General features: G+C 66.6%; 39 protein-coding genes, 1 tRNA gene and 2 pseudogenes (1 of these 42 cut by a window edge). 31 read left to right on the plus strand and 11 right to left on the minus strand.

Features of this window, described 5'->3' with window-relative positions; translation table 11 throughout:
- Together CDN38_RS24950 and CDN38_RS24955 are read left to right on the plus strand one after the other, a co-directional pair.
- A pseudogene (locus CDN38_RS24950) lies at positions 1–291 on the plus strand (polyadenylate-specific 3'-exoribonuclease AS) (its annotated part extends 213 nt beyond the left edge of the window); the annotation flags it as partial.
- A 136-nt stretch (positions 292–427) separates the two neighbouring features.
- Positions 428–1,816, plus strand: a complete 1,389-nt coding sequence (locus tag CDN38_RS24955; RefSeq protein WP_075511951.1) for a class II 3-deoxy-7-phosphoheptulonate synthase — start codon at positions 428–430, stop codon at positions 1,814–1,816.
- Between the two features lie 94 nt (positions 1,817–1,910).
- Here CDN38_RS24955 and CDN38_RS24960 read toward each other — a convergent pair whose 3' ends face one another.
- Entirely contained in the window at positions 1,911–3,152 is a 1,242-nt protein-coding gene (locus CDN38_RS24960; RefSeq protein WP_075511968.1) for a protein kinase domain-containing protein, read from the minus strand.
- A 116-nt stretch (positions 3,153–3,268) separates the two neighbouring features.
- Between CDN38_RS24960 and CDN38_RS24965 the strand changes: the two genes are divergently transcribed.
- Positions 3,269–3,673: an Rv2175c family DNA-binding protein gene (locus CDN38_RS24965; RefSeq protein WP_075511950.1), complete on the plus strand. Its 405-nt coding sequence runs from the start codon at positions 3,269–3,271 to the stop codon at positions 3,671–3,673.
- Between the two features lie 5 nt (positions 3,674–3,678).
- On the opposite strand, the gene CDN38_RS24970 is transcribed toward CDN38_RS24965, so the two are convergent.
- Both CDN38_RS24970 and idsA2 read right to left on the minus strand, forming a co-directional pair.
- The gene (locus CDN38_RS24970; protein WP_099319247.1) at positions 3,679–5,220 is read right to left on the minus strand and encodes an alpha-(1->6)-mannopyranosyltransferase A; all 1,542 of its coding nucleotides are present in this window, start codon (positions 5,218–5,220) and stop codon (positions 3,679–3,681) included.
- A gap of 4 nt (positions 5,221–5,224) precedes the next feature.
- Positions 5,225–6,283 carry a bifunctional (2E,6E)-farnesyl/geranyl diphosphate synthase gene (idsA2, locus tag CDN38_RS24975; protein WP_075511948.1) on the minus strand — a complete coding sequence of 353 codons (1,059 nt, stop codon included), beginning with the start codon at positions 6,281–6,283 and terminating at the stop codon, positions 5,225–5,227.
- Positions 6,284–6,554: 271 nt separating this feature from the next.
- Between idsA2 and CDN38_RS24980 the strand changes: the two genes are divergently transcribed.
- Positions 6,555–7,451: a mycobacterial-type methylenetetrahydrofolate reductase gene (locus CDN38_RS24980; protein WP_075511947.1), complete on the plus strand. Its 897-nt coding sequence runs from the start codon at positions 6,555–6,557 to the stop codon at positions 7,449–7,451.
- Positions 7,452–7,488: 37 nt separating this feature from the next.
- Here the strand turns inward: CDN38_RS24980 and lppM are convergent, their stop codons facing one another.
- Entirely contained in the window at positions 7,489–8,175 is a 687-nt protein-coding gene (gene lppM / locus CDN38_RS24985) for a lipoprotein LppM (RefSeq protein WP_099319248.1), read from the minus strand.
- A 98-nt stretch (positions 8,176–8,273) separates the two neighbouring features.
- On the minus strand, positions 8,274–8,915 hold the full coding sequence (locus tag CDN38_RS24990) for a GNAT family N-acetyltransferase (protein ID WP_075511966.1): 642 nt from the start codon (positions 8,913–8,915) through the stop codon (positions 8,274–8,276).
- Positions 8,916–9,200: 285 nt separating this feature from the next.
- Between CDN38_RS24990 and CDN38_RS24995 the strand changes: the two genes are divergently transcribed.
- The 5 genes from CDN38_RS24995 (at position 9,201) to CDN38_RS25015 (ending at position 14,905) form a co-directional block, all read left to right on the plus strand.
- Positions 9,201–9,605 (plus strand): SCO2097 family morphological protein, encoded by a 405-nt coding sequence (locus tag CDN38_RS24995; RefSeq protein ID WP_075511946.1) that lies wholly within the window; start codon positions 9,201–9,203, stop codon positions 9,603–9,605.
- 381 nt (positions 9,606–9,986) lie between these two features.
- Positions 9,987–10,418, plus strand: a complete 432-nt coding sequence (mraZ, locus tag CDN38_RS25000; protein WP_075511945.1) for a division/cell wall cluster transcriptional repressor MraZ — start codon at positions 9,987–9,989, stop codon at positions 10,416–10,418.
- Position 10,419: 1 nt separating this feature from the next.
- The gene (gene rsmH / locus CDN38_RS25005) at positions 10,420–11,598 is read left to right on the plus strand and encodes a 16S rRNA (cytosine(1402)-N(4))-methyltransferase RsmH (protein WP_099319249.1); all 1,179 of its coding nucleotides are present in this window, start codon (positions 10,420–10,422) and stop codon (positions 11,596–11,598) included.
- Complete coding sequence (ftsL, locus tag CDN38_RS25010) at positions 11,595–12,851, plus strand: cell division protein FtsL (protein WP_075511943.1); 1,257 nt, start codon at positions 11,595–11,597, stop codon at positions 12,849–12,851. Before rsmH ends, ftsL begins: the two co-directional genes overlap by 4 nt.
- Positions 12,848–14,905, plus strand: coding sequence for a peptidoglycan D,D-transpeptidase FtsI family protein (locus CDN38_RS25015; RefSeq protein ID WP_099319250.1), 2,058 nt, complete (start codon positions 12,848–12,850; stop codon positions 14,903–14,905). Before ftsL ends, CDN38_RS25015 begins: the two co-directional genes overlap by 4 nt.
- Here the strand turns inward: CDN38_RS25015 and CDN38_RS25020 are convergent.
- The 3 genes from CDN38_RS25020 to CDN38_RS25030 form a co-directional block, all read right to left on the minus strand.
- Positions 14,864–16,279: an MFS transporter gene (locus CDN38_RS25020; protein ID WP_142361328.1), complete on the minus strand. Its 1,416-nt coding sequence runs from the start codon at positions 16,277–16,279 to the stop codon at positions 14,864–14,866. The two genes, CDN38_RS25015 and CDN38_RS25020, sit on opposite strands and share 42 nt — an antisense overlap.
- An 85-nt stretch (positions 16,280–16,364) precedes the next feature.
- Positions 16,365–17,555, minus strand: a complete 1,191-nt coding sequence (locus CDN38_RS25025; protein ID WP_075511940.1) for a cytochrome P450 — start codon at positions 17,553–17,555, stop codon at positions 16,365–16,367.
- Positions 17,552–18,403, minus strand: a complete 852-nt coding sequence (locus CDN38_RS25030; protein ID WP_075511939.1) for a cyclodityrosine synthase — start codon at positions 18,401–18,403, stop codon at positions 17,552–17,554. Before CDN38_RS25030 ends, CDN38_RS25025 begins: the two co-directional genes overlap by 4 nt.
- A gap of 574 nt (positions 18,404–18,977) precedes the next feature.
- On the opposite strand from CDN38_RS25030, the gene CDN38_RS25035 reads away from it, so the two are divergent.
- From CDN38_RS25035 to CDN38_RS25120, 18 genes and pseudogenes are all read left to right on the plus strand, one after another.
- Positions 18,978–22,235, plus strand: coding sequence for a helix-turn-helix transcriptional regulator (locus tag CDN38_RS25035; protein ID WP_099319475.1), 3,258 nt, complete (start codon positions 18,978–18,980; stop codon positions 22,233–22,235).
- 118 nt (positions 22,236–22,353) lie between these two features.
- Positions 22,354–23,148: pseudogene (locus CDN38_RS25040) on the plus strand (peptidoglycan D,D-transpeptidase FtsI family protein); the annotation flags it as partial.
- A gap of 84 nt (positions 23,149–23,232) precedes the next feature.
- Complete coding sequence (locus CDN38_RS32010) at positions 23,233–24,330, plus strand: PE family protein (protein ID WP_099319251.1); 1,098 nt, start codon at positions 23,233–23,235, stop codon at positions 24,328–24,330.
- A 207-nt stretch (positions 24,331–24,537) separates the two neighbouring features.
- Complete coding sequence (locus CDN38_RS25050) at positions 24,538–26,097, plus strand: UDP-N-acetylmuramoyl-L-alanyl-D-glutamate--2,6-diaminopimelate ligase (protein ID WP_075512769.1); 1,560 nt, start codon at positions 24,538–24,540, stop codon at positions 26,095–26,097.
- A complete protein-coding gene (locus tag CDN38_RS25055) occupies positions 26,094–27,659 on the plus strand; it encodes a UDP-N-acetylmuramoyl-tripeptide--D-alanyl-D-alanine ligase (RefSeq protein ID WP_075512770.1) in 1,566 nt (521 codons plus the stop codon). The genes CDN38_RS25050 and CDN38_RS25055 overlap by 4 nt, the downstream gene beginning before the upstream one ends.
- Entirely contained in the window at positions 27,656–28,735 is a 1,080-nt protein-coding gene (mraY, locus tag CDN38_RS25060) for a phospho-N-acetylmuramoyl-pentapeptide-transferase (RefSeq protein WP_075512771.1), read from the plus strand. The genes CDN38_RS25055 and mraY overlap by 4 nt, the downstream gene beginning before the upstream one ends.
- A gap of 1 nt (position 28,736) precedes the next feature.
- Positions 28,737–30,179, plus strand: a complete 1,443-nt coding sequence (gene murD / locus CDN38_RS25065) for a UDP-N-acetylmuramoyl-L-alanine--D-glutamate ligase (protein ID WP_075512772.1) — start codon at positions 28,737–28,739, stop codon at positions 30,177–30,179.
- Positions 30,180–30,184: 5 nt separating this feature from the next.
- Entirely contained in the window at positions 30,185–31,930 is a 1,746-nt protein-coding gene (gene ftsW / locus CDN38_RS25070) for a putative lipid II flippase FtsW (RefSeq protein WP_075512773.1), read from the plus strand.
- Complete coding sequence (gene murG / locus CDN38_RS25075) at positions 31,927–33,114, plus strand: undecaprenyldiphospho-muramoylpentapeptide beta-N-acetylglucosaminyltransferase (RefSeq protein WP_099319252.1); 1,188 nt, start codon at positions 31,927–31,929, stop codon at positions 33,112–33,114. The genes ftsW and murG overlap by 4 nt, the downstream gene beginning before the upstream one ends.
- The gene (gene murC / locus CDN38_RS25080) at positions 33,111–34,577 is read left to right on the plus strand and encodes a UDP-N-acetylmuramate--L-alanine ligase (RefSeq protein WP_075512775.1); all 1,467 of its coding nucleotides are present in this window, start codon (positions 33,111–33,113) and stop codon (positions 34,575–34,577) included. Before murG ends, murC begins: the two co-directional genes overlap by 4 nt.
- On the plus strand, positions 34,574–35,539 hold the full coding sequence (locus tag CDN38_RS25085) for a cell division protein FtsQ/DivIB (RefSeq protein WP_075512776.1): 966 nt from the start codon (positions 34,574–34,576) through the stop codon (positions 35,537–35,539). The genes murC and CDN38_RS25085 overlap by 4 nt, the downstream gene beginning before the upstream one ends.
- Before the next feature lie 202 nt (positions 35,540–35,741).
- Positions 35,742–36,884, plus strand: a complete 1,143-nt coding sequence (gene ftsZ / locus CDN38_RS25090; RefSeq protein ID WP_036415022.1) for a cell division protein FtsZ — start codon at positions 35,742–35,744, stop codon at positions 36,882–36,884.
- Positions 36,885–36,975: 91 nt separating this feature from the next.
- Entirely contained in the window at positions 36,976–37,692 is a 717-nt protein-coding gene (gene pgeF / locus CDN38_RS25095) for a peptidoglycan editing factor PgeF (RefSeq protein ID WP_180276383.1), read from the plus strand.
- Positions 37,693–37,697: 5 nt separating this feature from the next.
- Positions 37,698–38,474: a YggS family pyridoxal phosphate-dependent enzyme gene (locus tag CDN38_RS25100; protein WP_075512789.1), complete on the plus strand. Its 777-nt coding sequence runs from the start codon at positions 37,698–37,700 to the stop codon at positions 38,472–38,474.
- 65 nt (positions 38,475–38,539) lie between these two features.
- Entirely contained in the window at positions 38,540–39,220 is a 681-nt protein-coding gene (locus CDN38_RS25105; RefSeq protein WP_075512778.1) for a cell division protein SepF, read from the plus strand.
- Between the two features lie 178 nt (positions 39,221–39,398).
- Entirely contained in the window at positions 39,399–39,689 is a 291-nt protein-coding gene (locus CDN38_RS25110) for a YggT family protein (RefSeq protein WP_023364806.1), read from the plus strand.
- 254 nt (positions 39,690–39,943) lie between these two features.
- A complete protein-coding gene (gene wag31 / locus CDN38_RS25115) occupies positions 39,944–40,723 on the plus strand; it encodes a DivIVA-like cell division protein Wag31 (RefSeq protein WP_075512779.1) in 780 nt (259 codons plus the stop codon).
- Between the two features lie 90 nt (positions 40,724–40,813).
- Positions 40,814–41,173 (plus strand): phage holin family protein, encoded by a 360-nt coding sequence (locus CDN38_RS25120; RefSeq protein ID WP_075512780.1) that lies wholly within the window; start codon positions 40,814–40,816, stop codon positions 41,171–41,173.
- A gap of 58 nt (positions 41,174–41,231) precedes the next feature.
- On the opposite strand, the gene CDN38_RS25125 is transcribed toward CDN38_RS25120, so the two are convergent.
- Positions 41,232–41,317, minus strand: a tRNA-Leu gene (locus tag CDN38_RS25125).
- A gap of 127 nt (positions 41,318–41,444) precedes the next feature.
- On the opposite strand from CDN38_RS25125, the gene CDN38_RS25130 reads away from it, so the two are divergent.
- From CDN38_RS25130 to CDN38_RS25140, 3 genes are all read left to right on the plus strand, one after another.
- The gene (locus CDN38_RS25130) at positions 41,445–42,797 is read left to right on the plus strand and encodes a M20/M25/M40 family metallo-hydrolase (RefSeq protein WP_075512790.1); all 1,353 of its coding nucleotides are present in this window, start codon (positions 41,445–41,447) and stop codon (positions 42,795–42,797) included.
- Between the two features lie 30 nt (positions 42,798–42,827).
- Positions 42,828–43,358 (plus strand): YbhB/YbcL family Raf kinase inhibitor-like protein, encoded by a 531-nt coding sequence (locus tag CDN38_RS25135; protein WP_075512781.1) that lies wholly within the window; start codon positions 42,828–42,830, stop codon positions 43,356–43,358.
- A gap of 199 nt (positions 43,359–43,557) precedes the next feature.
- A complete protein-coding gene (locus CDN38_RS25140; protein WP_075512782.1) occupies positions 43,558–44,205 on the plus strand; it encodes a response regulator transcription factor in 648 nt (215 codons plus the stop codon).
- A gap of 47 nt (positions 44,206–44,252) precedes the next feature.
- Here CDN38_RS25140 and CDN38_RS25145 read toward each other — a convergent pair whose 3' ends face one another.
- Positions 44,253–45,440: a sensor histidine kinase gene (locus CDN38_RS25145; RefSeq protein WP_075512783.1), complete on the minus strand. Its 1,188-nt coding sequence runs from the start codon at positions 45,438–45,440 to the stop codon at positions 44,253–44,255.
- Positions 45,441–45,496: 56 nt separating this feature from the next.
- Positions 45,497–55,576, minus strand: a complete 10,080-nt coding sequence (locus CDN38_RS32525; protein WP_099319253.1) for a PPE domain-containing protein — start codon at positions 55,574–55,576, stop codon at positions 45,497–45,499.
- A 437-nt stretch (positions 55,577–56,013) separates the two neighbouring features.
- Between CDN38_RS32525 and CDN38_RS25155 the strand changes: the two genes are divergently transcribed.
- Positions 56,014–56,313, plus strand: a 300-nt coding sequence (locus tag CDN38_RS25155; protein WP_142361371.1) for a PE family protein, incomplete at its 3' end; no start/stop codon positions are given.

The raw sequence follows: 56,313 nt of genomic DNA on the forward strand, positions 1-56,313 counted from the left end.
GACCTGGAGGAGTTCCTCGGTGTGGGCGGCGACGACCCGATCGAGCTGTGGGCCTGGGTGGGCGCCTACGACCACGTCGCGCTGTGTCAGTTGTGGGGTCCGATGCCGGAGCTGCCAACGGCGATACCTCGCTTCACTAGGGAACTGCGGCAACTATGGGAGGACCGCGGATGCCCGCGCCTGCCGGCGCGGTCGCGTGATGCTCACGACGCGCTGGTCGACGCGCGCGACCAGTTGCGACGATTCCGGATCATCACTTCGGTCGGCAACGCCGGCCCGCGTCCGGCCCGGGGTGGGAGCACGCCCCGCGGCTCCCGCGTGCGGGCGGTGAGCGGGCCAGACCGGCGACCAGACCCGGCAGGCGGACCGTATTGACGGCGACGTTCGCCCTGATCAGCGCAAGCCTCAACCCGGTTACCATGTACCGATGAACTGGACCGTCGATATTCCGATCGACCAGCTGCCGCCGTTGCCGCCGCTGCCTGCCGGCTTGCGCACCCGGCTGGACGCCGCGCTGGCCAAGCCCGCGGCCCAGCAGCCCAGCTGGCCCGCGGACCAGGCGTTGGCGATGCGCACGGTGCTCGAAAGCGTTCCGCCGGTGACGGTGCCATCTGAGATCGTCCGCCTGCAGGAACAGTTGGCACAGGTCGCCAAGGGTGAGGCATTCCTCTTGCAAGGCGGTGACTGCGCGGAGACGTTCGTCGACAACACCGAACCCCACATCCGCGGCAACATCCGCGCGCTGCTGCAGATGGCCGTGGTACTGACCTACGGCGCCAGCATGCCGGTGGTGAAGGTGGCCCGCATCGCCGGTCAGTACGCCAAACCGCGGTCGGCCGATATCGATGCGCTGGGCTTGAAGTCTTATCGCGGCGACATGATCAACGGCTTCGCCCCGGACGCGGCGGTGCGCGAGCACGACCCGTCGCGGCTGGTGCGCGCCTACGCCAACGCCAGTGCGGCGATGAACCTGGTGCGAGCATTGACGTCGTCGGGCCTGGCGTCGCTGCACCTGGTCCACGACTGGAACCGGGAATTCGTCCGGACCTCGCCGGCCGGCGCTCGCTATGAGGCGCTGGCCACCGAAATCGATCGGGGACTGCGATTCATGAGCGCCTGCGGGGTGGCCGACCGCAATCTGCAGACCGCCGAGATCTATGCCAGCCATGAGGCATTGGTGCTCGACTACGAGCGGGCCATGCTGCGGCTGTCCGAAGGGGAGGATGGCGAACCGCAACTGTATGACCTGTCGGCGCACACCGTGTGGATCGGCGAGCGGACCCGGCAACTCGACGGCGCGCACATCGCGTTCGCCGAGGTGATCGCCAACCCGATCGGGGTCAAGATCGGCCCGACGATGACACCCGAGCTGGCGGTGGAGTACGTCGAGCGGCTCGATCCGCACAACAAGCCGGGCCGGTTGACGCTGGTCAGCAGGCTGGGCAACAACAAGGTCCGTGACCTGCTGCCGCGGATCATCGAGAAGGTGCAGGCCACCGGTCACCAGGTGATCTGGCAGTGTGACCCGATGCACGGCAACACCCATGAGTCCTCCACGGGGTACAAGACCAGGCACTTCGATCGCATCGTCGACGAAGTGCAGGGCTTTTTCGAGGTGCATCGCGCCCTGGGCACCCACCCCGGCGGCATCCACGTCGAGATCACCGGTGAAGACGTCACCGAGTGTCTGGGTGGCGCACAAGATATTTCGGACAGCGATCTGGCCGGACGGTACGAGACCGCGTGTGATCCGCGGCTCAACACCCAGCAATCGCTGGAACTGGCCTTTCTAGTGGCCGAGATGCTGCGCGACTAAGTTGGTGAGCAGACGCAAAATCCGGTGAAACACAGGGGTTTTCGAGGATTGTGCGTCTGCTCGCAAGCGGGAGGTGGGGCCAGCTCGCGGCCCGTTACAGCAGTCCGCTCAGATTGCTGCCGATCGTCCACGCCGCGGTCGCGACCAGCCCGGTGATCGCCAGCACGACCGCCACCCAGATCAGCACCATGCGGCGGGCATACTGGCGTGCCCAGACGAATTCGTCCATCGAGATGCCGGCGAATTGCCCTGACACCGGCTGGTATTCGTATTCTTCCGATTCGGCATCCGGGCGGGCCGCCGATACCGGCTCGGCCCAGCGCCCCGGTTCTCGGGTCAGTTCGCGAGTCGGGTGGCGAACCGGTGGCCGCGGCTGCTGGGCGATCCGGCTGCGATGCAGCACGGCCGACCGGTGCTGGGCCGAGTTGTGCGGCGCGGGCACCCGAAAGTCCGGAAGTGCCAGTTCCTCGGCGATCGACTCGAGATCGGCGCTCATCTCGATGGCGTCGGCGTACCTTTCGGCAGGGTCACGGGCGGTCGCGCAGGCCACAAATTCGTCGAATTGCGTTGGCACACCATCGATTACAGAGCTAGGTGGTGGCACGTCGCGGTCCAGCCGCTGGTAGGCGATCGACAGTGCTGAATCGCCGCTGAACGGCGTGTGGCCGGTCAGCAACTCGTAGGTGAGAATTCCGACCGAGTAGACATCGCTGCGGGGGCCGGCCTGGCCGTCGCGCACCTGCTCGGGAGACAAATACGCCGCGGTGCCCAAAATGACGCTGGCCGAAGTGATTCCAGCGGCCGCGACGGCCCGGACCAATCCGAAATCGGCGATCTTGACCTCGCCGTCATCGGAGATCAACACGTTTTCGGGCTTGACGTCGCGGTGCACCAGGCCGGCCCGATGCGCGGCGGCCAGCCCGCCCAACAGCGGGCGCAGTACGGCCACCACGGCATGCGGGGGCATCGGTCCGCGTTCGGCCAGCAGTTCGCGCAGCGTGCCGCCTTCGACGAGTTCCATCACCAGAAACGGGTGCCGGGCATCCAGCCCTTGGTCGTAGACCGCAACCAGGCCGGGGTTCTTCAACCGGGCGACCGTGCGGGCCTCGAGGTGGAAGCGGGTGAGAAATTGTTCGTCGCCCGCATACCGGGAGTCCATCACCTTGAGGGCGACGGGGCGGTCCAGCCGCACGTCGAGACCGCGGTAGACCGTCGAGGTCCCGCCGCTGGCGATCTTGGCCTGGACCAGGTAGCGGCCGTCTAGCAGCGCGCTGTCCAACGGATCCGAAGTGCCGGCTTCGGCTCGGTGACGATGTGGGCCGGCACGGCCCGAGATGGGGGTCCCTCCCGCTTGCGGGGGAGAGCCGGGCACTTCAGCTTCAGCCACGGGGCCATCGTAGGTGGCGGCGCGAATCGGATGAGACAACGTGCACCAAGCTCTACACTTGCGCCGTGGGCAGCATTCCGGCCGGCGATGATGTTCTGGATCCCAACGAGCCAACCTACGACCTGCCCCGGGTCGCCGAACTTCTCGGTGTGCCGATCAGCAAGGTGCACCAGCAGCTGCGCGAAGGTCACCTGGTCGCGGTGCGGCGTGCCGGCGGCGTAGTGGTGCCGCAAGTGTTCTTCACCAAATCCGGCCAGGTGGTCAAGAGCCTGCCGGGACTGTTGACGATCCTGCACGACGGCGGCTACCGCGATACCGAGATCGTGCGCTGGCTGTTCACCCCCGACCCGTCGCTGACCATTACCCGCGACGGCTCACGCGATGTCGTGAGCAACGCTCGCCCGGTCGATGCGCTCCACGCCCACCAGGCGCGCGAAGTCGTGCGTCGCGCCCAGGCTATGGCGTATTGAGGTCCTTATCGAGCGGGTTCCGGTGCGTCCCTTGGGGCAGCCGGCTCCGGCACCCGGTACAGCGAATACCAGGCCAGCAGTGCGAACGCGGTCGCCAGCCCGACGTGCAGCCAGGAATACATGCCGTGTGATCCGTCGGGTTTGAAGATCACCATGACCCAGGTCGAGAACCCCGCGATAGCCGCGACAGCCGGCCGTGACTGGGCCAGTGGGGCCACTATCGCCAGCGGCCAGGAGTAGTACCACGGCAGGGCGGCGGGGACGAACAACACCACGATCAGCATCGACCACGCGATGCCGGCCAGCACCGCCCGGTCATCGCGGCGGAACCGCCACCACAGCAGCGGCAGCGACACCGCGATGATCAGAATCCCGATGAACCTGGTGATACGCAGCAAGGTGTAGAAGTCGATGCTGAAGAAGTTCCTGCCCAGAGCGTGGATCAGGTTCGCCGCTCCCGTCGGCAGCGTCAACCAGTTGATGATCTTCACCGAGCCCGCCAGCGCCGTGAGCCACCCCAGTCCGACGCCGGCCACCGCGGACAGCACCGCGAACACCGCCACGAATATCAGCAGCGACGCTGCGGCGGCAGCCAGGAACGCCTGAACCGGCCGGTACCCCCGGTCATCGCGCAGATGTCGCATCCAGACCCAGAACAGGAACGGCAGCGCCAGCCCGGCGGTGGCTTTGACCGCGATCGCCACCGTGATCAGCGTCATGCCCGCGACATGGCGACGCTGCATGGTGAGCGCGATGCCGGCGGCCATCAGGCCGACCATCAGCATCTCGTTGTGCACTCCACCCATCAGATGGATGAGCACCAGTGGGTTGAGCACGCAGGTCCACAGCGCGGTGGCGCCGTCGGCGCCGAGATGCCGTGCCAGGCGCGGGGCCGCCCAAATCAACAGCGCCAGCCCGGGCAGCATGCACAAGCGCAACAGCATGGTCCCCGCGACCACGTTGTTGCCGACGATGATCGTGACGAATTTGGCCACCAGAATGAACGCCGGACCGTAGGGGGCGGTGGTGATCGTCCAGATCGGGCTCACGTCGTCCAGCAACGCATTCGGGTTGGCGACCGGCCCCACCGCGTAGGGATCCAGGCCGTCGCGCAGCAGTGCGCCCTGGGCCAGGTAGGAGTAGGTGTCGCGGCTGAAGACGGGCACCGACAGCAGCAGCGGCGCCAGCCAGAATGCGGTGGTGGCCCGCATGGTGAACTCGGTCGCTTCGCCGGTGAGGACCCGTCGGCCCAGCCGCAGCCACGCGATCACCATCAGGCCCACGCCCAACCACAACACGATCGACGACAGCACCAGCCCGTGGCCGAAGCGCAGCCACGACATGTGAATCGTCTCCAGCAGCGGGTCGTGCTGGCGGGTGCTGCCGGCTCCCAACCCTCCCGCGGTGATCAACACAGCCCCCAGGAAACCCAGCCAGGCGGGTTTGGCCTGCGGAGTGCCGGCGAATTCGCGAAATCGTGAAATACGTTGGCTCACTGACAGTTTCGTCGCCGAGCCAGCTTCCTGCGGGGGCGTTGCACTGGTCATCGGTTCAGGCCGACCGGTCCGTGGCGGTCCGGGCCAACTGCGACAATCCGGCCTTGGCTCGTGCGTTGATGGGTGCGGACGCGAGTGTCGCCAGCGCCCGTTGGGTGAGCTCGGTGATCCGATTCTCGGCCGCTGCCAAAGCGCCGACCCCCGCGATGACCTCACGCAGCTCGCGCACCTGCACGTCGGTCAGCTCGGTGCCGATCGAGCTACGCAACAGACTGGCCGCCCGCGGGTCCGACTTCTCCGCAAGCTCGGCTGCTTCGGCTATCAGCACCGTGCGTTTTCCCGACCTCAGGTCGTCGCCGGACGGCTTGCCGGTCACCGCAGGGTCTCCGAACACCCCGAGCACGTCGTCGCGCAGCTGAAACGCCACCCCGAGGTACGTTCCGAACTGATTAAACGCGGCAGCGACGTCGGGTCTGTCGGCAGCTGCGGCCACCCCCAGTTGCAGCGGCCGCGACACCGTGTAGCAGGCGGTTTTGTAAGTGGCAACCGTCATCGCCGAGGCGATCGAGTTCGCGGCACTGGCCTCGGCGACGATGTCGAGGTATTGCCCGCCCAGCACCTCGGTGCGGATGCCGGACCATACCCGCCGCACCCGGCGCGCAGCGTCGGGCGGCAGGCTGGACTGGCCCACCTCGGAGACGATGTCGTCGGCCCAGGCCTGTGCCACGTCGCCGAGCAGTATCGCCGCCGAGATGCCGAACTGGTGCGCCGGGCCGAGCCAGTTGCGCTCCCGGTGCAGCGCGGCGAAATGCACATGGGCCGTCGGCCGGCCGCGACGGGTCGAGGAGGCGTCAATCACGTCGTCGTGTATCAATGCCCAGGCGTGCAACAGTTCCAGGGCGGAAAACAACCGCAATATCTCGGGACCGGGCTCCTCGGTTGCCACGGCGTGCCAGCCCCAATATGCGAAGACCGGCCGTAGCCGTTTGCCCCCGCGTAGCGCAAAGTCTTCCAGCCAGGCCGTCAAGGCGTCGTAGTCGCTGCCGATATACGCCGCCTCGCGACGACGGTCGTGCAGATACCGTCGTAGTTGGTCGGTGATGGCGCCGCCCAAGTCGGTTGTCGATGCTTCGACGCTCAGCGCGGCGCCCCTTTCTGCTCGGCACGTCCCTGGCCCGACAGTGTATTCCGCCCCGGCGCCATGGGCGGGTATTGCCTCCTTCGGGCGGCCGGATGCCTTCGAGCTGGGCGCCGTCGCTTCGACTGACTCGCTAAGCCACCCCTATGCTGTCGTGATGGCCCCGTGATGAGGCCGGTGGGGGTGTGCGCGGCGTGGCGCCGTGTGAGCAGTAGTCATCTGAGGAATCTGAGAAAGAGGGTGCCGTGTGACGCTCAATACCATCGCACTCGAGCTGGTTCCTCCGAACGTGGACGGGGGCCGCGAGCGGGCACTGGAAGACGCGGACAAATTGCTGCGGTACTCGGCCGAGTCGGGCCTCGACTGTCGAATCCGGCACGTGATGATCCCGGGGATGATCGCCGAGGATGACGATCGGCCGGTCCCGATGCAGCCCAAGCTCGACGTCCTGGACTTCTGGTCGATCATCAGACCGGAGTTGCCGTCGATCAGCGGCCTGTGCACGCAGGTCACCGCCTTCATGGACGAGTCTTCGCTGCGCGGGAGGCTCGCCGAACTGTGCGCCGCCGGGATGCAGGGTGTCGTGTTCGTCGGGGTGCCGCGCACGATGAACGACGGCGAAGGCTCCGGCGTCGCACCGACCGACGCGTTGTCGATCTACCGCGAGCTGGTGGCCAACCGAGGTGTGATCGTGATTCCCACCCGAGGCGGCGAGCAGGGTCGGCTCAATTTCAAATGCAATCAGGGCGCGACCTATGGCATGACCCAGTTGTTGTATTCCGACGCGATCGTGGGGTTCCTGACCGAGTTCGCCGCGGCCACCGACCACCGACCCGAGATCCTGCTGTCGTTCGGGTTCGTCCCCAAGGTCGAGGCTCGGGTCGGCTTGATCAACTGGTTGATCCAGGACCCCGGCAACCCGGCCGTGGCCGCGGAGCAGGAGTTCGTCCAGAAGCTGGCCGGCAGCGAACCCGCCCAGAAGCGCCGGTTGATGGTCGACCTCTACCAACGCGTGCTAGACGGTGTCGTGGACCTCGGCTTTCCGCTGAGCATCCATTTCGAGGCGACGTACGGCCTTTCCGCGCCGGCTTTCGAGACCTTCGCCGAGATGCTGGATTACTGGGCGCCCGACAAGCAGGGCTGACCGGGACCAACCGGGCCTGGCGAGCGACCCGATCCGGTTATTTCGGCGGCTGGTCGCCCGCGGCCGTAAGCCGGGGGGAGCGGTCCCGGCTGATCCAGGCCAGCAGTGCCACCACGCCCGCGGCCAGCAACGACCCGATGCCCAGCCAGATGCCGGCCGCGGTGAATGACCGGGTGTTGGGATCGGTATAGCGGGCCTGAGCGTTCATGGTGCTCACCACGCCTGGTTTGAGCTTCCACTGCACCACTTCGGGCTCGATGCGGTCACCGTTGGTAGAGGTCACGGTGCCGGGAAAGGCGACGGTCAGCTCGACGTCGGCGTCGGCGTCGGTGAGTGACGTCAGATCTACCCGGCCCTCCAGAATCACCAGGTTGCCGTTGCGCCGCAGCGACAGGTTCACCCCGGCCGCGTCGGAGTTCATGTTGGCCAGCTGCGGCAACTCGGCGAAGGTCAAATCGGAAAACACCGCCTGCGATCCCACGTAGCCGTCGCTGTCGTAGTTGGAGACAGCCACTTTCTGGCTGAATCCCAGGTTGTTGCTGTCGAGTTGAGGGCCGGCGTCTTTGTTGTTCTTCGGTTTTGCCGCGGCGATGATCTCTCCGGAAACCAGGTCGTCGGGTGAGATGGTGATCGACGCTCGGACGCGCAGGCACCCGGTCGCCAGGGGCACCAGCATCAACAGCATCGCGATGGCCAGCATGCGGCGCCGCCGGGTCCCGGTCACGTGAGATTTGCGGGCTGAGAGCGAGGGAGAGCTGGCGCGCACCACGTCATCGTGCCAGACCCGGTGTGCCGCTTGGGCAAGCCGTCCGGGAGTCGGGCCTACAGCGGCAGCGCGCGGCCCAGCACCGCGAACGCGCGGGGGTCGCCGGCGAAGTAGTAGCCGCGGATGATGTCGGTGAAGCCCAGCCGCCGGTACAACCGCCACGCCCGGTTGGCCTCGCCATTGGTCTCCGGGGTGGACAGCAGGACGTGGTCCTCCTGCCGACCGGCGAGGAGCCGGCGGACCAGTGCCTCGCCGAGGCCATGGCCCTGGGCGCGCGGCTGGATATGCAATTCCGTCAACTCGAAATAGCTACTCATCACCCGGGAGATCGCCTGCGGCGGAAAACCACTGCGCTGCAGCCCGAGGACCACCTGCTGCTGCCACCACTGCCCGGGGGCGCCGGGGTAGCCGTAGGCGATGCCGACCATCGGTGCGTTGCTCAAATCGCCAGCCGGCGACGCCCCGCTGTCAGGGTCGGCTCCCACCACGATGCCGGACGGATCGGCCCCGCCTGGGTCCGCTACTTCGACGGCGGCGACGGCCTTCCAGCCTCGCCGGCGGATATGCTCCAGCCACATGGCGGCGCGCTGGTTTTCGGTGCCTCTGGGGTAGCGCATCGCGTCGACATAGACGGTCAGGGCCTCCCTGAGGCGCCGCTCCATCTCGCTCGGGGCCAGATCGATGAGGAATATCGCCAACTGCCCTCCCATGGTGATCCGGTGCGGTGCCGTGCCTGCCTTAGCACCAGTATCGGACCACTGCCGTCGCGGTTGGCCGAGCGGTCGACATGCGCACCGATAACCGGTTGCACCGCATGGGGTGTCGGGCGCATTCGTGCGCCGGGGTGCGGCCGGGATAGAATCGCCGGCGAATCAGTGGTACGGCTGGGATTGACCTCGTATCATCTGAGTTAGTTGCCCCCACAACGGGCATCCGCGTTGCTACCGGTAGTTACGTGACAGTCTGTCGGCAAGGAGGGACGAATGCCACTCTCCGATCATGAGCAGCGGATGCTTGAGCAGATCGAGAGCGCGCTCTACGCCGAAGACCCTAAATTCGCCTCGAGTGTCCGTGGTGGGGGCTTCCGCGCACCCACGGCACGGCGGCGCTTGCAGGGTGGGGCGTTGTTCGTCATCGGCCTGGCCATGCTGGTTTCCGGGGTGGCTTTCAAGGCCACGATGATTGGAAGCTTCCCGATCCTCAGTGTCTTCGGTTTTGTCGTGATGTTCGGCGGCGTGGTGTATGCCATCACCGCGCCGCGGTTGCCGGGGCGGCTGGATCACTCTCGGCCGGCGTCCGGGGGGTCGCGCCAGCGACGTGGTAAAGGGGCCGGAGGCTCATTCACCAGCCGGATGGAGGATCGGTTCCGGCGTCGCTTCGACGAGTAGGCGAACGAACGTAGACCTTACGGGGCAGCCACTGGCTGCCCCGTTTTTTCGTGCGCACCCGATGTCCCGCGCCGGAGCCGTCGTTCGCAGGTCACGTCGGGGAAGCCACACCGAAACCCAGTCGTGAGCTTGACCCTTGACCGTGCCCCACCGCGCCCCACTTTGTAACCCCTTTTCCCGTCATTGCCCTCTGAAATGCGGTTTTAGCATGACCCGTGAGCTGGACGCCGGGGTGCGGGGAGATCTAAAGGTGATCTGGCGCCGCAGCTTCTTGGGGAAATGCCGCAGCGACACCCCATCAATGGGGCAAAGTGGGGGATTGTGGGGTATGGTGGCTGAAGTGTTTGGGTGAGCGAGCGGCTCTAGGTGGGAGGTGGCCTAGTGTTTCTCGGCACCTACACGCCCAAACTCGACGACAAGGGGCGGCTGACGCTGCCGGCAAAGTTTCGCGACGCGTTGGCAGGGGGGTTGATGGTCACCAAGAGCCAGGATCACAGCCTCGCCGTCTACCCGAGAGCAGAGTTCGAGCAGCTGGCGCGTCGGGCGAGCAAGGCGCCGCGAAGCAACCCCGAAGCACGGGCATTCCTGCGTAACCTCGCCGCCGGCACCGACGAGCAGCACCCCGACAGCCAGGGCCGGATCACGTTGTCGGCCGACCATCGCCGCTACGCGGGTCTTTCCAAGGACTGCGTGGTGATCGGCGCGGTCGACTACCTCGAGATCTGGGACGCTCAGGCTTGGGACGACTACCAGCAACTCCATGAAGAGAACTTCTCCGCGGCCAGCGATGAAGCACTCGGCGACATCTTCTGAGGTGCGTGTCCGTGCACCGTGGTCTCTGCCCGAACCGACCCTGGCGTACTTCCCCGACGCCAGGTTCGCGACTTCGGACAGGGACCTCGGTGCAGGGACGCCACCGTGGCCAGGCTGGTGGACAGGCCGGTATTGCCCCACCCGGGGAGGTGTCACGGTGGCTGATGGCCCAAGGGATTTCGGTCATGTGCCGGTGCTGGCGTGGCGCTGTGTCGAGCTGCTCGCTCCGGCGCTGACCCGGCACCATCCAGACGGCTCGGGGGCGATTCTGGTCGATGCGACCCTCGGTGCGGGCGGGCACGCGGAACGGTTTCTACGCGAATTTCCGGGGCTGCGGCTGATCGGGCTGGATCGCGACCCGAGCGCCCTGGACATTGCCCGGGATCGGTTGGCGCCCTTCGCCGAACGGATCACATTGATCCGCATCCGCTACGACGGCCTTGCGCCGGCGTTGGCCGAGTTAGGTTATGGCGCAGTCGAATCGGTCGACGGGGTGCTGTTCGATCTGGGCGTCTCTTCCATGCAACTCGACCGTGCCGAGCGCGGCTTCGCCTATGCCAAGGAAGCTCCGCTGGACATGCGGATGGATCCGGACACACCGCTGACCGCGGCCGACATCGTCAACACCTACGACGAGGCCGCGCTGGCCGATATCCTGCAGCGCTACGGTGAGGAGCGGTTTGCCCGCCGCATCGCCGGGCGTATCGTCCGGCAGCGCGCCCACACGCCGTTCACGTCGACCTCCGAGCTGGTTGCCGTTGTCTACCAGGCGATTCCGGCTGCGGCCCGGCGCACCGGCGGGCATCCGGCCAAACGCACCTTCCAGGCTCTGCGTATCGCGGTCAACGAAGAGCTGGACTCGCTGCGCGGCGCCCTTCCCGCTGCGATGGCCGCACTCCGCGTCGACGGACGCATTCTGGTGATGGCCTACCAGTCGCTGGAGGACCGGATCGTCAAGCGGGTGTTCGCCGACGCGGTCGCCTCCAGAACACCGATCGGGCTTCCGGTCGAGCTTCCCGGCCACGGACCGCGGTTCCGGTCGCTGACCCACGGCGCCGAACGCGCGGATGCGGCCGAAATGGAACGCAACCCACGCAGCGCCGCGGTGCGGCTGCGCGCGTTGCAGCGCATTGACCATGAGGCGGAACCGCAGCACGCGACCGGGAAGGGCGATTCATGAGTACGAAGCGCGAAGCTCGGGTGCCGGGGAACCGCCGCGGTAGCGATCGTCGCGGCGGAGGCGATTCTCCCGCTGCCACCAACCGGCACACGGCGGCCGACTCGGCGTCGCGTCGCTCCCGGGCGGGCAAGGCCACGGCGCCGCGCCGCGAGGCGCGGATGCCGAAATCAGGACCGCAGACCAGTCCGATGCCCCGGCCAGTCGACCGTCCGGCCCGGCCCAAGAACACCAGTCAGGCCAAAGCTCGGGCCAAGGCCCGAAAAGCAAAGGCGCCCAAGGTAGTACGACCCAAATTGAGCGAGCGGTTGGCCGTCCGGCTGGCATCGATCGACCTGCGCCCGCGCACCTTGCTGAGCAAGGTCCCGTTTGTGGTCTTGGTGATCGGGTCGCTCGGCGTCGGGCTGGCGCTCACTTTGTGGCTGTCCACCGATGCCGCCGAGCGTTCGTATCAGCTGAGTCACGCTCGGGAGCGGACTCGAATATTGCAGCAGCAAAAGGAGGCGCTGGAGCGCGATGTTCGTGAGGCCGGGTCTGCGCCGGCACTGGCAGAGGCGGCCCGCAAGCAGGGCATGATTCCGACCAGGGACACCGCTCACTTGGTTCAGGCGCCCGACGGCAATTGGGTGGTGGTGGGAACCCCCAAGCCTGCTGACGGTGTTCCGCCGCCCCCGCTGAACACGAAGCTGCCGGAAGAAGGTCCGCCGCCGCCTCCGAAACCGCCGGTGGTCCCCCCGGAGGTTCCGGTCCGGGTCCTGCCGGGCCCTGGTGACCCGGCACCGCCTGCCCGGTCCGGTCCGCAGTTGCTGCCCCGCACGCCCGACGGCGCATCGACGCTGGGCGCCGACAGCAACCACCTGCCGGGCCAACTGCCGGGGGTGCCGGGCCAGCTGCCGGGAGTGCCGGGACAGGTTGCGGTACCGGGCCAGCTGCCGGGAGTGCCGGGCCAGCTGCCGGGAGTGCCAGGACAGGAGCTTCAGCCGCCAGCACCCGCCGGCTCGGCGCCCGCCGCGCCGGTGCAGCTGCCCGGTCAAGGGCCGGCCCTCGTACCGGCCCCGGTGCCAGCCGAGGTGCCGATGCCGCTGCAATCGGGCACGGCGCCGCCGGTGCTCGGCGTACCCCCGGCTCCGGCAGCACCCGCGCCACCGGTCACCGTGCATGCACCGCAGCCGATTCCACTACCGGCGCCGTCCAACGGCGAACAGTTCGCCCCGGTGACCCCCACGGGTCCGGCAGCGCCAGGCGGGCCGCGATGAGCCTCGGCGCCCGCAGTCGCCCGGCACCATCGGCGGGTGGTCCGCGCAAACGGCGGCAATCCCGGGACGCGCGGCAGCCGAAGCGGTCCCAGAAGCGAAGTGACCCCCGGGTCAACGAGGCCCCGGCGCCCAAGCGGCTCCGGAAAGCCAAGGAAGCCGACAAAACCCGCGTCGCGGTGCGCGACGAAACAGCCCCGCCCGGCCGGCCGGCGGGGCAACGGCGGACCCGTCAGGCAGTGGAAGTGGCGACCCGCGGTGCGTCGTTTGTCTTCCGGCATCGGGCCGGCAACGCGGTGATTTTCGCGTTGATGATGGTCGCCGCGACACAGCTGTTCTACCTGCAGGTGTCCGATGCCGCGGACCTGCGCGCCCAGGCCGCCGGCCAGCTCAAGGTCACCGACGTCGAACCGGCGGTTCGCGGCGCCATCGTCGACCGGCACAACGACCGGCTCGCGTTCACCATCCAGGCGCGTGCGTTGACCTTTCAGCCCAAGAGGGTCCGCCAGCAGCTGGAGGAGGCCAAGAAGAAGTCCCCCGCTGCCCCGGATCCGCAGCAGCGGCTCAAGGACATCGCCAGGGAGATCGCGGGCAAGCTGAACAACAAGCCCGATGCCGCAACCGTGCTGAAGAAGCTGCAGAGCAATGATGCGTTCGTGTATCTGGCGCGTGCGGTCGATCCCGCTATCGCCAGCGCCATCTCCGAGAGGTATCCCGAGGTGGGCTCCGAGCGGCAGGATCTGCGCCAGTACCCCGGCGGATCGCTGGCCGCCAACATCGTCGGCGGGATCGATTGGGATGGCCACGGTCTGCTGGGTCTGGAGGACTCCATGGATGCCGTGCTGGCCGGAACCGACGGCTCGGTCACCTACGACCGCGGATCGGACGGCGTGGTCATCCCCGGCAGCTACCGCAACCGGCACAAGGCGGTTCACGGTTCCACCGTCCAACTCACGCTCGACAACGACATCCAGTTCTACGTGCAGCAGCAGGTGCAGCAGGCCAGGAACCTGTCCGGGGCCCACAACGTCTCAGCCGTGGTACTGGATGCCATGACCGGCGAAGTGCTCGCCATGGCCAACGACAACACCTTCGACCCGTCCCAGGACATCGGGCGCCAGGGCGACAAGCAGTTGGGCAACCCGGCCGTGTCGTCACCCTTCGAACCGGGATCGGTGAACAAGGTGATCACCGCGTCGTCGGTCATCGAGTACGGGCTGTCCAACCCCGCCGAGGTGCTGCAGGTGCCGGGCACGATCGAGATGGGCGGGGTCAGCGTGCACGACGCCTGGGAGCACGGCGTGATGCCCTACACCACGACCGGCGTGTTCGGTAAGTCGTCGAACGTCGGCACGCTGATGCTGGCGCAGCGGGTGGGGCCGGAGCGCTTCTACGAGATGGTCCGCAAATTCGGGCTGGGTCAGCGCACCGGTGTCGGGCTGCCCGGTGAGAGCGCCGGGCTGGTGCCGCCGATCGACCAGTGGTCGGGCAGCACCTTCTCGAATCTGCCTATCGGCCAAGGTCTTTCGATGACTCTGTTGCAGATGGCCGGCATGTATCAGGCCATCGCCAACGATGGGGTGCGGATACCGCCGCGGATCATCAAGGCGACCATCGCAGCCGACGGCACCCGCACCGAGGAACCGCGTCCCGACGGCGTCCGGGTGGTGTCGGCGCAGACGGCCCAGACCGTGCGGCAGATGTTGCGCGCCGTCGTACAGCACGACCCGATGGGGTACCAGCAGGGCACCGGCCCGGCGGCGGCGGTACCCGGTTACCAGATGGCCGGCAAGACCGGGACCGCGCAGCAGATCAACCCTGCCTGCGGCTGCTACTTCGACAACGTCTACTGGATCACGTTCGCCGGGATGGCCACTGTCGACAATCCCCGTTACGTGATCGGGCTGATGATGGACAACCCGGAGCGCAACGCCGACGGTAGCCCGGGCCACTCGGCGGCCCCGTTGTTCCACAACATCGCCGGCTGGCTGATGCAACGCGAAAACGTGCCGCTATCACCCGACCCGGGTCCGCCGCTTATCTTGCAGGCGGTTTAGCGTTAGCGTCAGCGGCGGCCCATGCCGGCTTGCATCCGGTGAGCCAATCCGAAGGCCAATGACCGCTGGCATTGCAAGGCAAAGCAAGGTGCTTGCCGCGACGGCGAAGCCCAAGTGGTAGCCGGCCAAAGTCAAGCCGCCACCGCCGGCTGGTGCAATGCCTTGGGCGATCCCTGCCAGGACCGTGGGTCCGATTGCGCCACCGGCCTGCAGCGCTGTGACCGTGATGGCCGATGCCATGCCGTGGGCGCCAGTCGGCACGTCCTGCAGACCGACTGCCGTGAGGGCCGGAAATGCCAGGCCCTGCCCGATTCCGGTGACGAGCAGGCCGGCGAGGATAGCGCCCGCGTAGGGGCTGTTTGCCCCGACGGTGCACCACAGGAATACGCCCGCAGATGTGAGCGGAAGGCCCAAGATCAGTGACAGGCGCGGCCCGCGGGTTTTCATTAACCGGCCGGACAGCAGCGCCGCGGTGGTCACGGCCAGGCTGACCGGCAGAATCGCCAGACCCGATGCGGTGGGCGACATGCCATGCACTTGTTGCATGTACAGCGGCAGTAAGAACAACGAGCCGGTGCCACAAAAGAAGAAAATGCTGGCCACCACAGCCGCTCGGCGGACCGAATGCATGCGCAGCAGCGTTCGATCCAGCAACAGCACCTCATTGTTGCGTATCCTGCTACGCCGCCACCACAACGAGCTCGTGGCCGCAGCGCCTATGAGCATGGCGGCGGCCAGCAGGAGGCCGTCGTGTCGGGATGCCACATCTGCCGCCAGGATGATTAAGGTGATCGCCGTCACCAGCGCGCCGGCCCCGGCCAGGTCTAGGGGTTGACAGCGTCGCGGCATGCCAGCAGGCAGCCACCGGACGGCCGCCGCGGCCGTGAACGCGGCCACCAAGACGTGTAGAGCAAACACCCAGCGCCAACCGAGGGTGCTGGTGATCACTCCGCCGAGCACGAGGCCGGCCGCGAAGCAGCCTGCCTGTGCTGCGGAGAACACGCCCAAAGCGCGTGAGCGCATCGGATCGCGGTGATAAACCGACGTCAGCAGTGCCGTGGTCGCGGGCATGGTTATCGCCGCGCCCACGCCCTGCAACACCCGCCCCGCTACGACGAGCCAAAACGTGGGCGCCACGATCGCCAGCACACCACCGAGACCGACCATCGCCAAGCCCCAGACCAGCACCCGCCGGCGGCGTAGCCGATCGGTCATCGCACCACCGCACAACACCAGACCGGCGAACGCGAGCGCATACCCGGTGATCGCCCATGACAGGTCTTGCGTCGACGTGGCGAACTCCGTGCCCATCGACGGCAAAGCGCTGTTGAGCATCGACACCCCGCTGGCATCTAGCCCAGCCGCCGCGCTCAACACGACCAGAGGAAGTGTCTTCGCATCACAAAGCGGGTCCGGCGGGCACGAAGTCGGCGTGAGCTTCACCGTCGGCGACGCAGGCCTACCACAGCACCGGTAGGCGTTCGGGGATGCGTCGTGCGAATCGGGTGCGCCAGACCAATTGTTCGATCGGCACGGCCAGGTCGAAGGTCGGCATCTTTTGCAGCAGTGTTTCGATGGCGATCTGGGCGTGGCGGCGGCCGAGGGCTGAGCCGGGACAGGTGTGTTGGCCGCGGCCGAACGCCAGGTGTGCGGTGGGGTTGGGCCGGTCGAGTTCGATGTTCTGCGGGTTGGCGAACCGCTCTGGGTCGAAGTTGGCCCCCTCGAGTAGCACCAGCACCAGCTCGCCCTTCCGCACCAGCACGTCGCCGACCTGAATGTCGGCGGTGGCCAGGCGTGGTAACCCGTCGGCGAAGGAGAGATTGATCCGCAGCAGTTCCTCCACGCCGGCCGGGATCAGTTCGGGCCTTTCGATCAGCAAGGTCCGCAGGTGCGGGTGGTGCATCAGCGATATCAGGGCCGCGGTGAGGAAGCAGCCGGTGGAGATGACACCGGCACCGAAGAAGGTGACGCCGACCGTGGCGAACAGCTCGTCGGAGACATGCGAGTAGCTGGGATCTTTTCGGAGCCTAGACAGTTCGCCCATGAGTCCGGTCGTGACGCTTGGGTTGTCCAAAAGACCCGCCATGTATTCGATGTCGCGATCCCAGTTGATCTTCGCGGCGGGGATCGGATCGGCCGAGCTCATGAAAGCGAAACTTAGGCTGCGCAACAGCTTGGGCCCGTCTTGTTGCGGGATACCCAGTACCCTGCAATGCAGCGCCACCGCGAGCGGGTCGGCGAAGTCATTGCGCAGATCGGCTGGCGCGCCCTCGGCAATCAGCTTGTCCAGCAGCGAGTTCGCCGTGTCGCGGAGGAATTGCTCCAACCCGGGGGCCTTCGGTGTGATCGCCCTCATCACCGCCTTGCGCAAACCCGCGTCGGTGATGTTCCCCATGTTGTTGACCACTTCGGTTGGAACCGTCAGCGCGTTCAGGCGGGGAGCGCCGGGAGCGGCGGTTGCCGGCAACGAGAAGCGCCGATCCTCCAGCACTTGCGTGCACAGTGCGTACGAGGAGACAAGCCAGGCTTCATCGCCGGTGATGGTGCGCACCTTGCGGATGGACGCACGGGAGCGTAATTCCGCGACTTCGTCCGCAATCCGGTCCCCACGGGCAGAGAATGGGATATCGAGCAGAGCGTTCGCGGTCATTCGGCGGCGCTCCTGCCGGGGGTAACAATGGCGTGGCCCTGATTGCGCGACGCCCGCAGTCCCGATCCTCGGGCGTAGAGCATCTCGGCCAACGGCAGCGATTGGTGGTAGCAGTTCAACGACGACGGCACTCCGAGAATTGCGGGTGTGTCGAGGAACAATGGGGCCTCGGCGCAGATGTAGTCCATGCACACCCGCTCCTGAGCGGCCGTCGGCTCCTGCTGCGGAGCCACCTTCGTGGACAGGAAACGCCGCACCAGGTCTTGGCACACAACGCGGAACTCCTCGTCGGCGTCCAGGCGCGCGATCATGTCCGCATGCAGCTGCCGGTATGCCTTGTTGGACTGGAATTCCGACATCGGACGGGCGCACAGTCGGTTTCCGGTCGGATCGAGCTCGTTGACCGTGGCGGTGATCTTGGCGCGGACTCCGCGGATGTTCTTGACCGCTTTGCGCCGGGCTTCGATTGGGGAATCGCCTAGCGCTTCGAAACTCTCGGCGACCTGGACGTCTGTGTAGACAAAGTCCACACGATCAAAATTCGCGAGCCCCCAGAGGGCGAGATCGCGTATGCGCTGACGAGAGAAGTAACTGTTCCCTGGAGATACCCCGATGACAGCGTGGTCCCCCTCGGAGTGGATGACCTGACATTGTTGGGTGAAGGGCTGCACCACAAACCCCTCCTGGGCGACGGCGTCCGGAATGCGCCGGCCCAGCCGAAACCGGGGACCAGACCCACGCGTCGCGCCGCTTCGTTCTCCTTCGGACACGGGGCCGGCTAACCGGGGGATCTGCGAGTCGCCCGCCGCCGAGATCAGGGCTTCCGGTTCGGCAGTCACGCAAGTCATTGTTGTTCTCCTGAGGCATAGGGAGTTGGGTCGATAGTCGAGTTGGAGCCGCAACCACGGTGACGCGGCGATATGACGATGTCTTTGGCCCGTTCAGCCACCGCTTGGGATGGATCTTGGCCATGCCCCCGTTTTTGCTGCACCTTTGCACAACGTGACCCATCGACGGGTTTTACTGTGAGGCATACCTTTTCCACACAAGCGTTGGGTTCAACTGTGCGAATTGGAGCGGCAAAACCCATCGGTGATGGCGCGTATCTGTGTGCGGCAGGGGTCGTAGGTTAATCGCCGGGGGCATCGCGGTTATACGCGGTTGCGCTGACGCCCGCGGCGCTGAGCTGCTGCGGGCCGGGCGCAGCCGCTGCAGATCAGCCCGGAGCCCGGAGCCCGGAGCCGACCCATATCCCGGCCTCCTTCAGCGGCGCGTCAGGCAAGACCACCATTGCGTACCTGGTGGGGGACGGTCTACCGGCAGGCGCGCGGGTCGTAGGACTGATCGACACGGATCGGCATCCGGCGCCACGGTCGCCGGATGCTGGTTAGCATGAGTGCGACTGAGTGGAGCGATGTGGGCGTGAGGGACTTGCTGCCACAGGGCACGGTGACATTGCTGTCAGCCGCGGTCGAGGGTTCGACGCGGTTGTGGGAGGCCCATCCCGAACATATGGATGCTGCGGTGGCGCGCCTCGCCAAAGCCGTGTCCGATGTGGTCACCCTCCATGACGGAGTGCGGCTGGTCGAGCCGGGCGTGGGTGACAGCTTTGTCGTCGTGTTCACCCGCGCTTCTGATGCGGTGGCCGCCGCGTTGGACTTGCAGCGAGCGCCGCTTGCCCCGATTCGGTTGCGCATCGGCGTGCACGCGGGGGAGGTGCGGATGCGCGACGACGGGAATTACGCCGGTCCGACCATCAATCGGGCCGCACGACTGCGCGATCTGGCGCATGGGGGCCAGACCGTGTTGTCCGGTGCTGTCGAGCGCCTTGTCATCGATCAGCTCCCCGATGGAGCGTGGCTCACGGAGCTTGGCACGTACCCGCTGCGTGATTTGCCGCGCCCGGAGCTCGTGGTACAGCTATGCCATCCCGACCTGCGAGTCGAGTTCCCACCGCTGCGGGTCGCCGACAACGTTGTCGTCCACGGTATTCCAGTACACCTGACGAAGTTCGTGGGGCGCGGCGCGCAGATCAGCGAGGTGCACCAGCTGCTGGCCGAAAACCGGGTGGTGACTCTTATCGGTCCCGGCGGAGTGGGCAAGACACGGCTGGCCGCGCAGGTCGCGGCCCAGGTCGCAGGCGAGTTTGCTGGCGCGTGGTTCGTGGATCTGGCGCCGATCAGCGACCCGGATCTGGTACCGAGCGCGGTGGCGCGCATGCTCGGTCTGCACGACCAGCCCGGTCACTCCACTTTGGACACCGTGCTGCGATTCCTCGGCGCTCGTCGCGCCTTGGTGGTGCTGGATAACTGTGAGCATCTAATCGATGCGGTCGCGGCCTGCGTGGTGGCCCTGGTGGAAGCGTGTCCCGACGCGACGTTGCTAGCCACCAGTCGTGAGCCGATCCGTGTTGCGGGTGAGGTCAGCTACCAGGTGCCGCCGCTGTCACTGAGCGACGAAGCTATCCAGATGTTTAGTTTCCGGGCCCGGCGGGTTCGTCCTGGATTCCGCCTTACCGACGACAACCGCGGCGTGGTCACCGAGATCTGCCGCCGCCTGGATTGCTTGCCGCTGGCGATCGAGCTGGCGGCGGCGCGGGTGCGGGCAATGTCGCTGGCCGAGATCGTCGATGGTTTGGGCAGCCGATTCCAGCTGTTGACCGGGGGTGCGCGCACCGCGGCGCTCCGCCAGCAGACACTGTGGGCATCGGTGGATTGGTCGTACGCTCTGTTGACCGAACCCGAACGGGTCTTGTTCCGCCGGCTGGCGGTGTTTGCGGGCTGCTTTTTCCTCGATGATGTGCGCGCAATCGCAGGCGGGGATGATATGCCGCGCCATCAGGTGCTCGACGAGCTCACGCTGCTTGTCGAGAAGTCGCTGGTGCTGGCCCACGACCGCGGCGATCGAAGCAGCTACCAGCTATTGGAGACGATGCACCAGTATGCGCTGGAAAAGCTTGAGCAGGCCGGCGAAACTGAGGCCCTGCGGGCGCGTCACCTCGACCACTACGCGGCGCTAGCTGCCCGGCTCGACCACCCCGGCCGCACGGATTATGCGCAGTGCCTCCACCAGGCCGAAGCCCAAATCGACAACCTCCGCGCCGCCTTCGAGTGGAGCCGTGAAAATTCCGATATTGAACTCGCCTTGGCGCTGGCTTGCTCCCTGCTACCCGTATGGATGACGCGCGGTCGCATTCAGGAAGGGCGGGCGTGGTTTGACAGCATTCTCGGCAGCGAGGCAGCGCACGATCTCGAGGTGGCGGCCGGGGTGCGCGCGCGGGCGCTCGCCGACAAGGGCCTACTCGACATCTTTGTCGACGCCTCGGCGGGCATGGATCAGGCTCAACAGGCATTGGCTATTGCTCGCGAGGTCGGCGACCCGGCTCTGCTGTCCCGGGCGCTCACGGCCTGCGGTCTGGTCGCTGTAGCTGTAGCCCGCGCCGAGGTCGCCGCGCCGTACTTCGCCGAGGCGATCGAACTCGCCCGCGCCGTAGACGATCGGTGGAGACTGGCCCAGATCCTTACCTTCCAGGCGATCGATGCGGTTGTGGCGGGTTACCCGATCGCAGCGCGCACGGCGGCCGAAGAGGGATGCGAGCTGGCGAATGCAATTGGTGACCAGTCCGACGCGCTCTGGTGCCGCTGGTGCCTCGGTTACGCCCACCTGATGCGCGGTGATCTCGTCGAAGCCGCTGCACAATTCGGCGAAGTGGTGGACGAGGCCGAGGCGGCTCAGGAAGTGCTGCACAAGGGGAATGGCCTGCAGGGCCTTGCCTTCGCCCTCGCATTCCGGGGTGAGGTGGGCGCGGCTCGCGCGGCCGCCGACGCGGCTCTGGAGGCCGCCGAACAGGGAGAGTACTTCGCCGGGATGGGCTACTCGGCGTTGGCCACGGCTGCCCTGGCCGCAGGCGACATTGAAACGGCGAAGGATGCGGGTGACGCGGCTTGGCAGAATTTGAGTTCGGCCCTGCCCCAGTCGGCGGTGCCACAGCGGGTATTCAATGCCCAGGCTGCGCTGTCGAGCGGCGATCTCATCGCAGCCCGCGACTGGTGCGACGATGCCGTGCAGGCACTGACCGGCCGCCACCTAGTTTTGGCGCTAGCTACGCGCGCTCGGATCTCGATCGCTGACGGCAAGCGAGAAGAGGCTGAACGCGATGCGAACGACGCGCTCGCCTGCGCGGCCGACAGTGGGGCCTATGTGGATGTCCCAGATGTGCTCGAGTGCCTCGCTGTCTTGGCCACCGACGCCGGCAATCACCAGGGAGCTGCGAGACATTTCGGCGCGGCAGAGGCTATCCGACAGCGTATCGGCGTGGTTCGTTTCGTGATTCACCAGGCGGGATACGAGGCGTCGGTGGCGGCCCTGCGAGATGCGATGGGTGCGGCCGACTTCGGCGCCGCCTGGGACGAGGGTGCGGCGTTGTCGACCGAGGAGGCGATCGCTTATGCGCGGCGTGGCCATGGCTGGCGCAAACGGCCGGCCACTGGTTGGGAGTCTCTCACTCCGACCGAGATCGACGTCGTACGACTGGTCAGCGAGGGGCTGTCCAACAAGGACATCGCGACGCGGCTTTTCGTCTCGCACCGGACCGTGCAAACCCATCTGACCCACGTGTACACCAAGTTGGGCTTCACCTCCCGCGTGCAACTCGCTCAAGCGGCAGCCAACCGGGCCTGAGCCCGCCGCCTCTCAACGACGAACCGGGGCCGACCACCCGGCGCTCCGATACCCGCCTGACGCGCTGAGTGCCGGACTGCTGTACGGCAACGGCGGGGCCGGTGGGATCGGCGGGGGAGGCGGCGTTGCCGGTCGCGGCGACGCCTGGGAGCACGGCGTGATGCCCTACACCACGACCGGCGTGTTCGGTAAGTCGTCGAATGTCGGCACGCTGATGCTGGCGCAGCGGGTGGGGCCGGAGCGCTTCTACGAGATGGTGCGCAAATACGGGCTGGGTCAGCGCACCGCTGTGGGGCTGCCCGGTGAGAGCGCCGGCCTGGTACCGCCGATCGACCAGTGGTCGGGCAGTACCTTCTCGAATCTGCCTATCGGCCAAGGTCTTTCGATGACTCTGTTGCAGATGGCCGGCATGTATCAGGCCATCGCCAACGACGGGGTGCGGATACCTCCCCGGATCATCAAGGCGACCATCGCAGCCGACGGCACCCGCACCGAGGAACCGCGTCCCGACGGCGTTCGGGTGGTGTCGGCGCAGACGGCCCAGACCGTGCGCCAGATGCTGCGCGCCGTCGTACAAAACGATCCGATGGGCTACCAGCAGGGCACCGGGCCTGCCGCCGCGGTACCCGGTTACCAGATGGCCGGCAAAACCGGGACCGCGCAGCAGATCAACCCCGCCTGCGGCTGCTACTTCGACAACGTCTACTGGATCACGTTCGCCGGGATGGCTACTGTCGACAATCCCCGTTACGTGATCGGGCTGATGATGGACAATCCGGAGCGCAACGCCGACGGTAGCCCGGGCCACTCGGCGGCCCCGCTGTTCCACAACATCGCCGGTTGGCTGATGCAACGCGAAAACGTGCCGCTATCACCCGACCCGGGTCCGCCGCTTATCTTGCAGGCCACCTGAGGCCATCCGCGTACGGCCAAAGCGCCCGACGGAGCGCACGGATCGCGATACGATCCGTTTGCTGACCCCGTGGGGAGGTACCCGATGTCGTTGGTCGTCACGACCCCTTCGCAGCTGGCGGCCGCGGCAACGGAGTTGACCGGCATCGGGTCCACCATCACCGCGGCGAGTGCGGCTGCGGCGGCGCCCACGACGAATGTGCTGGCCGCGGCCGCCGACGAGATCTCCACCGGCATTGCCGTGGTGTTCGGTTCGTATGCCGGCAGTTTTCAGGCCCTCAGCGCGCGGGCGGCCGTCTTTCACGACCAGTTCGTGCTCGCCCTGAACGCGGCTGCCAGCTTTTATGCCGGTGCCGAGGCGACGGGCGCGGCAGCGCTGCAGTCGCCGATTGCGGGCCTGTTGGATGTGGTCAACGCTCCCACCTTGGCTTTGTTGGGGCGGCCGTTGATCGGCGATGGGGCCAACGGCGCATCGGGGCGAGACGGCGGGGCCGGCGGTTTGCTCTTCGGCAACGGGGGCAACGGCGGCCCAGGGAACGGCAGCCATCCCGCCGGCGGCAACGGCGGTGCTGCCGGGCTGATCGGCAACGGCGGAGCCGGCGGCGCGGGCGCCAACACCGGTGCCGGCGGCCGGGGCGGCGACGGCGGGTGGCTTTTCGGCAGTGGCGGGTCAGGCGGCGCGGGCGGGGCGGGTACCTCGAACGGGCTGGCCGGTGTCGGCGGTAATGGCGGCAACGCCTGGCTGTGGGGAATTGGCGGTGCCGGTGGCAACGGTGGCAGTGCCGGTCTTGGCGTCCCCACCGCGGGCGCGGCCGGGGGTAGCGGCGGGCATGGGGGCTTCCTGAGCGGCAACGGCGGCGCCGGGGGCGACGGCGGATCGAGCGGACGGTCGTTCACCGCGGGTGCCACCGGAGGCGCCGGGGGCATCGGCGGTGCGGCCGGCTGGTTGTTCGGCACCGGCGGTGCCGGCGGTGACGGTGGTAGCGGCGGCGACGGCGGAAACGGCACCGTCGCCGGTGGGCAGGGCGGGGCCGGTGCCGCCGGCGGCCGCGGAGGGTTCTTGTGGGGCAGCGGCGGGATGCCCTGGAAAACCTCAGTCGCACAACACTATTGGCCGCCTAGACGCCAAATCGAGCCCAAGTACGTCAAACTTGACTCAAAATTCCGGCTGTGCCGGATCTAGCGAAGCTAGCGAAGCTAGCGCCGCCGGCTGATCCCGGGTGCGGCACTGCGGCCGCACTTGACTGGTATCACCGGAGATCGACGTGAGCCGGGCGGCGGCCGTCCAGCGCAGGCGCGGTTGCACATGGTGAGCGGGTGCGTCTAGGTAGGGTGTCAACGCCGACCATGGCGATCTCTCAACATCTGCGGTCGGACGGAGGTGGTGCCAATGGCGGAGTCGATGCCCAATGGGTTACGCCCTCGTACCGTCGCGGGGGTGAAGCTGGCTGTACTGGCGGCGCAGACCGGCGCGGTACCAGACACCAGTGCGGATTACCCCGAAATCTTCCGGGATGTGCAGGTCACCGGCGTGACACTGCGTGCCCAGGACGTCCAGCCCGGTGACCTGTTCGCGGCCCTGCCCGGCTCGACCACACACGGCGCCCGTCATGCCGTCGATGCCATCGAGCGCGGGGCCGTCGCGGTGCTTACCGACGCCGACGGAGTCGCCGCGATGGGTGCCCACGCGGCGAGCGTGCCGGTATTGGTGCATCCGGCACCGCGCAGCGTGCTCGGGGGGCTGGCCGCCGCCGTGTACGGCCGCCCGTCCGAGCAGCTCACGGTCGTCGGCATCACCGGAACATCGGGCAAGACCACCACCACCTATCTGGTGGAGGCCGGTCTACGGGCCGGCGGTCGGGTCGCCGGGCTGATCGGCACCATCGGCATCCGCATCGACGGCGCCGACATCCCGAGTGCGCTGACCACACCGGAGGCGCCCGCCTTACAAGCGATGCTTGCGGAAATGTCCGAGCGCGGCGTGGACACCGTAGTCATGGAGGTGTCCAGTCACGCGCTGGCCCTGGGCCGGGTGGACGGCACCAGCTTCGCCGTCGGCGGCTTCACCAACTTGTCGCGTGACCATCTGGACTTTCACCCCACCATGGAGGACTACTTCGAGGCCAAGGCTCTGCTGTTCGACCCGGCCTCGGCGCTGCGCGCCGACACCGTCGTGGTGTGCGTCGATGACGACGCCGGGCGCGCGATTGCCGAGCGGGCCGGTAATGCGATCACCGTGAGCGCGCGCGATCGGGCCGCGCACTGGAGCGCCGTCGACGTCGTGCCGATGGGCGCCGCCGGACAGGAATTCACCGCCGTTGACCCGGCCGGCGTCCAGCACCGGGTGCGCATCGGCTTGCCGGGCAGCTACAACATCACCAATTGCCTTCTGGCGCTAGCGATTTTGGACACGGTTGGGGTCTCACCGGAACAGGCTGCGCCGGGCTTGCGGCAAGCCCGAGTCCCGGGGCGGCTGGAACAGGTGGACCGTGGTCAGGATTTTCTGGCGCTGGTCGACTACGCCCACAAACCAGGTGCCTTGCGCGCGGTGTTGACTGCGCTGGTGCGCCCGGACCGCCGGTTGGCGGTGGTCTTCGGTGCCGGTGGTGAACGCGACCCGGGCAAGCGTGCGCCGATGGGTGCCATTGCGGCCGAGCTCGCTGATTTGGTCGTCGTCACCGACGACAACCCGCGCGGCGAGGATCCGGCGGCGATCCGGCGGGAAATTCTGACCGGCGCGGCGGCGGCCGGCGCCAATGCAGGGGTGGTCGAGATCGCCGATCGTAGAGACGCGATCCGTTATGCGGTCGCCTGGGCAGGACCCGGTGATGTGGTCCTGGTCGCCGGCAAGGGCCACGAAACCGGCCAGCGCGGCGGCGGAGAGGTTCGCCCGTTCGACGACCGGGTGGAACTGGGTGAGGCGCTCGAGGCTTTGGAGAAGCGCACGTGATCGACCTGACCGTCGCCCAGATCGCCGACATTGTCGGTGGCAGGCTGGCCGATATCTCGCCGGAGGACGCCGAGCAACGCCGCGTCACCGGGACCGTCGAGTTCGACTCGCGCGCGGTCGGCCCCGGCGGATTGTTTCTGGCGCTGCCGGGCGCGCATGTTGACGGACACGACTATGCGGCGTCGGCGGCAGCGGCCGGCGCGGTCGCCGTGCTGGCCGCTCGGCCGGTCGGTGTTCCGGCCATCGTGGTGGCGCCTGATCAGTCGCGAGTCGACACCGCCGCCGGAGTGCTCGAGCACGACGCCGACGGGTCGGGCGCGGCTGTGCTGGCCGCGCTGGCGAAACTGGCCAAGGCGGTGGCCGCGGAACTGGTCGCCGGCGGGCTGACCATCATCGGGATCACCGGTTCGTCGGGCAAGACATCGACCAAGGATCTGGTGGCCGCGGTGCTAGAACCGTTGGGCGAGGTGGTTGCCCCGCCCGGATCCTTCAACAACGAGCTGGGTCATCCCTGGACGGTGTTGCGCGCCACCCGCAACACCGACTATCTGGTTCTGGAGATGTCGGCCCGCCATCCCGGCAACATTGCCGCGCTGGCCGAGATCGCGACCCCGACCATCGGGGTGGTGCTCAACGTGGGCACCGCGCACCTGGGCGAGTTTGGCTCCCGGGAGGCCATCGCGCGGACGAAATCCGAGCTGCCACAATCGGTTCCGCGATCGGGGGTGGTCATCCTCAATGTCGATGACGCGGCCGTGGCGGCAATGGCAGAGGTGACCGCGGCGCGGGTGGTTCGGGTCAGTCGCGCCCGCACCACCGGCGATGTCTGGACCGGGCCGGTGTCGTTGGACGCGCTGGCCAGGCCGCAGTTCACTATGTACTCGGGCGACGCCGCCGTGCAGGTGCGGCTGGGGGTCTACGGCGACCACCAAGTCAGCAATGCGCTGTGCGCGGCTGCCGTTGGGCTGGAATGCGGCGCCAGCCTGGAGCAGGTGGCAACCGCGCTCGGCGCAGCGGGCCCGGTGTCAGCGCATCGGATGCAGGTGACCACCCGCGCCGACGGGGTGACGGTGATCGACGACGCCTACAACGCCAACCCGGATTCGATGCGGGCCGGTCTGCAGGCACTGGCCTGGATCGCCCACGGCGGCTCCGGCAGCGGGTCCGACCGCCCCGCGAAAAGGCGCAGTTGGGCGGTCTTGGGTGAGATGGCAGAACTCGGCGCGGATGCGATAGCCGAGCATGACCGTGTCGGCAGGCTCGCGGTGCGTTTAGATGTGTCTCGACTCGTTGTCGTGGGAACCGGGAGGTCGGTGAGCGCCATGCACCACGGAGCGGTCCTGGAAGGGGCGTGCGGCTCGTGGGGAGCTGGGGCTGATAGGGGGGCCGTCAACGTCGCGGACGCCGATGCCGCGCTGGCACTGTTGCGCGCCGAAGTCCAACCCGGGGATGTGGTCCTGATCAAGGCGTCGAACTCGGCAGGCTTGGGAGCCCTGGCTGATGCACTGGTCTCGGACGGCGCAGTTGGGGGCGTCGGCAATCGCGGGAGCGCACACCCATGAGACAGATCCTGATCGCTGTCGCCATCGCGCTGGCGGTTTCCATCCTGCTCACCCCGGCGCTGATCCGGCTGTTCACCAAACAAGGCTTCGGTCACCACACCCGCGACGACGGCCCACCCAGCCACCACAGCAAACGCGGCACGCCGTCGATGGGCGGGGTGGCCATTCTGGCCGGCATGTGGGCGGGCTACTTCGGCACCCACCTCGCCGGCCTGGCGTTCGACGGCGAAGGCATCTCCGCGTCCGGTCTGCTGGTGCTGGGCCTGGCCACCGCGCTGGGCGGCGTCGGATTCCTCGACGACATGATCAAGATCCGCAGGTCACGCAACCTCGGGCTGAACAAGACCGCCAAGACCGTCGGGCAAATCACCTCCGCCGTGCTGTTCGCGGTGCTGGTGCTGCAGTTCCGCAATCCGGCCGGCATCACGCCGGGCAGCGCACAGCTGTCCTACGTGCGTGAGATCGCCACCGTCACGCTGGCTCCGGCACTGTTCGTGCTGTTCTGCGTGGTCGTCGTCAGCGCCTGGTCGAACGCGGTCAACTTCACCGACGGCCTCGACGGGCTGGCCGCCGGCTGCATGGCGATGGTTACCGGTGCCTACGTGCTGATCACCTTCTGGCAATACCGCAACGCGTGCGTTACCGCGCCGGGATTGGGCTGCTACAACGTGCGTGACCCGCTGGACCTGGCGCTCATCGCCGCCGCGACCGCCGGCGCCTGCATCGGTTTTTTGTGGTGGAACGCCGCGCCCGCGAAGATCTTCATGGGCGACACCGGCTCCCTGGCATTGGGTGGTGTGATCGCCGGGCTGTCGGTGACCAGCCGCACCGAGCTGCTGGCGGTGGTGCTGGGCTCGCTGTTCGTCGCCGAGATCACGTCGGTGGTGCTGCAGATTCTGACATTCCGCACGACCGGGCGCCGGGTGTTCCGGATGGCGCCCTTCCACCACCATTTCGAGTTGGTCGGCTGGGCCGAAACCACGGTGATCATCCGTTTCTGGCTGCTCACCGCCATCAGCTGTGGTTTGGGTGTGGCCTTGTTCTACGGTGAATTTCTGGCTGCGATCGGTGCCTGACGTGCTTGAGCCCCTGGTGCCGGGCGCGCCGGTGCTGATAGCCGGTGGCCGGGTGACCGGCCGCGCGGTGCTGGCGGCGCTGGCCCGGTTCGGCGCTAAGCCCACGGTGTGCGACGACGATCCGGTGATGCTAAAGCCTTATGCCGACGACGGTGTGGCGACCGTGGAGCCGTCGGCGGCGGTATCGCAGATCGCCGAGTATGCATTGGTGGTCACCAGCCCCGGGTTCCAGCCGACGACGCCGGTGCTGGCCGCGGCCGCCGCCGCGGGCGTGCCGATCTGGGGTGATGTCGAGCTGGCCTGGCGGCTGGATGCGGCGGGGCGCTACGGGCCGCCGCGTCGCTGGCTGGTGGTGACCGGCACCAACGGCAAGACCACCACTACCTCGATGCTGCACGCCATGCTGATCGCGGCCGGCCGGCACAGCGTACTGTGCGGAAACATCGGCAGCCCGGTGCTGGAGGTGCTCGACCAGCCGGCCGATGTGCTGGCCGTCGAGTTGTCGAGTTTCCAGCTGTACTGGGCGCCGTCGCTGCGGCCCGAGGCCGGCGTGGTGCTCAACATCGCCGAAGATCACCTGGACTGGCATGGCACCATGGCCGCCTACACCGAGGCCAAGGCGCGGGTGCTGACCGGCCGGGTGGCGGTGGTCGGCCTGGACGATCCCCGCGCGGCGGCCCTGCTGGATACCACGCCGGCGCAGGTGCGGGCCGGCTTCCGGCTCGGTGAGCCCGCCGCCGGGGAGCTGGGCGTGCGCGACGGCTACCTGGTTGACCGCGCCTTCGCCGCCGACCTGCCGCTGCTGCCGGTCGCCGCCATCCCGGTCCCGGGCCCGGTCGGGGTGCTCGACGCGCTGGCCGCGGCTGCGCTGGCCCGCTCTGTCGGGGTGTCCGCCGAGGCGATCGCCGACGCGGTCGCGTCGTTTCAGGTCGGCCGGCACCGCTCGGAAGTGGTGGCGGTCGTCGACGGCGTCACCTACGTCGACGACTCCAAGGCCACCAACCCGCACGCCGCACAGGCATCGGTGCTGGCCTACCCGCGGGTGGTCTGGCTGGCCGGTGGGCTGCTCAAGGGCGCATCCGTGGATGCCGAGGTGGCACGCATGGCATCGAGGCTGGTCGGAGCGGTGCTCATCGGCCGCGACCGGGCAGCGGTTGCCGAGGCGTTATCACGACACGCGCCGGATGTCCCCGTCGTCCAGGTTGTGACAGGCGAGGATGTTGATATGGCTGTGGCTTCTGATACTGATGTGACAAAAGTTGATGATTCCGTCGAACCGCTCGGCGCGCGCGTGATGACCGCCGCGGTGGCCGCGGCCAAAGAGATGGCCAAACCCGGCGACACGGTGCTGCTGGCGCCGGCCGGCGCATCGTTTGACCAGTTCAACGGTTACGCAGACCGGGGCGACGCGTTCGCGGCCGCGGTCCGTGCCGCGGTCCGGTAGGCAGCGTGCGCAGCGCAGTCACCCGGCTGATGCACCGGGGTAAGGCCGACATTGCCGACATTGCCGACATTGCCACGGCCCACGGGCCGGCCGAGCCGGGGGAGACGGCCCAGGCTGACGAGCAGGCCGACGTTGCGGCGTCCCCGGACGAGCCGGCGGGCGAGCAGACCGGCGAGACGTCGGGCGAGAACTCGGCCGAGAAATCCGGCGAGAAATCCCGGGCCAAGCCCGAGGAGGCCGGTCCGCGCACCCGGTTCGGCGTCTGGCTGGGCCGGCCCATGACCTCGTTTCACCTGATCATCGCCGTCGCCGCGCTGCTCACCACGCTCGGCTTGATCATGGTGCTCTCGGCCTCCGGCGTGCGCTCCTATGACGACGACGGGTCGGCCTGGGTGATCTTCGCCAAGCAGGTATTGTGGACCGTCGTCGGTCTCATCGGCTGCTACGTCGGGCTACGCATGTCGGTGCAGTTCCTGCGCCGCATCGCCTTCTCCGCCTTCGCGTTCACCCTCGTGTTGTTGGTGCTGGTGCTGATTCCGGGAATCGGCAAGGAAGCCAACGGTTCCCGCGGCTGGTTCGTGGTGGCGGGCTTTTCGATGCAGCCGTCGGAGCTGACCAAGATGGCGTTCGCGGTCTGGGGTGCGCATCTGCTGGCGGCCCGGCGGATGGAACGGGCGTCGCTGCGGGAAATGCTGATTCCGCTGGTGCCGGCCGCGGTCGTGGCGCTGGCGTTGATCGTCGCCCAGCCCGACCTGGGACAGACGGTGTCGATGGGCATCATCCTGCTGGGGCTGCTGTGGTACGCGGGGTTGCCGCTGCGCGTTTTCGCCAGCTCACTGGCAGCGGTCGTCATCTCCGCGGCGATCCTGGCGATGACCGCGGGTTACCGGTCCGACCGGGTGCGGTCTTGGCTCGATCCCGAGAACGACCCGATGGACTCGGGCTACCAGGCCCGGCAGGCCAAGTTCGCGCTGGCTCACGGCGGAATCTTCGGCGACGGGCTGGGCCAGGGTGTGGCCAAGTGGAACTATCTGCCCAACGCCCACAACGACTTCATCTTCGCGATCATCGGCGAGGAGCTTGGCTTCATCGGCGCGCTCGGGCTGCTGGGACTGTTCGGGCTGTTCGCCTATACCGGCATGCGGATCGCTCGCCGGTCGGCCGACCCGTTTCTGCGGCTGTTGACCGCCACCGTCACGTTGTGGGTGCTGGGACAGGCGTTCATCAACATCGGTTACGTGATTGGGCTGTTGCCGGTGACCGGGCTGCAGCTGCCGCTGATCTCGGCCGGTGGCACCTCGACGGCCACCACCTTGTCGATGATCGGCGTCATCGCCAACGCGGCGCGGCATGAACCCGAGGCGGTGGCCGCGCTGCGCGCCGGCCGCGACGATACAGTGAACCGACTGCTGCGGCTGCCGCTACCCAAGTCTTACGTGCCGACCCGCCTCGAGGCGTTTCGGGACCGCAAGCGCCCTCGCCCGCAATCGGCCAGGCAGCCGGCCAAACAGCCGCCCAGGCAGCCGGCCGCCCGGAAGGCGTCCAAGGCGGTTCGCAAATCCGGGGAGCCGGCGCGACCGGCGTTGCCGCGACGGGCCGATCGGCCGGTTCGCCGGTCCGCGGGTACCCCTCACGCGCCGGGGCGGGGGCACCACCCGGTTGCGGGGGAGCATCATAGAGCGGGTCAGCGGTACGCCGGCCAGCGTCAGACAGGTCGGGTTCGGGCATTGGAAGGTCAGCGTTACGGGTGAACGACTCGGTCAGGGAGCCGGCCGGTGGGCAGTGGGTGACCGACTACGGTCCATCGCTGTCGATCGTGCTCGCCGGCGGCGGCACCGCCGGCCATGTGGAGCCCGCGATGGCCGTCGCCGATGCGCTCAGCGCCCTGGAGCCGAATGTCCGGATCACCGCGCTGGGCACCCCCCGCGGGCTGGAGACGACGTTGGTGCCCGCCCGCGGCTATCACCTGGAGCTGATCACCCCGGTGCCGTTGCCGCGCAAACCCAGTGGCGACCTGGCCCGGCTGCCGCCGCGGGTGTGGCGTGCCGTCGCGGAGACCCGGGCGGTGCTCGACGCGGTCGACGCCGACGTCGTGGTCGGTTTCGGTGGCTATGTCGCGCTGCCCGCCTACCTGGCCGCGCGGGGCATACCCGGCCTGCCCAGGCGCAGCCACCGGATCCCGGTGGTGATCCACGAGGCCAACGCCAGGGCCGGGTTGGCCAACCGGGTGGGTGCCCGCACCGCCGCCCGGGTGCTGGCGGCGGTGCCGGATTGCGGGCTGCGGGGCGCCGAGGTGGTCGGGGTCCCGGTCAGGCAGGCCATCACCGCCTTGGACCGCGCGGCATTGCGCGCCGAGGCCCGGGCCCACTTCGGCTTCGCCGACGACGCCCGGGTGCTGCTGGTGTTCGGCGGTTCGCAGGGCGCGGTCTCGCTCAACCGGGCGGTGTCAGCGGCCGCGGCCGACCTGGCCGCCGCGGGTGCTTCCGTTCTGCATGCCCACGGGCCCAAGAACGTCTTGGAGCTGCGCACCCCCGACGCCGGTGACCCGCCGTACGTCGCGGTGCCCTATCTGGACCGGATGGATCTGGCCTACGCCGCCGCCGACCTGGTGATCTGCCGATCCGGCGCGATGACGGTCGCCGAGGTGTCCGCCGTAGGGCTGCCGGCCATCTACGTGCCGCTGCCGATCGGCAATGGCGAGCAGCGGCTCAATGCGCTGCCGGTGGTCAACGCCGGCGGCGGCATGGTGGTTGCCGACGCCGACCTCACTCCGGCCCTGGTGGCTCGCGAAGTCGCCGGGCTGCTCACCGATCCGCCCCGGCTGGCGGCGATGACGGCCGCCGCCGCGCAGGTGGGACACCGTGATGCGGCCCGGCAGGTGGCCCAGGCGGCGCTGGACACCGCGCGGCGGGCTCGTGCCAGGAGAGTGACGTGAACACCGCGCAGTTGCCGCCCGAACTGCAGCGGGTCCACATGGTCGGCATCGGCGGAGCCGGCATGTCGGGCATTGCCCGCATCCTGCTGGATCGCGGCGGCCTGGTGTCGGGCTCGGACGCCAAGGAGTCACGCGGTCTGCACGCGTTGCGGGCGCGCGGCGCGCTGATCCGGATCGGGCACCACGCGGCGTCGCTGGACCTGCTGCCCGGCGGCGTCACCGCCGTCATCACCACCCGTGCCGCCATCCCCAAGACCAATCCCGAACTGGTCGAAGCCCGGCGCCGCGGCATCCCGGTTCTGCTGCGTCCGGTCGTGCTGGCCAAGCTGATGGCCGGCCGCACCACGCTGATGGTCACCGGAACGCACGGCAAGACCACCACGACGTCGATGCTGATCGTCGCGCTGCAGCACTGCGGGCGCGACCCCTCGTTCGCGGTGGGCGGTGAACTGGGCGAGGCCGGCACCAACGCCCATCACGGCAGTGGGGACTGCTTTGTCGCCGAAGCCGACGAAAGCGACGGCTCGCTGTTGGAGTACACCCCCGACGTCGCCGTGGTCACCAACATCGAGTCCGACCACCTGGACTTCTACGGCAGCACCGAGGCTTATGTCGGGGTGTTCGACTCCTTCGTGGAGCGGCTGGCGCCCGGGGGCGCGCTGGTGGTGTGCACCGACGATCCCGGCGCGGCCGCACTGGCCCGACGCTCCGCCGAGCTGGGAATCCGGGTGCTGCCCTACGGGTCGGCCGAAACCGCCGGGGCGCCGTTGGCCGCGACCTTGCTGTCCTGGGAACAGCGCGGCACCGAAGCCGTGGCGCATATCCGGTTGGCCGGCGAGCGGCACCCGCGGGTGATGCGGCTCGCGGTGCCCGGACGGCACATGGCGCTCAATGCGCTGGGTGCGCTGCTGGCGGCGATCGAAGTGGACGCCGCGATCGACGAGGTGCTCGACGGCCTGGCTGGATTCGAGGGAGTGCGCCGTCGATTCGAGCTGGTCGGCACGGTGGGATCGATACGGGTGTTCGACGATTACGCCCACCACCCGACCGAGATCGGCGCCACGCTGGCGGCCGTGCGCTCGGTCGTCCAGCACCGCGGCGCCGGTCGGCTGCTGGTCGTTTTCCAGCCGCATTTGTACTCGCGCACCAAGGCTTTCGCCGCCGAGTTCGGTCGCGCCCTCAGCGCCGCCGACTCGGTATTCGTGCTCGACGTCTACGGCGCGCGCGAACAACCGCTTGCCGGCGTCAGCGGAGCCAGCGTCGCCGAGCACGTGAGCGTACCGGTGCGCTACCTTCAGGATTTCTCGGCGGTGGCCGGCGAGGTCGCGGCCACAGCCGGGCCGGGTGACGTCATTGTCACCATGGGCGCCGGCGACGTCACCCTGTTGGGTCCGGAGATCGTGTCCGCGCTGCGGGCGCAGGCCAACCGCGCCGCGCCCGGCCGGCCGGGAGTTCTGCAGTGACCCAACCCGACGAGGGCAGCCCGATCGACGTGGTCGCCGGCGACTCCGCAGACGTCGGTGCCGACGCGGTCACCGAGCCACTCGCCACCGAGGCGTCCGAGGCGTCCGACGCGCCGGACGCGCAGCAGTCGGCAGCCGAAGGTGACTTCGAGGGCCCGCGCCGCCGGGCCCGGCGCGAACGTGCCGAGCGTCGTGCCGCCCAGGCTCGTGCCGTCGCCATCGAGCAAGCCCGGCGCGAGGCCAAACGACGGGCCCGCGGCCAAGTCGTCAAAGAGCCCAAACCCGTTGCGCGCGGCGTTGTTCAGGGATTGAAGATGCTGCTGGCCACCGTGGTGTTACTCGTCGTCGGGGTGGGGCTGGCGCTGATCCTGTATTTCACGCCCGCGATGTCGGCACGCGACATCGTCGTCGTCGGGGTCGGCGCGGTGACCCGCGAGGAGGTTCTCGACGCCGCCCAGGTGCGTCCCGGAACGCCGTTGCTGCAGATCAACACCAGCCAGGTCGCCGACCGGGTGGCGGCGATCCGGCGGGTGGCCAGCGCCCGGGTGCAGCGTCAGTACCCGTCGGCGCTGCGGATCACCATCGTGGAGCGGGTCCCGGTGGTGGTCAAGGACTTTCCCGACGGGCCGCACCTGTTCGACCGCGACGGCGTGGATTTCGCGACCGGTCCGCCGCCACCGGCGCTGCCGTACATCGACGTGGACAATCCGGGCCCCACGGATCCCGCCACCTTGGCCGCGTTGCAGGTGTTGACCGCGCTGCGTCCCGAGGTCGCGCGCCAGGTGGGCCGGATCGCGGCGCCCTCGGTGTCCTCGATCACCCTCACGCTGGCCGACGGGCGAGTGGTGATTTGGGGGACCACCGACCGTGTCGAGGAGAAGGCCGAGAAGCTGGCGGCGTTGTTGACCCAGCCCGGGCGGACCTACGACGTGTCCAGCCCGGACTTGCCGACCGTGAAATGACGTGGGGCGCAGCGAGCCGGCCCACAAAAATTTGCGGGTGACGCGTCGGCGCGCCTGCACGGTTAGCACCCGTCGTACCCATACGGTTCTGGTTACGCGGAAGTACTTGACATAACTCTAAATCTATGGTTGAGGTTGAGAGTTTTGCAAGCAGACACACCGCAGGAGGAACCGAGTTTCCCTTCAGGGAGGAAGACGAATGATGACCCCCCCGCATAACTACCTGGCCGTCATCAAAGTCGTGGGCATCGGCGGCGGCGGCGTCAACGCCGTCAACCGGATGATCGAGCAGGGACTCAAGGGCGTGGAGTTCATCGCGATCAACACCGACGCGCAGGCTTTGTTGATGAGCGATGCCGACGTCAAGCTCGACGTGGGCCGCGACTCGACCCGCGGGCTGGGCGCCGGCGCCGACCCGGAGGTGGGACGCAAGGCCGCCGAGGACGCCAAGGACGAGATCGAGGAGCTACTCCGCGGAGCTGACATGGTGTTCGTCACCGCCGGTGAGGGCGGCGGCACCGGAACCGGCGGGGCGCCCGTCGTCGCCAGCATTGCCCGCAAACTGGGGGCGTTGACCGTCGGCGTCGTCACCCGGCCGTTCTCCTTCGAGGGCAAGCGGCGCAGCAACCAGGCCGAAAACGGTATCTCGGCCCTGCGGGAGAGCTGCGACACCCTCATCGTGATTCCCAACGACCGGCTGTTGCAGATGGGCGATGCCGCGGTGTCGCTGATGGACGCTTTCCGCAGCGCCGACGAGGTGCTGCTCAACGGTGTTCAGGGCATCACCGACCTGATCACCACGCCCGGTCTGATCAACGTCGACTTCGCCGACGTCAAGGGCATCATGTCAGGCGCCGGCACCGCGCTGATGGGCATCGGCTCGGCCCGCGGTGACGGCCGGTCGCTGAAGGCCGCCGAGATTGCCATCAACTCGCCGCTGCTGGAAGCCTCGATGGAGGGCGCACAGGGTGTGCTGATGTCGATCGCCGGCGGCAGCGATCTGGGCCTGTTCGAGATCAACGAGGCGGCCTCGCTGGTGCAGGACGCCGCTCATCCCGACGCCAACATCATCTTCGGCACCGTCATCGACGACTCACTCGGCGACGAGGTGCGGGTAACGGTGATCGCGGCCGGCTTCGAGGCCGGTGGTGCCAGCCGCAAGCCTCCCGGGGTGGCCGAGACGGGCGGCGCGCACCGCATCGAGTCGGCCAGGGCCGGCAAGCTCACCTCCACGCTGTTCGAGCCGGTCGACGCCGTCAGCGTGCCACTACACACCAACGGGGCGACCCTCAGCATCGGCGGCGATGACGACGACGTCGATGTGCCGCCCTTCATGCGCCGCTGAGGGTTTCGATTTGCTTGCCAGTGCGCGACAAACCGGCCGCGGCGCGACATCGGTGCAACCTGGCGGGCATCGGGCTTCGGATACTGGGAAGGTGAGCGTTCGCATCCGCCGGGTGATCACCACCCGGGCGGGCGGTGTGTCCAGGCCGCCGTTCGACACCTTCAACCTCGGCGACCACGTCGGTGACGACCCGGCCGCCGTGGCGGCCAACCGGGCGCGGCTGGCCGCGGCCATCGGGCTGCCTGCCGAGCGGGTGGTGTGGATGAATCAGGTCCACGGTGACCGGATCGCGGTGGTCGACGCGCCGCAGAGCGCCGCCGTCGGCGGCAGGGTGGGCACCGATGGATTGGTGACGGTCACCCGGGGACTGGCGCTGGCGGTGTTGACGGCCGATTGCGTGCCGGTGTTGCTGGCGGATGCGCGTGCCGGTGTCATCGCGGCGGTTCATGCCGGCCGGGTCGGTGCACAGCACGGGGTGGTGGTCCGCGCGGTCGAGGCGATGCTGGATCTGGGCGCGCGGGCCGGCGACATTTCGGCGCTGCTGGGCCCGGCGGCCAGTGGCCGCAATTACGAAGTGCCCGCCGGCATGGCCGACGAGGTCGAGGCGGCGTTGCCTGGCAGCCGCACCACCACGTCGGCCGGAACGCCGGCACTCGATCTTCGCGCCGGAATCGCTTGCCAGCTAAGAGGTTTGGGCATTACGTCGATCGATGTCGACCTTCGGTGCACGGTGGCGGACCCGACGTTGTTCAGCCATCGACGCGGCGCCCCCACCGGGCGGCTGGCGTCTGTGGTGTGGATGGAATGACCGCGATGGTGGTGGATCTTTCGGCGCAAGCAGATCGTCAATCGGAATTGACGCGCGCGTTGGCCGCGGTGCGGTCCCGGCTCGCGGCCGCGGCCGAGGCGGCCGGTCGTAATGTCGGCGAAATTGAACTTCTGCCCATTACCAAATTCTTTCCAGCAACCGATGTTGTGATTTTGTGCCGATTGGGTTGCCGCGCCGTTGGCGAATCCCGCGAACAGGAAGCTGCGGCCAAGGCGGCCGAAGTGGCTCGGCTGTTGGCGGCACAGCCAAGGGCCGGGCATGGCGGCATCAACTGGCACATGGTGGGACGAATCCAGCGCAACAAAGTGCGTTCGCTGGCGCGGTGGGCGCACACCGCTCATTCGGTCGACAGCCCGCGGTTGGTGACGGCGCTGGATCGGGCGGTCACCGCGGCGCTGGCCGAACGCCGTCGCGACCGTCCGTTGCGGGTTTACGTCCAGGTCAGCCTCGACGGCGACGTGTCACGCGGCGGTGTGGACATCACCGAGCCCGGAGCGGTGGATCAGATCTGTGCGCAAGTCGACGATGCGCCAGGCCTGGAACTGGTCGGTTTGATGGGAATCCCGCCCCTGGACTGGGATCCGGACGAGGCGTTTGACCGGCTGCAATCCGAGCACAGCAGGGTGCGCGAGTCGTTCCCCCGGGCGGTCGGGCTGTCCGCCGGCATGTCCAGTGATTTCGAAACCGCCGTCAAACATGGTTCGACGTGTGTGCGTGTCGGTACCGCGCTATTGGGTCCGCGGCGGTTACGGTCACCGTGAATAGTCACTGTAGTCACACCTTCATCACAGACAACAGGTAACCCAGGGCTAGAAGGGGTCAATCGATGAGCACACTGCACAAGGTCAAGGCCTACTTCGGTATGGCTCCGATGGAGGAATACGACGACGAGTATTACGACGACCGCGCGCCTTCGCGCGGTTATTCGCGGCCCCGATTCGACGACGATTACGGCCGTTATGAAGGACGCGACTATGACGATCCCCGGGACCCCCGCCGCGATCCGCGCGCCGATCTGCGTGGCGACTTGCGCGGCGAGCCGGCCGACTATCCGCCGCCCAGCAGCTATCGCGGCGGGTATCCCGACGAACCGCGATTCGCGCCCCGCGAGTTCGACCGCCCCGACATGGCGCGGCCGCGCTTCGGCTCGTGGTTGCGCAACTCCACTCGCGGCGCGCTGGCGATGGACCCGCGCCGGATGGCGATGATGTTCGAGGAAGGCCACCCGCTGTCCAAGATCACCACGCTGCGGCCCAAGGATTACGGCGAGGCGCGCACCATCGGCGAGCGGTTCCGCGACGGCACGCCCGTCATCATGGACCTGGTGTCGATGGACAACGCCGACGCCAAACGGCTCGTCGACTTCGCGGCGGGGTTGGCCTTCGCGTTGCGCGGCTCGTTCGACAAGGTCGCCACCAAGGTGTTCCTGCTGTCGCCTGCGGACGTCGACGTGACCCCGGAGGAGCGTCGCCGGATCGCCGAAACCGGTTTCTACGCTTACCAATAGCGCATCTGGCGATGCACGGCCCGGTGGGTGGCAGCTGAGCCCGCCGGGCTGGTTGCGGGCCCGGCCCGGTCGCTGGCGATCGCACCACATGTGTGTCCGTCGGCCGAGTCGGTAGGCTTGCGCTTGCCGGCCTCACGGACGGCACATTCACATCCTCGTCGGTAAGGTCGGGCTCTCGTTGGTGCTGTTTTTTCAGATCCTTGGGTTTGCGCTGTTCATCTTCTGGCTGCTGCTGATCGCGCGGGTCGTCGTCGAGTTCATCCGCTCGTTCAGTCGCGACTGGCGCCCGACCGGGCTGACGGTGGTGATCCTCGAGATCATCATGTCGATCACGGATCCACCGGTTAAGCTGCTGCGCCGGCTGATCCCGCAACTCACCATCGGCGCGGTGCGCTTCGACCTGTCCATCATGGTGCTGCTGCTGGTGGCGTTCATCGGGATGCAGCTGGCGTTCGGCGCCGCGGCCTGAGCCATGCAGTCATTGCCCGGACATAGTTGGGCGACGGTTCGGCCACGATTCGGCGACAGGTTTGGGCGCGGGATTTTCAAATCTAAGAAATGTGATTTATTTGCCTCAGAGATTGAAATTGGCCCTTATTTATTAGTCCAATCGGCAACCGCCGAGTCTGGTGTGACAGGATGGACGGTAGTTGCACGACGGCTACCGCTCCGTTCTACACTTTCCAGATCGTTTGACCGTCCAGGAACTCGAGGGGACAAACAATGCCGCTTACACCTGCCGACGTCCACAATGTGGCGTTCAGTAAGCCGCCTATCGGCAAGCGCGGGTACAACGAAGATGAGGTTGACGCCTTCCTTGACCTGGTGGAAAACGAACTGACCCGGCTCATCGAAGAGAATTCCGATCTGCGCCAGCGGATCGCCGAGCTGGACGCGGAGCTGGCCGCGGGCGGCGCCGGTGCCGGCGTGACCGCCGCGCCCACCCAGGCGATGCCGGTCTACGAGCCCGAACCCGAGCCGGTCCGGGCGGCTCCGACGGGAACCAACGAGGAGCAGGCCCTCAAAGCGGCCCGGGTGCTGAGCCTGGCCCAAGACACCGCCGACCGCCTCACCGCCACCGCCAAGGCCGAGTCGGACAAGATGCTGGCCGATGCCCGCGCCAACGCCGAGCAGATCGTCAGCGAGGCCCGCCATACCGCCGAGACCACCGTCGCCGACGCCCGGCAGCGCGCCGACGCGATGCTTGCCGATGCCCAGGCCCGGTCCGAGGCCCAGCTGCGGCAGGCCCAGGAGAAGGCCGACGCCCTGCAGGCCGACGCCGAACGCAAGCATTCCGAGATTATGGGGACGATCAATCAGCAGCGCACCGTGCTGGAAGGCCGGCTCGAGCAGCTGCGCACGTTCGAGCGCGAGTACCGCACCCGTCTCAAGACCTACCTGGAATCCCAGCTCGAGGAACTCGGTCAGCGCGGCTCGGCGGCACCGGTCGATTCCAGCGCCGATGCCGGCGGTTTCGACCAGTTCAACCGGGGTAACAACTAGCGCGACACGGGCCGCACACTCGCCGGGCTGCAAGGCCGGTGCTGCGAGCTTGGTACGTTTAGTTGCTGCTCGCCGGCGGGAGGATGACCCATGCTGATCATTGCCCTGGTTTTGGCCCTGATTGGGCTCGTTGCGCTGGTGTTCGCCGTGGTCACCAGCAACGTGCTGGTGGCGTGGGTGTGTATCGGCGCCAGCGTGCTGGGCGTGATACTGCTGATCGTCGACGCCATCAGGGAACGTCAGCACCGGGACGCGGGCAGCCAGGACCAGGAAGAAGCCGACGAAGAGCCCGCCGCACAGCCCGAAGAGGAGCAGGCCGTCGACTACCCGGATGTCGACTACCCGGATGAGGAGTCTGGCGTCAACGAGTCGTTTGACGACGCCGAATCCGAGGCAACCGAGGAATCGGCGGTGTCCGCCGACGGCGGTGGTGACGAAAGCACCCGCTAAGCGCGGCCTGCGGGCAGCCCCGTCGCTGGGATGGGGTCGATGCGACTCGTCACACTTGTGTCCGAGGGGGGACTTGAACCCCCACGCCCATTAGTAGGGCACTAGCACCTCAAGCTAGCGCGTCTGCCATTCCGCCACTCGGACAACACCACTCGCATGGGTTGGCAGCTAAGGCTATCCGATCGGCTCGGGTCAGCCCAACCGGGTTCGCGGCTCGCCGGTGGATCCGGATGGGCGGAGCGCGTCACAAGTGCGTCAGGAGTGGCTGAGAGTGGTAGGAAAGGTGACTGTGACAGGTGCGGGCGATGACGTTGCCGAGGTTGTCAGCAGGTTGATCCGATTCGACACCACCAACACCGGGGACCCGGAAACCACCAAAGGCGAGGCCGAGTGCGCGCACTGGGTGGCCGAGCAGCTCGCCGAGGCCGGCTACCAGCCGGAATATGTGGAATCCGGTGCGCCCGGGCGCGGCAACGTGTTCGCCCGGCTGGCCGGCCCCAAGGGTCAAGCCGGTTCCCGGGGCGCGTTGCTCATCCACGGGCATCTGGACGTGGTGCCGGCCGAACCGGCCGATTGGAGCGTGCACCCGTTTTCCGGCGCGATTGAAGACGGCTATGTCTGGGGCCGCGGCGCGGTCGACATGAAGGACATGATCGGCATGATGATCGTGGTCGCCCGTCATCTGCGGCGCGCCGGCATCGTGCCGCCGCGGGATCTGGTGTTCGCCTTTGTGGCCGACGAGGAGCACGGCGGCAAATACGGCGCGCAGTGGTTGGTCGACAACCGGCCCGATCTGTTCGACGGTGTCAGTGAGGCGATCGGAGAAGTCGGCGGCTTCTCCTTGACCGTGCCGAGCCGCGACGGCGGTGACCGCCGCCTGTATCTGATCGAGACGGCCGAGAAGGGCATCCAATGGATGCGGCTGACGGCACGCGGCCGCGCCGGACACGGCTCGATGGTGCACGACCAGAACGCGGTCACCGCCGTCGCGGAAGCGGTCGCCCGGCTGGGCCGTCACCAGTTTCCGCTGGTGTGCACCGACACCGTGGCCGAGTTTCTGGCCGCCGTCAGCGAGGAGACCGGCCTGAGCTTCGACACCGATTCGCCGGACCTGGACGGGGTGATCGATAAGCTCGGCCCGATGGCCCGCATGCTCAAGGCGGTGCTGCACGACACCGCGAACCCCACCATGCTCAAGGCCGGGTACAAGGCCAACGTCGTCCCCGCGACCGCGGAGGCGGTGGTGGACTGCCGGGTGCTGCCCGGCCGGCAGGCGGCATTCGAAGCCGAGGTGGACGAGTTGATCGGCCCCGACGTCACCCGGGAATGGATCCGGGACCTGCCGTCGTATCAGACCAGCTTCGACGGCGATCTGGTCGACGCCATGAACGCCGCGGTGCTGGCCGTCGATCCCGACGGCCGCATAGTGCCTTACATGCTGTCCGGCGGTACCGACGCAAAGGCCTTCGCGCGCTTGGGGATTCGCTGCTTCGGCTTCAGCCCGCTGCGGTTGCCGCCCGATCTGGATTTCACCTCGTTGTTCCACGGTGTCGATGAGCGGGTACCCATCGATGCGCTGAAGTTCGGCACCGAGGTGCTGACCCATTTCCTGACCCACTGCTGATGTTCCGCCGACTATCCGAAAGGACCGAGCATGACAACACCGCCCGACCCGTATGCCGCACTCCCCAAGCTGCCGTCTTTCAGCCTGACCTCGGACTCGGTGAGCAACGGCCAGCCGCTGCGCACCGCGCAGGTCAGCGGGATCATGGGCGCGGGCGGACAGGACGCCAGCCCGCAACTGAGCTGGTCGGGCTTTCCGGAGCAGACCCGCAGCTTCGCGGTCACCGTCTATGACCCCGACGCCCCGACGCTGTCCGGGTTCTGGCACTGGGCGGTGGCAAACCTGCCGGCCGAGGTGACCGAGCTGCCCGAAGGCGCCGGCGACGGCCGTGAGCTGCCGGGCGGCGCACTGACGCTGGTCAACGATGCCGGTATGCGCCGCTATGTCGGGGCCGCGCCGCCGCCCGGGCACGGGGTGCACCGCTACTACGTTGCGGTGCATGCGGTGGACGTCGAGAAACTGGATCTGAGCGAAGACGCCAGCCCGGCCTTCCTCGGTTTCAACCTGTTCCAGCACGCGATCGCCCGCGCCGTCATCTACGGGACCTACGAACAGACGTAACCGCCGCCGTTCGGGTGGGATCGCTAGGCTGCCCGGCGCACCCCTCTTTGCCCGCGGCGTCGCGGGGGTTGGCTGCGCCGTCGCGAAAGTCGGGTCGGGTAAATCGTCGCGCCCGCCGGTCGCGGGAGCAACAATGAGGAGGCGTCCGGCCCGTCCCCAACGGGCCCGGAACGCTTCGCCGAGAGCGCTTGGAGCAGCCATGGCCGATCGCACCAATCGAGTCACCGTCGTCGTCGCCGACGATCACCCGGTAATGCGACAAGGCGTGGTGCGCGCACTGAAGTCCTGCGGGCGAGTTGAGGTCGTCGCCCAGGTGGCCGACGGTCGCGCGGCACTGGACGCCATCCGCCAACTTCGGCCCACGGTCGCACTTCTGGACTACAAGATGCCCGAACTGGACGGCATCGAGGTCACCCACGCCATCGCCCGTGACGGGTTGCCCACCCGGGTGGTGCTGCTGAGCGCCTTCGACGACAGCCCGGTCGTCTACAAAGCGTTGGCCGAGGGCGCTTCGGGGTTCCTGACCAAGGAATCCGACAGCGACGAGATCGTGAGTGCCGTGGTCACATGCGCCGACGGCGGCTCGTACCTGCCGGCCGGGATAGCCGGCGGGCTGGCCGGTGAAGTCAAACGGCGGGGCAGGGGAGCGACGACACTACTGACCGAGCGCGAGACCCAGGTGGTCACGATGATGGCGGACGGGTTGTCGGTTCCGCAGATCGCGTCACGACTCCATTTGGCGTCGAGCACGATCAAGACGCACGTGCACAGCCTGTATGAAAAGCTCGGTGTTTCCGATCGGGGGGCCGCCGTCGCCGAAGCGATGCGGCGTCGACTGCTCGAATGATTCGCGGCGGTGATTTCGTCTGGCCGCCACCGCGCTGCCCTCCTCCCTCAGTGCCGAAGCGGCAACTCCACGCGCAGGTGCGCCCCTTGAGGTTCGTCAACGACGGTCAGCGTGCCGCCAGCGGCTTGCACCCGGGCCCGGTGTGCGGCAAGACCGATGTGTCCCTGGGCGAGGCGACGCGCCGCGGCGTCAGCCGTTACCCCAATCCCGTTGTCCGCCACGTCGATACAAGCAACATCGTGGTCAACCGCCAGTTTCACCGTCGCCGCGGTGGCCTGCGAATGACGGGCCACGTTGGACACCAACTCGCGGATCACCCCGAAAAGGATCGGGTCGACCGCGTTGGGGTCCGGGTAATCGATGTCGGTGGTGATCGTGATGCCCGACCGGGCCGCGGTGACCGAGGCCAGCTTTTCTACCGCCGCTGCCAGGCCGACCTGGTCGAGCAGGGCCGGGTGTAGCTCAAATGTCGCCTCGCGCAGTAGCTGAGCAGCGTCCTGCAGGCTGGCCAACGCATGTTCGAGGGGCGCATTGGGGGACTGCTTGAGGAAGTTGGCGATGTCACGCCGTGCCGCCAGCACGTCCTGCAACGGTCCGTCATGGATGGACTCCGATATCTGCCGGCGCTCCGCCTGCGAGGCGGTCATCGTTTCGGCGAGGAGCTCTTCGCGCGAGGTCGTGAGTTCGACCATTTCGCCGATATTCCGCAGCCGGAAGATCACCACCAATAAGGCTGTGCCGCAGACAAATCCGTACATCAGCACGATCACCGCCGTTGCCCCCGGGCCAATCCTCGGCGAGATCACGGGGTCCTGAACAAACGATGCGGTAAAGACCGCCAGGCTCGCGGCCAGGACGATACCGGCCCGTCGCAACGACAACTCGACGGCCACCAGGCGGGGCAGCAGCGCCATCACCAATAGCGGAATGTAGCCTCCGGGTGACAACAGCTTGAAACCGAACACGGCCCCGACATCGGCCAGCGCGAGGGTCAGGAGTGCCCTGTCGTCGTTGAACAGATGACTTGCACCGGAAAACGCAACCAGCAGCGCGCCGATCGTCACGACGGCGTAGACGCTCAACAACACCGCCTGCGCGGGCAGTCGAGTCGAATCGGCGGCGGCCAACATCGCGCCGACCATGATGACGACCACGCCGACGCGAAGCATGGACCCGGCCTGCAATGAGCGCAATCGCTGTTTGCGCAGGACCTGCTCGATCTCGGTGCCGCTCATCGGTTACCTATCTTGCTGTCGTGTCCAGCGGAGTGGCAATTGCGCTCCTGGATCGGTCACGGCAGGGGAACGTTGTTGAAGAAGCCCGAGAGGTTGGTGCCGACGTTTCCGATGCCCGAGTCGAAGGCGGCCGCCGTGAGGTCCAGTGTGCTCGTGTTGAAAATGCCCGAGATGGTGTTGCCCAGGTTCGCGAAGCCCGATTCCAACGCGCCGTAGTTGATGTAGCCCGAGTTTCCGGTGCCGCCAGCGTTGCCGAAGCCCGAACTGTAGGCGAAGTCGTTTGCGAGGCCGGATACGGGGCCAGCGGAGTTGAAGAACCCCGATCCGTTGCCGCTGCCGGAATTGAAGAAACCGGACGAGGGTTCGGTGGTCGAATTGAAGAATCCCGGGTTCTGCTGGTAACCAAAGCCGAAGGTGTAGGGACCCGAGGTTCCGCTGCCGGCGAGATCAAATGTTTGGGTAATAGCGTTGTTCACGGAAATTGCGGGTTGAAGAATGGACGCATCCGTTGTCCAGCCGCCGATGCTGCCGTCGTACACGGTGGTTGTGTAAGTGGTGCATTTATAAAATGGCGGCTCGTACCAGGGGTAGCAGATGGTTTGCTGCAATTGGACTTTTATGGGGACGTCGGAAATGTGGTACGTTTCCCTGGTAATCTCGCTGACGCTGCCCGTGATTGGTATATCGATGGGAGCATTCACGTCGTAGTACCAGGGGATTTCGGGAATGGTCGAAAAGTACGAGACAGAAACCAGGCCCTGGTAATCGCCTCTCCAAAAGAAGCCGTTGCTGTAGTTGCCCGAAATGAAAGCGCCGGTGTCGACATTGCCCGAGTTGGCAAGGCCCGTGTTGGAGTTACCGGTGTTGAACAAACCCGTGTTGAAGTCGCCCGGGTTGAACCAGCCGGTGTTGTAGCCACCAGGGTTGAAGCTGCCGGTGTTGGTGGTACCCGCGTTGTAGGTGCCGGTGTTGGTGCTGCCTGCGTTGGCGATGCCGGTGTTGGTGCTGCCGCCGTTGAACAGGCCGGTGTTGGTGCTGCCGGTGTTGCCGATGCCGGTGTTGTAGCTGCCGGAGTTTCCGATGCCCCAGTTTCCGGTGCCCGAGTTGGCGATGCCGATGTTGTTGGTGCCTGAGTTGAACAGGCCGACGTTGCCGGTGCCCGAGTTGAGGGCGCCGAAGCCGGTCAGGCCGTCGCCGCTGAGCCCGATGCCGATGTTGCCGTCACCGGTGTTGCCGAAGCCGATGTTGCCGTCACCGGTGTTGCCGAAGCCGATGTTGGCGCCGCCGGTGTTGCCGAACCAGATGTTGCCGTCACCGATGTTGCCGAATCCGATGTTGCCGTTGCCGATGTTGCCGCTGCCAAAGTTGAGGTCGCCCAGGTTGCCGCCGCCCAGGTTGTGGTCGCCGACATTTCCGCTGCCCAGGTTGTAGGCGCCGATGTTTCCATTGCCCAGGTTGTAGGCGCCGATGTTGCCGAAGCCCACGTTGAGTTGACCCTCGTTTCCGAGGCCCACGTTGAAGATCGTCCCGGTTGCGCTGTCCCGGAGCACGCCGGCCAGATTGGCGCCGACGTTGGCAAAGCCCGAGACATTAGCCGCCGATGTGAGGCCCTGGGTGCCCGTGTTGTAGATGCCCGAGACGGTATTGCCAAAGTTGGCGAAGCCCGATTGCAACGACCCGTAGTTTTGCACACCCGAGTTTCCGGCAAGCCCGGACGAGAAATTGAAAATGCCCGAATTGTTGGCTCCGAAATTCCCCAGGCCGGATGCGCTGCCGCTGCCGGAGTTGAAGAAGCCCGAAGACGGGCTGCTTGTCGAGTTTCCGTATCCCGGAGCCGCCGGGACGTTGATGAACGGGATGGTGATGGGGCCGAAACCGCCCGCACCGTGTATGCCTATCACCGATGAACCGTCCGGGTTGCCCACGTTGATCGCCACAGTGGGTTGATCGCCGAAGGAAACTACGATGGGGTCGCCGGTCTGGGCGCCGTAGACACTGACCGGGCCGAAGTAGCCGACCACTTCACCGCCTAGGCCGTCGTCCAAGCCACTGAAGGTGACTTTAGGAATGGTGAAGGCGTTGATATAGATATCGGTGATGCCGACACTGATGGGGATATTGATGGGAATCTGAACATCGAAGGACGCGGGGATTTCGGGAACGGTGATTGCGTAATACGCACCGATCAGGCCCTGGCTGTCGCCCCGCCAGAACAGGCCGTTGTCCATGTCGCCGGTGTTAAAAGCACCGGTGTCGATGTTGCCGGAGTTGGCAAAGCCGGTGTTGTAGTCGCCGGTGTTGAACCAGCCGGTGTTGGTGGCTCCGGGGTTGAAGCCGCCGGTGTTGGTGGCGCCGGTGTTGTAGTTGCCGGTGTTGTAGTTGCCCGCGTTGGCGATGCCGGTGTTGGCGATGCCGGCGTTGAAGAGGCCGGTGTTGGCGCGGCCTGGGTTGCCGATGCCGGTGTTGTAGCTGCCGGTGTTGCCGATGCCCCAGTTTCCGGCGCCGGAGTTTCCGATGCCGATGTTGTTGGTGCCGGAGTTGAACAGGCCGATGTTGCCGCTGCCCGAGTTCAGCGCGCCGAACCCGTATTGGCCGTTGCCGCTGAGCCCGATGCCGATGTTTCCGTCACCGGTGTTGCCGAAGCCGATGTTGCCGTCACCGGTGTTACCCAAGCCGATGTTGGCGCTGCCGGTGTTGCCGAGCCCGGTGTTGTGGTCACCGGTGTTGCCGAGCCCGAGGTTGGCGCTGCCGATGTTTCCGCTGCCGACGTTGTGGTCGCCGATGTTGCCGCTGCCGAAGTTGAGGTCGCCGAGGTTGCCGTTGCCCAGGTTGAAGTCCCCTGTGTTTCCGAAACCCACATTGAGTTGGCCGGCGTTTGCCAGGCCAAGGTTGAAGAACCGCCCGGCCGCGGCGCTGCTGTTGTGGAACACGCCGCTCAGGTTGCTGCCGACGTTTGCGAAGCCGGAGACATTGGCCGCGGTGGCGAGGTCCTGGGTGCTGGTGTTGTAGAGGCCCGAGATGGTGTTGCCGAAGTTGGCGATGCCCGATTCCATGGAGCCGACGTTTCGGTAGCCCGAGACTCCGGTGCTGCCGAAGGAAACGTTGCGGAAGCCCGAGTTGTTGGCGCCGACGTTGCCGAAGCCCGATGCGCTGCCGGTGCCGGAGTTGAAGAAGCCCGACGACGGGTTGGTTGTCGAGTTCCCGAATCCCGGCGCCGCCGGTATATCGATGAACGTGATGTCGATGGGGCCAAAGCCGCTGGAGATAGCGATAGGTATCGAGGTATCTGGTCCGCCAACGAGCACATCAATGTTGGGCAGTGTGCCGGTGAGGGCCGGGATGGAGATGGTGGCGAAGGTGATGCTGAGATACGACGAGCCGAGGACGCTGATGGTGATCGGTTGAATCTGGAAGGGGCCGATGACGATATTCGATCTATCGAGAGTGATGGGGAAATTGATGGGGATCGTCAGGTCCATGTCCAGGACCGAGAATTCCGGAATATAGATTCCGGCGTGGAAACCATACAGGCCCTGGTAGTCACCCCTCCAGAAGAAGCCGTTGCTGTAATTGCCTGCATTGAAAGCCCCGGTGTTGACATTGCCCGTGTTCGCCAGGCCCGTGTTGTAGTTACCGGTGTTGAGCAAGCCCGTGTTGTAGTCGCCGGCGTTGAAGCTGCCGGTGTTGGTGCTGCCCGTGTTTGCCAGGCCCGTGTTGTAGTTGCCCGGGTTAACGATGCCGGTGTTCGCGCTGCCCGTGTTGTAGCCGCCCGTGTTGTAGGTGCCCGCATTGGCGATGCCGGTGTTGCCGGTCCCCGAGTCCCACAGACCTGCGTTGTAGCCGCCGGCGTTCCCGATGCCGGTGTTTGCGGTGCCGGCGTTGAACAGACCGATGTTGCCGGTGCCCGAGTTTCCTATGCCGACGTTGCCGGTGCCGGAGTTGAAGAAGCCGATGTTTCCGGTGCCGGAGTTGAACAAGCCGATGTTGGCGCTGCCCGAGTTCAGCGCACCGAACCCGATTTCGTCGTCACCGGTGAGCCCGATGCCGATGTTGTTGCTGCCGGTGTTGGCAAAGCCGATATTGTTCTCGCCGGTGTTCGCTAAGCCGCTGTTGGCGTTGCCCGCGTTGCCGGAACCGCGGTTGTGGTCGCCGAAGTTTGCCGGACCGATGTTGTAGTCGCCCAGATTCCCGGAGCCGATGTTGTGTACGCCGTAGTTTCCGAAGCCGATGTTGGAGCCGCCGATGTTTGCGCCGCCGACGTTTCCGCTTCCGAAGTTTCCGCTACCGAGGTTGTAGTCGCCGGTGTTCCCGCTGCCCAGGTTGAAGCTGCCGTTGTTTGCGACACCCAGGTTTGACACCGTGAAGTTGCCGAAGAAACCCGCGAGGTTGGTGCCCGTGTTCGCGACGCCTGACACATTGGCCGGCGTCGCGAGGTCCAGCGTGCTCACGTTGAGGAATCCCGACACGGTGTTGCCGAAGTTCGCCATGCCCGATACCAGGTCGCCGACGTTCTTGTAGCCCGAGATTCCTGAGCCGCCGGTGGCCGAGTTGAAGAAACCGGAGTTGTTGGCGCCGACGTTGCCGAAGCCCGATGCGCTGCCGGTGCCGGAGTTGAAGAAGCCCGACGACGGGACGCTGGTCGTGTTCCCGTAGCCGGGAGCCGCCGGAACGTCGATGACCGGGATGGCGATGGGACCGATGCCGCCAGTGCCGTCGATAGTTATCGCGGTGGTTGGGCCGCCGATGATGGCGTCGGTGGAGCGAAAGGTAATCGCGATATCGCCGAACGTAATGGGACCAACGCTGATAGCTTGTGTGGTTCCGGTGCTCAGGACGTTGATGTCGGCGGTGTATTTTGGAATGGTGAAGCCCTGAATGGTCAGGGTGCCGAGTGTCACGCTTATCGGGATGTTGATGGGAATACTCACGTAGAAGTCCACCGGAATGGCGGTATCGGGGATATAGATGGTGTAGTTGTAGCCCGTCAGGCCTTGGTAATCGCCCCGCCATAATGTGCCATTGTTATAGCTGCCGGAATTAACGAAACCAGTGTTGACATCTCCCGAGTTTGCAAAGCCCGTATTGTAGTTGCCCGTATTCGAGTAGCCCGTGTTGTACGAACCCGGGTTGAAGCCCGCGGTGTTGAAGCTGCCGGTGTTGAAGCTGCCAGAGTTGTAGTCGCCCGTGTTGCCGAGCCCGGTATTCCCGTTGCCGGAGTCGGCGAAGCCGGTATTGACGTGGCCGGAGTTGAAGAAGCCCGTGTTGGTGTTGCCGCTATTGCCGACGCCCCAGTTTCCGGTGCCTGAGTTGCCGATGCCGACATTGCCGGTGCCCGAGTTGAACAAGCCGATGTTGCCGGTGCCCGAGTTGAACAGGCCGCTGTTGCCGCTGCCGGAGTTCAGCGCGCCGAACCCGATTTCGCCGTCGCCGGTGAGCCCGATGCCGATATTGTTGCTGCCGGTGTTCGCAAAGCCGATATTGGAGTCGCCGGTGTTCGCTAAGCCGCTGTTGGCGTTGCCTGCGTTGCCGAAACCGCGGTTGTAGTCGCCGAGGTTTGCCGGGCCGATGTTGTAGTCGCCAAGGTTCCCGGAGCCGAAATTATGTGAGCCGTGGTTTCCGAAGCCGACATTGAAGCTGCCGATGTTCGCGCCGCCCAGGTTGTGATCGCCGACGTTTCCGCTGCCGAAGTTGGAGTCACCGACGTTTCCGGAGCCGAAATTGTGTGAGCCGATGTTTGCGAAGCCGACGTTTAAGGCGCCGTCGTTTGCGAGGCCCAGGTTAAAGGTCCTCATCCCGTCCGCGTTGTCACGGTATAGGCCCGCGAGGTTGGCGCCGATGTTGCCCAAACCCGAGACATTGGCTGGCGTCGCGAGGTCCAGCGTGCTCGTGTTGAGGAATCCTGACACGGTGTTGCCCCAGTTCGCCGCGCCGGATACCAGGGCGCCGACGTTCCTGTAGCCCGAAAGTCCTGAGCTGCCGGAGGCCAAGTTCCACAAGCCTGAGTTATTGGCGCCGACGTTGCCCAGGCCCGAGGCGCTGCCGGTGCCGGAGTTGAAGAAGCCCGACGACGGGCTGGTTGTCGAGTTTCCATATCCTGGGGCGCCGCCCAAGTCGATGAATGTCCAGTCGGCGGGGCCGAGGCTGGCGAAGACCGGGATGACCATCACGGTCGAACCGTCAGGATTCCCAATCTGGATTGCCGGCGTGGGGCCGCTGGCATAGATGGGCGGAATGGTGAGGGAGTTAATCGTGCCTTCCAGGACTGGGATTGGACCGAGCGTGGCGGTGGTCCCGAACGGGATGTCGTCGATCGTTATTCCGTTGTAGACGGTGGTGGTGAAGCTGGCGTTGATGGGGATATTGATCGGGATGGTGGCAAGCAGGTCCAATGCGATCTCTGGCATGTGGATCGTGTAGTTGAAGCCGATCAGGCCCTGGCTGTCGCCCCTCCACAACAGGCCGTTATCCATGTCGCCGGTGTTGAGGGCGCCGGTGTCGATGCTGCCGGAGTTGGCCAAGCCGGTGTTGTAATTGCCGGTGTTGAGTAGGCCGCTGTTGTAGTTGCCGGGATTGAAGCCGCCGGTGTTGGTGGCGCCGATGTTGTAGTTGCCGGTGTTGTAGTTGCCCGCGTTGGCGATGCCGGTGTTGGCGATGCCGGCGTTGAAGAGGCCGGTGTTGGTGCTGCCCGCGTTGCCGATGCCGGTGTTGTAGCTGCCGGTGTTGCCGATGCCCCAGTTTCCGCTGCCGGAGTTTCCGATGCCGATGTTGTTGGTGCCGGAGTTGAACAGGCCGATGTTGCCGCTGCCGGAGTTGAGGGCGCCGAACCCGGTCTGGCCGTTGCCGCTGAGGCCGAAGCCGATGTTTCCGTCACCGGTGTTGCCGAAGCCGATGTTGCCGTCACCGGTGTTACCCAAGCCGATGTTGGCGCTGCCTGCGTTGGCGAACCCGCGGTTGTCGCTGCCGGTGTTGGCGAACCCGATATTGGCGCTGCCGATGTTGCCGCTGCCGACGTTGTGGTCGCCGATGTTGCCGCTGCCGAGGTTGAGGTCGCCGAGGTTGCCGCTGCCCAGGTTGTGGGCACCGATATTTCCCAGGCCCACGTTGAAGACCGGCCCGGTTGCGCTATCACGAAGAGCGCCCGCCAGGTTGGTGCCGACGTTTGCGAAGCCGGAGATATTGGCCGCGGTGGCGAGGTCTTGGGTGCTGGTGTTGTAGAAGCCCGAGATGGTGTTGCCCAAGTTTGCCACACCCGACTCCAGGGAGCCGACGTTTCGGTAACCCGAGACCCCCGCGCTGCCGAAGGAAACGTTGCGGAAGCCCGAATTGTTGGCGCCGACGTTACCGAAGCCCGATGCGCTACCGGTGCCGGAGTTGAAGAAGCCCGACGACGGGCTGGTTGTCGAGTTCCCGAACCCCGGCGCCGCCGGTATATCGATGATCTGGATCGTCCCACCCTGCAGGGCGCCGACGACCGTGGCGTCTATCGACGTACTTGGTCCGCCGATGGCAATTGTCACTGTGGGAGCGGTGAGCGTGGAGGACGAGATGTTGACCGGGCCTAAATAGAAGTCACCGTCCAGGAAATATGTTTTGGGGTACGTATAACCCGGGAACGTGTACACCTGCCCGCCGACAACCATTACCTGGTTTATGGGATTAAAAGACTCGATGTCGATGGGGACGGTGGGAATATTGATTGCGACATCGACGCCAACCTGGCCTTGATTGTCGCCAGATACGAAAAAGCCGTTACTATAATTGCCCGTGATGAAAGCGCCGGTGTCAACATTTCCTGGGTTGTAGTAGCCGGTGTTGTAACTTCCCGGGTTGAACCCGCCGGTGTTGTGCTGGCCCGCGTTGTAGCTGCCGGTGTTGGTGGCACCCGCGTTGAGGAAGCCAGTGTTGTAGCTGCCGGCATTGGCGAGGCCGGTATTGGCGGTACCCGAGTTCCAGGGGCCCGTGTTATAGCTGCCGGTGTTGTCGATGCCGGTGTTGCCAAGGCCGGTGTTGCCAATGCCCCAGTTGCCGCTGCCCGGGTTTCCGATGCCGACGTTTGACGTGCCGGAGTTGAAGAAGCCGATGTTGCCAGTACCGGAGTTGAACAAGCCGATGTTGCCGCTGCCCGAGTTGAGCGCCCCGAACCCGACTTGTCCGTCGCCCGTAAGCCCGACGCCGATGTTGTTGCTGCCGGTGTTCGCAAAGCCGACATTGTTATCGCCCGCGTTAGCAAAGCCGAAGTTGGCGTCGCCCGCGTTCCAAAAGCCCCGGTTGTGGTTGCCGAAGTTCCCGGAGCCCAGGTTGTAGTCGCCAAGGTTTCCGAAGCCGAAATTGTCAATACCGTGGCTTCCGAAGCCGAGGTTCCCGTCGCCGATGTTTCCGCTGCCGATATTTGTGTTGCCGATGTTTCCGCTACCGATATTCGAGCTGCCGACGTTTCCTCTGCCGATATTCGAGCTGCCAATGTTTCCGCTGCCGTAGTTAGAGTCGCCGATGTTTGCGTTGCCAATGTTCGACACGCCCTGGTTGGCAAAGCCAAAGTTTCCCGTCGACGGCCCGCCGAGGATGCCGGACATGTTGCTGCCGGTGTTGAGGACACCCGAGACAAAGGCAGGCTCTGTGATGCTCAGCAAGCTCACATTGAGCAAACCCGAGACGGTGTTGCCCGAGTTCACCAGGCCCGATTCCAGCGCACCGGTGTTGAGGTAGCCCGAGACCCCGACATCCGATGAGTTGACGAAGCCCGAATTATTGGCACCGGTGTTTGCGACGCCCGATGAACTCCCAGAACCGGTGTTGAAGAAGCCCGACGACGGGATGTCGGTCGAGTTTCCGAAGCCCGGAGCTCCGAAGAGCAGGCCCTGATAATCTCCTCGCCACAGCAGTCCATTGCTGTAACTGCCCGAGATCAAAGCGCCGGTGTCGACATTGCCGGTGTTTGCCACGCCGGTGTTGTAGTCACCACTGTTCAAAAAGCCGGTGTTGTAACTGCCACGGTTGAAGCTGCCGGTGTTGGTGCTGCCCGTGTTGTAGTTGCCCGTGTTGTAGTTGCCCGCGTTGGCAACGCCGGTGTTAGCGACGCCGGCGTTGAACAGGCCGGTGTTGATGCTGCCCGTGTTGCCGATGCCGGTGTTGTAGCTGCCGGAGTTGCCGATGCCCCAGCTTCCGGTGCCGGAGTTGCCGATGCCGATGTTGTTGGTGCCGGAGTTGAACAGGCCGACGTTGCCGGTGCCCGAGTTGAGGGCGCCGAAGCCGAACTGGCCGTCGCCGCTGAGCCCGATGCCGATGTTGCCGTTACCGGTGTTGCCGAAGCCGATGTTGCCGTCACCGGTGTTGCCGAAGCCGGTGTTGTCGCTGCCGGTGTTGCCGAAGCCGAAGTTGCGGACGGCTGCTGTGAACGAGGGACCGGTGTTTCCGAACCCGATGTTGCCACTGCCGATGTTTCCGCTGCCGATGTTTCGGCTGCCGATGTTCCCGGAGCCGAGATTGAAGTCGCCGATGTTACCGTTGCCGACGTTTCCGCTGCCCACGTTTGCGGCGCCCAGGTTGAAGCCCAGCCCAGGGGGCGGATCGGCCACGGCCACGGCCTCGGCGGCTGCCGCGGCGGGTGCGAGGGCTACCGCCGGCGCCCGGGTGAATGGCGTCAACGCTGAGGCGACCGCCGAAGCCTCGGCGTGATAGTCGAACATTGCGGCCACATCCTGGGCCCACATCTGCTCATACTGAGCCTCGGCGGCGGCGATCGCCGGCGCGTTTTGCCCCAGCAGGTTCGAGCCCACCAGCCACACAAACTGAGCGCGGTTGGCCGAAATGAACGCCGGATGCACGGTCGCCGCTTGCGCCGCCTCGAACGCGGCTGCCGCCAACCGGGCCTGGGCGGCCGCCTGCTCGGCCTGGACCGCCGCCGCACTCAACCACCCCACATAGGGTGCGGCCGCATCCACCATCGCCGCCGAAGCCGGGCCCTGCCACGACGAACCCGCCAGCCCCGTGGTCACCGATGAAAATGCGGCTGCGGATGCACCCAGCTCGGCGGCTAACCCCTGCCAGGCCGCCGCCGCCACCAGCATCGGCGCCGCCCCCGCGCCAGCAAACATATGCCCCGAATTGCGCTCCGGCGGTAACCGCGTGAAATCCATCATGTCTCCCAAAGTCGAAGCAGATGGCTGGCGCCGCCTTGGCGACCGGTGTCGTTGTGTCCGTGCGACAGTCGCTGTGTCACCGAACGACTGCTTGGCTGCGCCAGACAGTATCACCGCGATCCAAGTGAATTTCCGGGAATCCGCAAATAGCCCTTTGGTTGATCCGGCGCGGAGCGGTATTGGCAACGGAGCCGGGGCGGGACGTTTGACTACATGAAACATTCACTGCGAGAACGTTGTTCGGGCACCGTTACCGACTTGTTGCAACGCCTGCACGCTGCCGGCGGCTGCGTTGTCTCCCCCAATAGGGGGAGGAAATTTCACCCTCCAAATCCGTCCGTTGGCCGAGGGCGCTGCGACCCCAATTAGGCGAAGTTGGTTGCTGGAGTACTGGCTTCGTCGCGAAATGCGTTCGAACAAAGGGGATCGAAGTGATGTCGTTCGTGTTGGCAAGCCCGGAAGCGCTGGCGGCGGCGGCAGCTGATGTGGTGGGTATCGGTTCGTCGTTGCGTTCGGCAAATGCGGCGGCAGCTGCCCCGACCACGGCGGTGTTGGCGGCGGGTGCCGATGAGGTCTCGGCGGCGGTGGCGTCGCTCTTTTCCGGACATGGCCAGGCCTATCAGAGCCTGAGCTCTCAGATGACGGCGTTTCACGACCAGTTCGTGCAGGCCCTCAATTCGAGTTCGGGCGCTTATGCGACCGCTGAGGCAACCAACGCATCGCCCCTGCAGCCG

It is taken from the genome of Mycobacterium ostraviense, from assembly GCF_002705925.1.
In the GTDB taxonomy this organism is placed as follows: domain Bacteria; phylum Actinomycetota; class Actinomycetes; order Mycobacteriales; family Mycobacteriaceae; genus Mycobacterium; species Mycobacterium ostraviense.

Coding starts and splice junctions, on each gene's coding strand:
- CDN38_RS25030 (WP_075511939.1), bottom strand. CDS start 18,403: ATGACTTGCGTGACTGCCGAACCGGAAGCCCTGATCTCGGCGGCGGGC.
- CDN38_RS25025 (WP_075511940.1), bottom strand. CDS start 17,555: ATGACCGCGAACGCTCTGCTCGATATCCCATTCTCTGCCCGTGGGGAC.
- CDN38_RS25050 (WP_075512769.1), top strand. CDS start 24,538: ATGGCGGAGTCGATGCCCAATGGGTTACGCCCTCGTACCGTCGCGGGG.
- CDN38_RS24955 (WP_075511951.1), top strand. CDS start 428: ATGAACTGGACCGTCGATATTCCGATCGACCAGCTGCCGCCGTTGCCG.
- CDN38_RS25140 (WP_075512782.1), top strand. CDS start 43,558: ATGGCCGATCGCACCAATCGAGTCACCGTCGTCGTCGCCGACGATCAC.
- ftsZ (WP_036415022.1), top strand. CDS start 35,742: ATGACCCCCCCGCATAACTACCTGGCCGTCATCAAAGTCGTGGGCATC.
- CDN38_RS32525 (WP_099319253.1), bottom strand. CDS start 55,576: ATGGATTTCACGCGGTTACCGCCGGAGCGCAATTCGGGGCATATGTTT.
- CDN38_RS25135 (WP_075512781.1), top strand. CDS start 42,828: ATGACAACACCGCCCGACCCGTATGCCGCACTCCCCAAGCTGCCGTCT.
- CDN38_RS24995 (WP_075511946.1), top strand. CDS start 9,201: ATGCCACTCTCCGATCATGAGCAGCGGATGCTTGAGCAGATCGAGAGC.
- wag31 (WP_075512779.1), top strand. CDS start 39,944: ATGCCGCTTACACCTGCCGACGTCCACAATGTGGCGTTCAGTAAGCCG.
- CDN38_RS25145 (WP_075512783.1), bottom strand. CDS start 45,440: ATGAGCGGCACCGAGATCGAGCAGGTCCTGCGCAAACAGCGATTGCGC.
- mraY (WP_075512771.1), top strand. CDS start 27,656: ATGAGACAGATCCTGATCGCTGTCGCCATCGCGCTGGCGGTTTCCATC.
- CDN38_RS25105 (WP_075512778.1), top strand. CDS start 38,540: ATGAGCACACTGCACAAGGTCAAGGCCTACTTCGGTATGGCTCCGATG.
- ftsL (WP_075511943.1), top strand. CDS start 11,595: ATGAGTACGAAGCGCGAAGCTCGGGTGCCGGGGAACCGCCGCGGTAGC.
- CDN38_RS24970 (WP_099319247.1), bottom strand. CDS start 5,220: ATGACCAGTGCAACGCCCCCGCAGGAAGCTGGCTCGGCGACGAAACTG.
- CDN38_RS25100 (WP_075512789.1), top strand. CDS start 37,698: ATGGTGGTGGATCTTTCGGCGCAAGCAGATCGTCAATCGGAATTGACG.
- CDN38_RS25015 (WP_099319250.1), top strand. CDS start 12,848: ATGAGCCTCGGCGCCCGCAGTCGCCCGGCACCATCGGCGGGTGGTCCG.
- CDN38_RS25120 (WP_075512780.1), top strand. CDS start 40,814: ATGCTGATCATTGCCCTGGTTTTGGCCCTGATTGGGCTCGTTGCGCTG.
- CDN38_RS32010 (WP_099319251.1), top strand. CDS start 23,233: ATGTCGTTGGTCGTCACGACCCCTTCGCAGCTGGCGGCCGCGGCAACG.